We start from the raw sequence: 57,671 nt of genomic DNA, 5'->3' as shown, positions 1-57,671 counted from the left end.
CCGGATCGAACAGCGCGCACGAGAAGTCCAGACGCTCTTTGATGTTGACCGACTGTGCAGTCGCCTCCAAGCGTGCTCCCATTTGCTCGGCGATCGACATGAACAGGTTGTTGAACACTTCGAGCAGCACCGGGTCCACCGCGGTATTCGCCCGCGGGCCGGCTGTCGCCGCTGTACGTTCCAGTACCAGATGCCCGATATCGTGCACCGTGGCCTGCCATCCGTCGTCGACGACGGTTGTCGCGTTCGCTTCGGTGATGATGGCGGGTCCGGACACGGTAATGCCGGGTTTCAGGCCTTCGCGCCGATGCAGCGGTACCTCATGCCACGAACCTTCGGTGTGCAGCCGCACGGTGACCGGCCCGGTCGGATCCGCCGAGCCGGAGGTCAGGCCGGACAATTTCGGTTGCGGGGTCAGCCCGGTCGCCTCCACCGAGAGCGCCTCGATCACAATCGGTCGGTCGAGCACGAACGAGAAGGTGGCACGGTGCCGGTCGACGAAATCCGCCGTCATCCGCGCCGGTTCGGTCACCTCCACCGGGAGGGTCGTATCGGTGCCGTCGTAGCGCAGGTGAGCCCTGTGCACCACGCGGATCCGGTGATCGGGAATGTTCTCGGCGGTCAGTTCGGCGCGGGCGGCGGATTCCAGCCCCGCCGCGATATCGGCGACCCGCGCCATGGCATCGTCGGCCAGAATCAGCTCGACGGACTGTTCCCGCATGGCTGTGGTGTCGGCGAGCCCGATACCGAGTGCCGACAACACCCCCGCCACGGGTGGGACCAGCACAGTACGTATACCCAGCGAGTCGGCCACCGCGCAGGCCACCTGGCCGCCCGCCCCGCCGAAGGTGGTCAGCGCGTATCCGGTGACGTCACGTCCTTTCTGTACCGAGATCCGTTTGATGGCCGCCGCGATATTGGCCACCGCAATGTGCAGATATCCTTCGGCGACCTGCTCGGGCGTGCGATCGTCGCCGGTGTGTGCGCCGATCTCGGCTGCGAGTTCGGCGAACCGCCGGCGCACCAGGGTGTCGTCGAGCGGTTGGTCGCCGTCCGGTCCGAAAACCCTGGGAAAGTATTCGGGTTGGATTCGGCCGAGAATCACATTGGCGTCGGTGATCGTCAATGGTCCGCCACCGCGATAACTCGCCGGCCCCGGTGTGGCGCCCGCGGAATCCGGGCCGACACGGTAGCGACTGCCGTCGAAGTGCAGGATGGACCCACCGCCCGCCGCGACGGTATCGATATCGAGCATCGGCGCACGCAACCGCACACCGGCGATCCGGGTGGTGAACACCCGGTCGTACTCGCCCGCGAAATGCGAGACATCGGTTGAGGTTCCGCCCATGTCGAAGCCGATTACCCGGTCGAATCCCGCGAGTTGCGACATTCGGACCATACCGACGATGCCGCCCGCCGGGCCGGACAGGATCGCGTCCTTACCGCGGAAGTGGTGTGCTTCGGTGAGTCCCCCGTTGGACTGCATGAACATCAGCCGCACCCCGGTGAGCCGGTCGGCCACCTGCTGTACATAGCGGCGCAGTACCGGTGAGAGGTAGGCATCCACCACGGTGGTATCGCCACGCGGGACCAGCTTCATCAGCGGGCTGACCTCGCTGGACAGCGAGATCTGGGTGAACCCGACACGTTCGGCCAACCGGCCGATCTGCTGTTCGTGTGCCGGGTAGAGGTGGCTGTGCATGCACACCACGGCGACCGTGCGGATACCGCTGTCGTACACCTGCTGCAACTCGGCGGCAAGCGACTCGAGATCCGGCGGGGTGAGCACGGTACCGTCCGCCGCTACCCGCTCGTCGACCTCTAGTACCCGTTCGTACAGCAGTTCCGGCAATATGATCTCGCGGGCGAAGATCTGCGGCCGGTTCTGGTAGGCGATTCGCAGGGCATCGCGGAAGCCGCGGGTCACCACCAGGGCGGTGCGTTCTCCGGTGCGTTCGAGCAGCGCATTGGTGGCGACGGTGGTGCCCATTCGGACGGTGTCGATACATGGTAGCTCGGACCGGAGGTCGGTATCGGATTCCGCGGCGAGGATCTCGTCGATTCCGGCGATCGCCGAGTCGGCATACCGTGCCGGATTCTCCGACAGCAGTTTATGCGTGACCAGTGTGCCGTCCGGTCGGCGGGCCACCACGTCGGTGAAGGTGCCGCCCCGGTCGATCCAGAACTGCCAGCCGGTTTCGGTGCTGTCCGCGGTGTCGGTGGTCGGCGATTCGATCACAGTGTGCACGATACTTCGGACCGATCGACGCGTTTGCGCCGAGGACGGTGCCCTGGGACGGCATACTCACCGGACGGACCTCAGCTGCGCGTGCATGAGATACACGTTGTAGGAGTCCCACGCGGACAGCGTGAAGTAAAGGTCTTGTGCGGTGGACCAAGGGTGGATGAATCCGCCGTATGCTTTCGGATAGTCGCTGGTGGAGACCACAGGTACGGCTTCGGACCAGGTGCCCTGCGGTTCCGCGGCGGTGCGTAGGACGATCGCGCCGCGCGCGGAATCCAGATACACCATTCGCCACTGCCCCGATTCGGAATCGAATTGCACCGACAACTCACTTGCGATCCCGGGCACCAGCGGTGTCGCGAGGTTTTCCGCCGCGGGCGCCCATTCTCCGGCCACCCAATACTGGTACGCCGACTTGTTCAGCACCTCGTCCGTGGGTACCCGGGCCAAGCCGATCACCCCGATGCGTCCGTTGGGCGTACCGAACATGTAGACGTACCCGCCGTGGGGCACCATGGCCGCCACCTGGAAGCGTCCCAACCCGAAAAAATTTTCCCAACGGGCATGCGGGTCCTTGACCCACGTGCTGCCGTTGTCGTCGGAGTAGGCGATACCGCCGTGGTTGGTCCACCACAGGCCGGGGATACGGCTCCAGCGGTTGACCGACATATAGCTCAGATACTGCCGGTCGCCGAGAGCGAAACCGGAGGTCGGAATGGTGGTGGTCTCCCAGTTCTTGATCTTGCGGCTGTCCAGCAACTCGGCGGCGTGACAGCGGCTGTCCTGCACCATGGTGTCCAGCCGCATCCCGTCGGATAGCTCGCGGTCGGTGCTGTAGCCGAGCACGTTGGAACGCCAGTCCTCGTCCTCGCCGCCCGCGCCTCCGGGACCCCACCCCTTGCCGAAGGTGTCACCGAAGACCACCGCGACCTCCCCCGGCCGCGTTTCCCATATGAGGCCCAGATCGGTTCCGTCGACCTGCCAGCGCATATCGGTCCGGTTCTGCGAACCGCGTCCGGTCAGTTGTTCGACAAGCCGCACCGATTCCACGCGTGATGCGACCACAGGCGGTGCGAGCGGGCCCGGCTCGGCCGGGTGTACCACCTGCGGCGGTGCGGGTCGCGGTTCCTCACCCGGGCCACCCGGCACCGGGATGGGAATGGGTTCGATCTCCGGTTTGAACGCCACCCGGGGCAGTTCGATCGGCTCTCCGGAGCCGCTGCCGGAGCCGGAGCCCGTACCGCTGCCGGACGCCGAACCGGTGTGGGAGTGGGATTCGGTTTTCGCGGATGGTTCGCCACCCGGTTCCGCAGCTTTCGGTTTCTCGCTGTCACGGATGTCCGGACAGGGATTCCGGCAGGGGTCGTTCGGCAGCGGCTCCGGCACGATTCGGGTGTTGTCCTGAGGCGGGTCCGGAACCGGGACCGGTGTGGGTATCGGTATCGGTACCGGAATATCGATCTGCGGCGGCAGCTGCGGGATCGGCGGCAGGGGCGGCGCCGACGGGTCCGGTCCCCGCGCGAGGGGGTCGAAACCGGTCTCTCCACAACTGTTCACCGGAGGAGGTGCCCACGGATGCGGCGCGGCATGGGCCGGGAGGGGCACGATGAGCGGGCCCGCGAAAATCGCACCGGCCAGTGCGAGCGCCGATCGCGCGAGCGCGGGGCGACCGGGCCTCTCACCGCTCGGTCGGAAAGCGGTATAGGACGCTGCCGCAACCGTTCCGGAGACCGGCAACAGGGCACCGGACAGCGAAGATCGGGTGATTATCGGCACGCGTCGGCATCGGCGACGTGTGACTGTCCCAGTTATGATCCTCAACCCCCTGTCGATTCCGTATTCCGGGCTAGAACCTACCGGATTCGACAACGGGGAGATGGTTTTACGCGGGTTCTCTCCGCGCCCGCCCGAGGATTACGGACAGAGCCCGGCAGACAGGTATCAGAGCTCACCTCGCGAGCTCCTCCGATGCCCGAGGCCATTGCCGTGGATATGCGGGGCACGCCTGCTGTTCGCCGCGATGGCGACAATCCCGACGAGATAGCAGACCGCACCGGCCACGACCATCCCCATCGACCGTCCGTCGGCCGGAATCACCAGCGCCGTCACCGCGACGGCCAGCACGAACGCGATATTGAACACCGTGTCCTGCAGCGCGAAGACTTCGCCGCGCCGGGCATCGTCGATATCGATCTGCATGGTCGCGTCACCGGTGAGTTTGATCGTCTGTCCGGCCAGCCCGAACAGGAACGCGGCGACGAGCAGGAGTTGGTGTGCCCGCTCGGCGGCGCGCTCGGAATCGGCCAGCGCGGTGGGGGTCACCAGGCACAGTTGCACCACCGTCGCGACGACCAGCCCCGCCACCACCATGCGGGGTCGGCCCAGACGCGGTATGAGCAAGGGCGCGATCAGCGCCGCCACCAGCATGCCCGCGGCGGTCGCGGTGATGGCGACACCGAAGCCGACCAACCCGCTGCCCATCGCCGAGGCGTCCGTGGGCGCTTGCCGCAGCACCAGCACCATGATCAGAGTGTTGGCGCCGAATACGATGCGATGCGCGCCGATTCCGAGCATGGCGGTGGTCACCGCGACCGAATCCCATACCGCGGCCGCGCCGATACGCAGTCCGGACGCGATGGCGCGCACGGCATTGCCCGTGCCGGCACGCACCGAGTCCGGCCCGAGCGCGTGCGGCGCGAATCCGGCCGCCAGCAGCACGCCCGCCACGGATCCGACCGCGCTGATGGCCACCGCAACCGCCGAGGCGGTATCGCCCGCCCCGATTATCCCGATCACGGCGACGGCGAGCGCCGCTCCCGCGGCGGCGCATCCCGAGCCCGCGGTGGCCAGTACGGAATTGGCCGGTACCAGCCATTGCTGGGCCAGTACCCGGGGTAACGCCGCCGATACCCCGGCCGCGATGAACCGGCTGATACCCACTACGGCCAACGCGAGCAGCAGCAGCGGCTTCTCATCGATTCCCGCCGGCAGACCCACGCACACCACCACGATCAACGCCGCACGCAGCAGGTTCGCCAGGAGGAACACCAGCCGCCGGTCCCAGCGGTCCAGTAGGGCGCCCGCATAGGGTCCGATCAGTGAATACGGCAGCAGCAACACCGCGAAACCCGCGGCTATGGCCGGTGGGTCGGTTTCCCGTTCGGGATTGAACAGAATCGCTCCGGACAGTGCCGCCTGGAAAACACCGTCGCCGAACTGGCCGGTGAACCGCACCAGGGTGAGTCGCAGTATGCCGGGAGCGCGCAATGCCGTGCGCCAGGGCACCGGCCCGTGCCCGGCGGGGGGTAGGCGGTCCGCGGCGGGCGGTTCGGGCGAAGGCGTGGCCACGTCGCGAGGCTACCCGGCCGCCGGTGATACGTCGCCGCGGAGTCAACGCATTCTATCGGCGACCAGGGAACTGACGGCTTTCCGCATATCCGGTGCCATCGGCAGCTGTGCCAGGGCCTCGGCGTCGATCCAGGCGAAGTCGTCGTGCTCGCCGGGCGCGAGGGCGATATCGCCCGGTTCGGCGTCCACCAGGAAGCTGAATTTACGGACCTTGGCCTTGGTGCGGGTGGCGTAGTCGAAGCCGCCGAGGAAATCGATGATACCGCGTAATCGCAGCCCGGTTTCCTCGAAGAGTTCCCGGGCCACGCACTCGGCGAAGCTTTCCCCGGATTCCACGCCGCCTCCGGGCAGCTCGTACATGCCACCGTGATAGTCGTCGGGTACCCGGCGTACCACCAGGAGTTTCCCGGCCTGGATAACCGCGACCCCGATCACGAAGTGGGTGATCCCGTCCCGTCGCGCCTCGGAGCGAAGCCGCTGCTCCACAAGCGCGAGTACCTCGGGGCGCATACGATCACCTCCCTGCTTTCCTCGGCGCACATTCTCGTACCATGGTGCAGGTATTCGCCCATTACGGCCTGTGATGCTCACCTACCGTTCACCCCCGGGTCACTCGCGTAAAATGCCGAGGGCAGACAATTTACTAGGGATGTGGAGTATCGGCGCCGGGTACTCCCACACGGGAAAAGTAATCGTGCCCGAGAGGAGGTCCGCGATGTCCACGCTCGCCACACCGCATATCGACGTCCATCGCGCCGGCGATCGTCTGAAAACGCGCGTCTCCTGGCTCGATTCGAAGCATTCGTTTTCGTTCGGACAGCACTACGATCCGGAAAACACTCACCACGGATTGTTGCTGGTGAATAACGACGATATCGTTCTCCCGGGGCAAGGTTTCGAAACTCACCCACACCGTGATATGGAGATCGTCACCTGGGTTCTCGAGGGCAGCCTGGTACACCAGGATTCGCTCGGTCACAGCGGGGTCATCTACCCCGGCCTGGCGCAGCGGATGAGCGCGGGCACCGGAATTCTGCACTCGGAGAAGAACGACTCCTGGCGACTCGACGGCAATCGGCCCGAGCACGACGAACCGGTCCATTTCGTGCAGATGTGGGTGCTACCCGACGAATCGGGTGTCGAACCCGGATATCAACAGCTCGAAATCGATGATCAATTGGCCGGCGGTGGCCTGGTGACCGTGGCTTCCGGCCTGCCCCGCTACCGTGATCGCACGGCGATCGCCATTCACAGCAGCCATTCGGCCCTGCATGTCGCCCGCCTGTCCTCCGCCGAGGACGGTACGGTCTCCTCGATCGAACTGCCCGACGCGCCGTATATCCACGTATTCGTGGCCCGGGGCGAGGTGGAGATGGAAGATGTCGGCCCGCTCTACGAAGGTGATGCGGTACGACTGACCTATTCCGGCGGTCAGCGCGTCACTGCGCGGGTACCGTCGGAGGTGCTGATCTGGGAGATGCACGCGCGTCTGGCGGCCCCGTAACGGGCGGAGAGGAAGTTCGATGTCCGGATATCCGCCGGTCGACAACTATCCGACGCCACCGCCCCCAGAAACGTTCGGCACCCCTGGTAGGCCTGCCTGGCAGGAGCCCCGCAGGGGCAAGGGTATGGCGGTCACCGCCCTGGTGCTCGGCATCATCGCGCTGTTCGGCTTCTGGACCGTGATCGGCGGTATCCTGTTCGGCCTCGCCGCCGTCGTCTTCGGTCTGATCGCTTTCCTCCGGGTGCGCCGGGGTAGCGCGTCCGGCGGTGTCATGGCGATGATCGGACTGGTTCTTGGGCTGCTGTCGCTGGTCGGTGCCGTCGTCGCGCTTGTGCTCACGGTGAATGTCTACAACAACACGGGCGGGCGGGAGTTCTTCGAGTGCCTCAACCGCGCGGGTAGCGATCAGAGCGCGGCCCAGAAGTGTCAGGACGACTGGTACCAGCGCATCGAGGACCGTTACAGTGTTTCTCTGAACTGAGCGGAGCATCCGCTCGAATCGTCACAGTGACGATGCCTCCCTGGAGGTGGTGTCGGGTTTTCGGAGCGGGATCTTCTCCGCGGTTCGCCGGGCCGAATATCCCGGCCGACCGAGAGCGCGGGCGCCCGCGTTGCGCGTACCGGCATACTGGTGGACGTGACTTCCGAACTGACGAGACCCTCCGGTATTGATCTGTCCCATACCGACCCGGCCATCCGGGCTCAGGACGATCTGTTCGCGCATGTCAACGGTGCCTGGCTGGATACCCACGAGATCCCGGCCGACCGCGCCCTCGACGGCGCCTTCCGGAAGCTCTACGACCAGGCGGAGCTGGATGTTCAGGCGATCATCCGCAATGCGGCGGGCGAACCGGGCAGCGATGCGCGCAAGATCGCGGACCTGTACGCGTCCTTCATGGACACCGACACGGTCGAATCGGCCGGTCTGGCTCCGGTGCTGTCCGAGCTCGCCGAGGTCGCGCGGGTCGACCGCGGCGGGTTCGCCGGGTTGCTCGGCCGCCTGCAGCGGACCGGGGTGGGCGGTGCTGTGGCGATCTACGTCGATACCGATGACAAGAATTCCCAGCGCTATCTGATCAACGCGACCCAATCCGGGCTCGGTCTGCCCGACGAGTCCTACTACCGGGACGACGAGTATGCCGAGGTGCGCGCCGAGTACATCGCCCATATCGACCGTATGTTCGCCCTGGCCGCCGCCGATTCCCGGACCGCCGGCCTGCTGCCCACCGAGCCGGTCGGGCAGCGGGTGTTCGACCTGGAACGTAAGCTCGCCGCCGGCCACTGGGACGTGGTGCGGCGACGCGATGCCGAACTCGGCTACAACCTCACCACTTTCGCCGAACTCGCCGCCGCCCATCCCCAGTTCGACTGGCCGGCATGGGTCGGCGGTCTGGCCGAGGGCGTCACCGCCGAGGGGCCGGAGCTGTTCGCCGAACTGGTGGTCCGACAGCCCGACTATCTCGAGGTTTTCGCTCGAACCTGGGCGGACGGATCCCTGGAGGACTGGCGGACCTGGCTGCTGTGGCGGGTGCTGCGGGCACGTGCGTCCCTGCTCACCGAAGCGTTGGTGGAGGAGAGCTTCAGCTTCTACGGCCGCACCCTGACCGGCGCCCAGGAGAATCGGGAACGCTGGAAGCGCGGTGTCTCGCTGGTCCAGGATCTGCTCGGTGAGGCGGTCGGCAAACTGTATGTGGCCGAGCATTTTCCGCCGGAAGCCAAGGCGCGGATGGTGGAACTGGTGGAGAATCTGAGCGAGGCGTACCGGCGCAATATCGCCCGGCTGGACTGGATGGGCCCGGATACCCGGCAGGCCGCCCTGGCGAAACTGGAGAGGTTCACCCCGAAGATCGGCTACCCCGACCGCTGGCGCGACTACTCCGCAGTGCGGATCGATCCCACCGATCTGGTGGGCAACTACCGTCGCGGGTATGCCGCCGAACACGACCGGGACCTGAACAAGCTCGGTGGCCCCGTCGACCGGGACGAATGGTTCATGACCCCGCAGACGGTGAACGCCTACTACAACCCGGGCATGAACGAGATCGTTTTCCCGGCGGCGATCCTGCAGCCGCCGTTCTTCGACATGAACGCCGACGATGCCGTCAACTACGGCGGGATCGGTGCGGTGATCGGCCACGAGATCGGGCACGGTTTCGACGATCAGGGCGCCAAATACGACGGCGACGGCAATATGGTCGACTGGTGGACCGATGACGACCGGGCCGAGTTCGGTAAACGCACTCGGGCACTGATCGCCCAGTACGATCGGCTCTCTCCCAAGGATCTGTCCGATGACCACACCGTCAACGGTGAGTTCACCATCGGTGAGAACATCGGCGACCTGGGCGGGCTGTCCATCGCGTTGGAGGCGTATCGGATCTCCCGCAACGGTGCCGAACCACCGGTGATCGACGGGTTGACCGGGCTGCAGCGGGTCTTCTTCGGCTGGGCTCAGGTCTGGCGGACCAAGGTGCGGCCCGAGGAGGCCGTGCGGCGGCTGGCGGTGGATCCGCACTCGCCGCCGGAGTTCCGCTGCAATGCGGTGGTCCGCAATATCGACGCCTTCCACGAGGCGTTCGAGGTGACCCCCAACGACGCGCTCTACCTGCCGCCCGAGGAACGCGTCAAGATCTGGTAACCGGAGAAATGAACGGCGGTGCGTCCCGGAGTGGGACGCACCGCCGTTGTCACGAGATCACGGCCGGTCAGGCGTTCCAGTCGCCGAGACCGTCCTGGTAATTGAGAGTGCCGCCCTCGGTGTTCTGGACGACCACCGCGTCACCCTTCTTGAAGTTCTCGAAGAACCATTTGGCGTCGTCGGTGCTGACGTTCAGGCAGCCGTGGCTGGCATTGGACACGCCCTGTTGCGCCACCGACCAGGGGGCGGCGTGCACGAAGATACCGCTGTTCGAGATGCGGGTGGCGTATTCGACGTCGAGCTTGTATCCCTCCGGGTCATCGATCGGGACACCGTAGGTGGAGGAGTCCATCACCATTTCGCGCCGCTTCTCGCCGACGATGTAGGTGCCGTTCGGGGTTTCGTGGCCCGGTTTGCCCATGGAGGTGGGCATAGTGCGGACCACTTCACCGTTACGGGTGATGGTGATGGTCTTGGTGCTGTCGTCCGCGGTGGCGATGAGTGCCTCGCCGACATGGAAGGCGCTGCGACTGCCGCCCGCCTCCACCACCACGTCGGTTTCGGCCGGCCAGAATTCGCTGGGCCGCCAGCGCACCTGCTTGTTGCCGAACCAGTAGAAGTGCCCCGGCGCCGGGTTCGACGAGGTGATCTTGATGGCCCGTTCGGCCGTGGCCCGGTCGGACACCGGTTCCTTGAAGTTGATGATGATCGGCTGTGCCACGCCCACCGTCTCGCCCTCGGACGGGTTGACGGCGGGCGGGGCGAAGTTCGCCTGCGGTGGTGCGGGCTCGGCGATACCCGCGGAGCCGGTGGGCAGATCCGGTAGCCCGGGTATGGCATAGGCCGGAGCGGTGACCAGGGTGCCCGCCGCGGCGATCGCGGCCGTCAGCAGGAGACCCTGCCGTAGCCGCCGCGTACCCCGACGACGGGTCGGCAGCGACTCGGTGTTCTTGGCGACATACATATACGTTCTTCGTCCGTTCAACTCTCGGACGCGACATCCCAGCGGCCCGGCGCCGCGTCCTATGGAGCACTCCGCGTTCACGGAGCTTGCGGGGGATCCCCGGACCGGTGCGCGCACACGGCTGCTCCAGGTGCTCATTCAGCTCGGTGAGCCCCTGACGGAGATCTGGAGTCGGTTCGCGGCACGACTCCAGGAGTGGCCCCGACCGGCGGTTGTGAATCGAGTGCCGTGGTGCACAGCTCGATTTGCTCACGCGCCTACCACTCCGCCGACCATTCCTACCCGAATCCGGTCCGGGCGGGCTACCCCCGAATCCAGGTCAATAGCCGATATGCATTGCCCGTGCTCTGGCTTGTTTCGGGTACGGGCCGGTGGCGGGTTGCGTAGAATTCGCCGGTCACCCGGCACGCGGGGCCCGCTTTTCCCCGGCCTGCCGGAAACCGTCGGCTTTGCTTGCCAAACCCATTGGTGAGATATGTCACTGTACGGTCTCCTCTCCGGCCTCGGATTTGCCGGCGGTGATCGAATGGTGAGGCGCTTCTCACTCCGATAACGGTTCGGGACCACTTCCGCACATCGCACGGGTCGACGGCCGAGCGGCGCATGGTGTATGCATTGCGTGGTATTTCGAGTAGTGCTGTGGTTGAACTTCTGATTCGGGTAGGGGCTGGGGTTCGGCGTTGCGGATCGGGAGGACTGTGCGTGTCCGGTTGGACTTCATCTCATCCCATGGCGGTGTGTGCCGGGATCACGGCGGCGGCCGTGTTCGTGCTCACGGGCTGTAGTTCCAAGATCGAAGGGAAGGCGCAGCCCGCGCTCGAGGACGGAACCGTCAGTGCCATCGACTCGACCGGCGCGCCGAGGTCCTCGTCGCAGCCCACCATCCCCAAGTCGACCGACAGCGGTGGGGCGACCGATTTCGAGGCCGAGATCGGGGACTGTGTCACCCTGGGCGGCACCACCACCAATGCCACCATCGAGAAGGCGTCCTGCGGCAGCCGGGCCTCGAACTACAAGGTCATCGGCAAGGCGGGGCGGAGTTCGCAGTGTGTGGGCGACGCCGACAACTACTATGCCGAAAGCCTCAACGGTGTCGAGCAGGGCGCACTGTGCCTGGATATCGACTGGGTGGTGGGCGGCTGTATGGATGTCGGCGGCGAGGACCCCAAGCGCATCGACTGCACCGAGAAGGCCGTGGAGGGGGTCAAGGTGGTCTCGATCGAACGGAACGCCGACAGTGTCAGCGCCTGCGGTACCGGCAGCGCAGGCTATGTATACGATGAGCGCCGTTTCGTGGTGTGCGTCGAGGAGTTCTGAGTTCCGCGCCGTTGGCGGAGGATTTTGCGAATATCCGGTGGTTCGAAGCCGGATTTCCGAAAGGGCTTTGTTCCGAAAAGAACGGTGAGTGGGCGTATCGCCGCCCACTCACCGTTGCGCCCTTCGATTCCGCGAGGTCGGTACGACCGGCCGGGTCAGATGGGCCGGTAGCCCGCGCCGATGTCGCCGCGACTGTTCATATCGGCGGAGATCGCCGACATATTGGTGCCCACCTGGGGGCCGAAGCAGGCGATCGCCAGATAGGCGTTCACCATGCCTACCAGGGTGGTACCGACCACCACCGGTGCGCCGGAGTCGCCCTCCATCACGCACATCTGAGACCAGGTTTCGTAGTTGGTGTCGAAGACATCGCCCCAGACCGGGCCGCAGGTGTTGCCGGTGGTGCGGCCTTCCTTGCAGACGATCATCGGGAACTGCGGCGGTTCGCCCACCCCGGTGATGGTCACATTGCCGATCCGGTTCACCGGTGTGATCCGGTCGGGCTGGAACTGGATGACAGCGTAGTCCAACTGGTGATCGGAGTGGACGAAGGTGCCGATCTGGCCGTAGCCCCGGTTGGCCTCCGCGTATACCTGGGCACCCGGATCGCCACAGTGTCCGGCGGTCAAACCGATCAGCCGCCCGGCGGAATCGTGCCCCACTGTGGTCACCGTGCACTCGAACATATCGTCGATGATGATCCCGGAACCGCCGCCGATCACGGGGGCCGGGGCGGCCTGGGCGGCGCCGGCCCCGGTGCCCACAAGGGCCGTGCCGAGGGCCAGGGCGAAGACGGCTTTGGCCGCCTTGGCGAATGTGCTGAACATGTCCCTCCAGACGTCGGAAGCCCGCATGAGAGCCAGTGCGGAACCCCATCCTGTCAGTATCGCCACACGTGCGCGTCCTCAGCCGCGGTTACCGGTGAGTTCGCCGGATCCTGGTTACCTATGAGTTCGGCGGATGATACGTGAATCCATCGACCCATATTCCAGGAAGAATAGCCGACCGCTATAACCGTCCATGGCTTTTCGCGTATCGGTCGAGTGACGATGGCAGACCGCCCTTCCAATTTTTATGAGGAGATTCCGTAAATATCGATTCTATTACTCGTGGCGGCACCCAAAAGTTCCCCGGTCAGATGTATGTTTACCGCGGTTCTGCAGGTAAGTCATTGGGATCCATCCCGACATCAAGGCGATAACTCAATGACCACCAGACATGGTGACAAGCATCTATGACTGCAATCACGTGTCTATGGTGTGTTCCGCACTACTACGTAGTAAGGTGCCTCAAGCAAACGAGTCGTCGGGGTAGGTAACCGACGTCGAGAGGGGTTAGTCAGTGCAGTCGACCAAGAGTCCACCGACAGCTTCGCGGTTGAACGGCGCGATGGAGTGGACGAAAGACTACTGGCGCGATCACCCCAAAAAGTCACTGGAGACGCTCGGGCGTCAGATGACCATGGGCGTCGAAGCCGTTACCGAGCTCGCGGTGAGTATTTTCCGCGGACGGTTCCCGTTCGACGAGTTCATCCGGCAATGCGCATTCATGGCCAGCGTGGCGGCGGCACCGACACTGCTGGTCGCCATCCCGATCGGCGTCATCGTCTCGATTCAGGTCGGTGCGGTCGCGCAGCAGGTCGGCGCCACCTCGTTCATCGGCGCCGCGAACGGCCTCGGCATCATTCAGCAGGGCGCGCCGCTGGTCACCGTGCTGATGATCGCCGGCGCGGTCGGTTCGGCCATCTGCGCCGATCTCGGTTCCCGCACCATTCGCGAAGAGATCGACGCCATGAAAGTCATGGGCGTCGATCCGATGCGGCGGCTCGTCGCTCCTCGACTCGGCGCGGCCATGCTGGTGAGCTTTCTGCTGTGCGGATTCGTGGTCTTCGTCGGGTTTCTCACCGGCTACGTATTCAATATCTTCGCCCAAGGCGGCACCCCGGGCTCCTATATCGACACCTTCGCATCGTTTGCCGTCACGCTCGATTTGCTTGTGGCACTTATCAAATCGACGTTGTTCGGACTACTGGCCGCAATCATCGCCTGTGACACCGGGCTGAACACCCGTGGCGGCCCGGGCGGTGTCGCCAACTCGGTCAATACCGCCGTGGTCATGTCCGCGGTGATGCTGTTCGGAGTGAATGTGATCTTCACCCAGATCTACAACACCGTGTTCCCCCCGCAGGTGGTGTGATCGGTGTCCGCGACTTATACGCCTCCGCTGCTGCGACCGCTGCAGCGTCTGCGCGCCGCGGCCAATGCCCCGGTGGATATGCTTGCCCGGCTCGGACACCAGGTTTTCTTCTTCCTGCGGTCGGTCGGCTCGATGCCGCTGGCGTTCAAGCAGTACCCGAAGGAAGTCTGGCGACTGCTCTCGGACGTCACCTGGGGTAACGGCAACCTCGTCGTCGGTGGTGGAACGATCGGTGTGGTGCTCATTCTGAGCGCGTTCGGTGGTATGACCGTCGGCATCCAGGGCTACACCTCGCTCGATCTGCTCGGCCTGAGCCCGATCACCGGCGCCATCTCCGCCTTCGCTACCACTCGTGAGCTCGGTCCGCTGCTCGCCTCGCTGGCCTTCGCCGCGCAGGCGGGTTGCCGGTTCACCGCACAACTCGGTGCGATGCGTATCTCCGAGGAGATCGACGCGCTCGAATCCGTGGCCATCCGACCACTGCCCTACCTGGTCAGCACCCGCATGATCGCCGCCATGGTGACCATCCTTCCCCTGTACTGCCTCGGGCTGGCGATGGCCTACATCTCCTGCTCGGTGACGGTGCAGCTGCTCGGCGGTACCGCCAGTGGCACCTACCAGCACTACTTCTATCAGTTCCTGATCCCGACGGATGTGCTGTACTCGCTGCTCAAGGCGATCATCTTCGTGGCGATCACCACCTTCATCCAGTGCTACTACGGCTTCTTCGCCTCCGGCGGTCCGGAGGGAGTGGGTGTCGCGGCCGGTCGCGCAATCAAGATGTGCATCATCGTGGTCGTTTTCGCGGACCTGTTCATGACCTTGGCCATCTGGGGCGTCAACCCCGGCATCCGGATCTCGGGGTAGGTAATGATCATCGATCCAAGTGGGCGTGGGCCCACCATGCGTCAACTGCTTATCGCGGGCGTCTGTGGTCTGCTGGTCTTCGTCGTGGTGCTCGGGTTCCTCATGGCCAGGTACCAGGGTTATTTCGTCGAGAAGGTGCGGGTCACTGCCGACCTGACCACCACCGGTGACGGTCTGCCGCAGCAAGCCGACGTCAAGTTCCGCGGTGTGCTGGTCGGCGCGGTGAAGGATGTCTCGGTCGCCGCCAAGGGCGAGCTCCAGAAGGTGAACATCGAGCTGAAGCCGGAGTTCGCCGACGGTATTCCGAACAATGTCACCGCACGGGTGGTGCCGAGCAATCTGTTCGCGGTCACCTCGGTGGAACTGGTCTACAACGGGCCGGCCGAGGGCCATCTGGAAGAGGGCTCGGTGATCGCGGAGGACCACAGCCTGGGCACTATCGCGCTGCAGGACACCCTCACCACCGTCCAGAACATCCTCGACGAAATCGACCCGATGCAGTTCGGTCGGGTGCTGGGCACCCTGTCCTACGCCCTGGACGGCAGCGGCCGCGTGCCCGGTTCGACCATCGAGCGGCTCGACCGCTGGCTGACCGCGGTGGACGAGTCGATCCCGGACCTCGGGGTGCTGTTGGGCGATTTCTCCAACTCCGCGCATGCGCTCAACGAATCGGCGCCGGAGCTGATGGATGTGCTGGCCACTTCCGTGGAGACCGCGAAAACCATCGCGGACCGCCGTGAGGAGCTGGTCAACCTGATCAGCGGCGCCTCCGGCATGGTGGACCGGGTGAACGACCTGTTCGCGCGCAACCCGGATATCGGCAAGGAGATCACCGTGGGCACGCAGGCGACCTTCGGGTCGCTGGCCGCCGACCCGCAGGCGATCACCAATGCGATCGTCAACCTCAACGATTCGGTACGTCGACTGTCGACGACCTTCCATTGGGGTCCGCAGCGGCAGATGGTATGGAACGCCGGGGTGACCTTCACACCCTGGCAGCCCAATACCGTGGCCGACTGTCCGCGCTACGGCGAGCTGGCCGGACCGAGCTGTTTCACCGCGCCCGCGGTCGCGGATCCCGGTTACCTGCCCGAGGCGATGAAGCCGCGTCGGCTGGCCTCGGCCGAGGGGCTGCCTGTGGTGCCGCCGCTTCCGGGTCTGCCGCCGATCCCGGGGGTTACCACCGAGGCGGAGGCTCCCGCCCCGGTACCGTCGGTGATTCCCGGCCTGTCGACGAACCCGTTCGCGGGTACCCCGCTGGAGGGACTGTTCCCGCCGTTCCTGCCGCCCGCTCCCGCACCGGCTCCCGCCGCTCCGGCACCGGTTGCTCCGGCGGGCGACCAACAGCCGGGCGCTGCCGCCCCCGCGGCCAAACCGATCACCTACGAGGGCGATGAGGCACTGACCGCCCTTATGGGTCGGAAGCCTTCCTCGGTGGAGTACCTGTTGTTGAGTTCGATTCTGGAAGGCGGGACCTTGCGGGTGACCGACGAGGGTGGAACAGCATGAGCATTCGCAAACCGCTGATCGGTTTCGGCCTGTTCGCCATTGTTTCGCTGCTGGTGACCGTGCTGGTCTGGAATACGCTGGCACGGACGGTCGAAGGCGGTACGAAGACCTATTCGGCCGTCTTCACCGATGTGCTGGGCCTACGCAAGGGCGACGACGTCCGGATGGCGGGTGTGCGGGTCGGCAAGGTCACCGGGATCGAGGTGACCGACGACCACAACGCCGAGGTCACCTTTATCGTCCAGAACGAGCAGACGCTGTACGGCAACACCAAGGCTTTGGTGCGGTACCAGAACCTCATCGGTCAGCGCTATGTGGCGCTGGCACCGGGGACCGGCGGGGATGCCTCCGAACTGCCGGAGCACGGCCGGATCCCGGTGGACCGCACCGAGCCGTCCTTCGATATCTCGGCGCTGCTCAACGGTTTCCAGCCGTTGTTCCAGGTGCTCGAGCCGGCCCAGGTGAACCAGCTCTCGGAGACCTTCATCCTGGCGCTGCAGGGTGACCGGGTCTCGCTGAGCTCGTTCATCACCCAGGCCGCGACGTTGGCCACCGACTTCCAGCGCCGGGACGCCATCCTCAGCGACGTCATCACCAACCTCAGCGGCGTTATGCAGGGTTTGGCCGAACGAGGGGATGAATTGGAGACGCTGATAACCCAGACCAGAGCGCTGATCGGCGGTCTGTACGAACAGGGCCGGTCGCTGCTCCAGTCGACCGTCCAGATCGCCGACGCGTCGACGGGGCTGGTGACCATGTTCGGCAATATCCAACCGAAACTGCAGCAGGTGCAGAACTCCACCCGGGACGCACTGACGCTGTTGCTCGCCAATGGCGCCAAACTGGACCAGGCCGCGATCGACCTCCCGACCGTGCTGGCCGACGCGGGCCGGTTCACCTCCGAAGGCGCCTACGCCAACGCCTACATCTGCAGCCTGGACGTCTCGCTCTACGGGGTGCTCTTCCCGCGTGGACTCTTCTCACAGATCGGCGGTAACTCTCACTCGGCGGTGTGCCGGCCATGATGACCAAATTCAAGGAACTGTTCAATCGCAACCGCTATCTCTCACTCGGCGTCATCGGCGTGATCGTGGTCGGTGTGCTGCTCGTGGGGTCGAGTACATTCCGCAACCTCGGCATCGGCGAACAGACGGTCAAGGCGGAATTCGTGCAGGCCGCGGGCATCTCCGTGGGGGACAGGGTGAGTGTCGCGGGTGTGCCGGTCGGCCGGGTCGCCGGCGCCGAGTTGGAGGGCGACCACGTCCTGCTCACCCTGCAGGTCGGCAATGACGTGAAGCTCGGACCGGATGCCCGGGCGGCCATCAAGATGGCCACCCTGCTCGGTGCCCGCTATGTGGATCTGGAGCCGGGCGACGGTTCCGGCCTGCCGGACCACCGGATCCACAAGTCCAATACGGCGGTTCCCTACGACCTCGCCGATGTGATCCAGAAGGGCACCCCGAAGTTCGAGGAACTCGACGCCGACAAACTGGCCCAGTCGCTGAACCTGTTCAACGAGCAGCTGCAGGGTTCGCCGCAGCTGGTGGCCCGGTCGCTCGACAGCGTCGGCGCGCTGGCCAAGGTGATCGATCAGCGCAAGGCCGATGTCGACACCCTGTTCAAGGACCTCAACCGGGTCACCGCCCTGCTCGCCGACAACCGCAACAGCGTGCTGCTGGTCATCACCCAGGGCGAGGCGATCGCTGCCCGGGTGATGGAACGCCAGGACCTGCTGCGTCAGCTGCTGGACAATGTGGCCACGCTGACCCGCCAGCTGCAGGAGATCGGTATCCAGAACAACGAGCAGTTCTCCGGCACGCTGGACCAGCTGAACACGATGGCCACCGGTCTGCAGAAGAACAAGGACAACCTGGACCGACTGCTGTCGATCATGCCGCCCTCGGTGCGTTACCTGACCAATGCCTGGGGTAACGGCAACTACGCCGAGGTCGGTATCCCGTGGCTGTTCCCCGACAACTGGCTGTGCTTCGCCCAGGTTGCCGAAGGGTGCGAGGGATGAATCTGAAAAACGCCGCCAAATCCCTGCTCATCGGGGCGACCGCGCTTGCGCTCGGCAGTTGCTCGCTGGTGAACGACGCGGTCGGCAACACCATTCGGGTGACCGCCGACTTCGAGAACATCGCGGGTATGTTCGAGGGCAACCCGATCACCGTCCTCGGGCTCGAGGTCGGCAAGGTCGACAAGATCGTGCCGCGCGGTGACCTGGTCGAGGTGCACATGTCGCTGGACGGTGATGTGCAGATCCCCAAGGACGCGATGGCCGTGCTCATCTCGCCGTCGATCGTCACCGACCGGCATATCGAGATGACTCCCGTCTACACCGAGGGCGGGACCCTCTCCGACGGCGACCATCTGCCGTTGGAACGCACCGACACCCCGGTCGAGCTGGACACCCTGCTCGAGACGATCGACAAGTTCTCCGAGGCGCTCAAACCCAGACCCGGTCAGGAGGGGGTCGGCCCGCTGTCCGGCCGGGTGCTGTACCCGATGCTCGACGGCCAGGGGGCGCGTATCCGTGACACCCTCAACGCGCTGTCGAGCGCCGTCAAGGTCGGCGTCGACAACAAGGACGCGCTTTCGAACATCATCATCAAGCTCAACGAGCTCACCACCATGCTCGCCGAGAACGACCAATCGGTGCGCGACTTCAGCAACCAGGTCACCCAGATGACGACGCTGCTCGCCCAGCAGGCGCCGGGCCTGCAGGCCACCCTGGCCCAGCTGAAGGATTTCTTGGACAACACCAGCACGACCCTCACCCAGCACCAGGATCAGCTGGCCGACACGCTCACCCGGATGAACACGGTCATCGAACAGTTGCGGACGAACGCCCACGGGATCACCGAGGTGGTCGATGTCGCCCCGCTGTTGCTGCAGAACATCGACCGGTCGATGAACCGGGAGCTCGGCTATATCCGACTGCACGGGCTCATCGGCACCAACCTCAACGGTGAGTTGGTCAGCCTGTTCTGTGAACGCATCCAGATGCGGGCCGATGGCTGCCGCACCGGCCGGATGGAGGACTTCGGGCCCGATTTCGGACTTACCGCCGCACTCCTGGGACTGACGAAATGATGCACCGAACGATCGGACGAGCCCGCCGCACCGCCGTTGCGCTCGCGGCGGTGGGCGCGGTGTCGCTGGCCTCCGGCTGCGGCCTCACCGTGGAAGACGTGCCGCTGCCGAAACCCGGACTTCACGGTGAAACCTTCACCGTGAAGGCGGTATTCGAGAACGCGTTGAATCTGCCGGACCAGGCGAAGGTCAAGATCGGCGGTTCCGATGTCGGTGTCGTCACCCATATCGAGACCAAGAACTTCCAGGCGATCGTCGATCTGAGTATCCGCAAGGACATCGAGCTTCCGGTAGGCACCACCGCCGAACTGCGCCAGGCCACCCCGCTGGGCGATGTCTTCGTGGCGGTGTCCAAGCCGCCCACCCAACCCGGCGCGGAACTGCTGGCCGACGGCGATACGCTGCCCATCGAGCAGACCTCGGCGGGCGCGACCGTGGAGGAACTGCTGCTCTCGGTGTCGCTGCTGTTCAACGGCGGTGGTATCGCCCATCTGTCCCGGCTCGGCTCGGAACTGGATTCGATCGTCGGCGGGCGCAGCGATCAGCTGGTGCATCTGGTCAACGAGCTCACCGGAGTGGTCGGCAGTATGAATGCCAACTCCGCCCGTATCGACAGCGTGCTCGGCGAGTTCTCCGTTCTGGCCGACACCATCCAGGCGCGCCGCGACAGTCTGGGCCAGGTGGCCGATACGCTGCCGGAGATGATCGGTGCGGTGGCCGAGAACAACCGGGCCCTCGGTGATCTGTTGAGCGAGGTCGCCACCATGAGCGCCGCGCTCGGCGACTACTCCAATACCACCGGCGGTGAGCTGGCCAACCTGCTGGACAGCACCGACAAGCTCATGTCCGCCCTCGCGGCCACCGGCGACAGCTTCGGTGCCCTGCTCGACGCCCTGCGTGAGGTCAGGGATCCGGTGGGCGCGACCTTCCGCGGTTCCTCGCTCGCGGCGCAGGTCACTGTCACCACCCTCGACGTCGCTCTGCTCACCGCGCCGGGCACCAGCAAGTTCTTCGATGTGCGAGACCTACAGGACTTCGCGGGCAGCCTCATCCAGGTGCTCCAGGCCGTCTACGGTCGAGTGACGGGAGGTCAGCGGTGATCAAACGGCACAAGGTCCTGTTCTCCAATGTCGGCCTGGTGCTGGCACTGGTGATCGGCGCGACCTACCTCGCGGTGGATGTCATGCGGTTCAACCCGCTGCGCAGCACCTATACGGTCACCGTGAACCTGGACCGCTCGGGCGGTCTGCAACCCGGCAACGATGTGACGTTGCGCGGATACCGGGTGGGCGAGGTCGATTCGATCGAGCTCACCAACGGTGGCGCCGGTATCGAGGCCAAGGCCACGGTCGACTCGCGGTACCGAATTCCGGTGGACACCCAGGTCGCCGTGCAGGCGCTGTCCGGGGCCGGTGAGCAGTACATCGACTTCCGGCCGGCGGGCGAGGAGGGTCCGTTCCTCACCGACGGCTCGGCGATCGACTTCGATCCGGAGCGGGTGCACACTCCCGTGCCGATCACCGAGGTGCTCGAGGATTCCAGTGAGCTGATCACGCAGATCGACCCGAAGAAGTTCTCGGTGATCCTCAACGAACTGGATATCGCGCTCAGCGGCGGCCCCGACCAGTTGCGTTCGCTCATCGAAGGGGTCAGCCTGGCCGTGGCGGGCCTGGACTCGCTGCTGCCGCAGACCACCAACCTGATCACGAATCTGCGCACGATCGCGGCGACGACCTCGCTGGCGCAGCCGGACCTGGGCACCCTGACCCACAACTCCGGGGTGTTGTTCGAACAGTTCAACAAGGCGAACGCGGAGCTGCAGAGCGTGCTGGCGGAGTCGCCCGGCCAGTTCACCCGGCTGGGCGCGGTGCTCGATACCAATATCGACCCGATCACCGCCATCGCGCAGAACTTCGTGGCGGTCACCCGTGCCGCGCAGCTGCGCACCCCGGCGCTGCGAGCGCTGTTCCCCGCCCTGGAGGTCGGTGGTTCGGCGCTCGGGGTTCCCGCCCACGACAACGAGTTCCACACGGTGCTCGATATCTGGTTCCGGCCGTACTGCCAGTACCGGTCGACCCCGATGAAAACCCAAGTCGTCCAGGACGGCACACTGCCGAAGTGGAACTACTGCGATAACCCGGCCCCGGGTCAACAGATCCGCGGTGCGGCCAACGCGCCACGACCCGATGTGCCGAACAACGGTGCGAACATGCCCCCCGGGGTGGATCCGAACGAACGGACCCTGCCGCCGGTGCGGTAAGTCGGGTACCGGTTGTGGACCGCCGGGTATGGCGAGGCATACTCACGCACTGATGTGATGCCGCGCTCACCCGGCGAGCGTTATGACCGGACAATACGGTGCATCGGCAACGGTGTACCGGGAAGGTGTGAACGGTACCGATGTCCACTGAAGACGCCGTCTCCGATCCGAAGGAGCCAGAGGGCACGGAAGTGTCCACGGAAACCACCGAAAGCGAGAGCGATACCGTCGGCAGCGGTGCGGCCGAATCGGCGGATGCCGGCACTTCGGCCGGCGCGAAGGCCGTCGAGACCGCCGATGAGGCCGAGGCCGCCGCCGTACCGGCCGAGGGCTCGCCGAAAGTCGATGTGGAAAAGCCCCCGGCCGGGGCGGCCGAGAAGGCGGGTGACGCCACGAGGTCGGAAAGCCCGGCCGCCGGCGCGGCGTCCGATGCGAGCGGCGCCGCCGAGACCGACGACCCTGCGAAGACGGATGAAACCGTCGAGGCCGGCGATTCGGATGAAAAGGCCGGGCTCGACAGGTCTCCGACGAACGAGTCCCCCGAGGCCGACAAGGCGGCCGGCGTAGGCAAGTCGGTTGACCTGGACAAGGCTGCTGCGGACAAGGCCACCGACGCCGATACGGCCGGTAAGTCCGACGGGCAGGCGAAGGCCGCGGCGGAAAAACGTTCACCCCTGACACGCGGCCGTGTCCTCACCGTCGTGGCGGCCGTACTGCTGATCGCGGCCATGGTCGCGGTCGGTGTCCTCGCCTTCCAGGCGACAGATCGCCGGCAGGAACTGAACCGACGCGCCGCCGCGACCAAGGCGGCCTGCGACTTCGGCCACAACTTCGCCACCTACACTGGCGACCAGGTCGACGACTACCTGACCCGACTGGATCAGTCCGCGACCGGTGAGTGGAAGAAACTGGTCGCGGAGATCGGCCCGGACCTGAAGGCGCGGTTCGCGGAGCGGCAGGTCAGTTCCTCCGCCGGTGATGTGCAGTGCGGGTATGAATCCGGTTCCGACAACAAGGCGCGGGTGGTGCTGATCATCGACCAGAGCTTCACCACGGCAGAGTCGGCCACGCCCGGCGAGGTGAAAGTCGCGGCGAACGTCGATATGGAGAAGGTGGGCGACAGGTGGATGGTCGCCAACTTCGATACGCCGATGGTGCGGCAGTAGCCGGCTTCCGTCGTGAAGAAAGAGAGTGGGACCGCTGATATGGCCGAAGACGACGCCGTCGAGCCCGATACCGCCGAGACGATCGAGGCCGACGAGGTGAAAACCGCGGGCGCCGCCGGTGGGCGCGGGATGCTGCCGGTGATCGCCGCCTTCGTGGCCGGGGTGGTACTGGTCGCGCTGGTCGTCGCCGGTGCGGTGTTCTTCAGGTCGGCGCACCGAAGCGGTGGTGAACTCGCCACGCAGGATGAGGCCACCCGCGCGGCCTGCGATTTCGCCAAGGCCACCAACACCTACGACTACGCCGGCAATCTGGACGGGTTCATGCAGACCATGAAGGACAGCGCCACCGGTACCGTCGTTTCGTCACTGGAACAGAACTGGGATGTCCTGCGCCAGTTGTTGACCGAGTCCAAGGTCAAATCCTGGGTGGACGAGGTGACCTGTGGTTTCCAGTCCGGGGATGCCGAGAGCGCGAAGGTGCTGGTCAATATCAGCCTGATGAAGACCAATGCGGTCACCCCCGAGCCCAAGCAGCAGGATATCGCGGTGATCGCGGGGCTGGAGAAGTCCGGCGACCGGTGGATCGTCGACAGATGGGATCTGGCGATGCTGGCCGGTATCGGCAACGAAGCCGGACGGCCCGCGCCCGGTCAGGCTCCGGCCGAGCAGCCGGCCCCCGCACCGGGCAACTGAACGGCCAGATCAGTGTGCTGATCGACTCCATGCCCCCCGGCTTGCTTCCACCGTTGCCCGGATGGCGTTCCGAGTCAGGCCGTGACGCCGAGGCGTCCCGCGAGTGCACGCGCTTCGCGTTCGACGATCTTGTTACCGTGCGTCACCAGCTCGGCCGCGAGATTGCGCGAGAGCGGATGGCAGCGCATCGACTCTTCCGACACGGACGCCGCGGTGCGCAGTGCGCCGAGTGTGCCGAGCCAGTCCTTTTGCAACCCGTAGGCGCGGGCCAGTTCCAGCCACAGCCGTGCCCGCCGGTCGATACTCGGCACGGCGTCGGGGTCGACGACCGACGCGGCCTCGAGCGCGCCGCCCGATTTGCGCATGTCCACCATCACTGACACTGCGGTTACTTCGGCATTGGCGATGCCGAACAATGTCCACGGGTGCGCCGATCCTGCCGGCAGTGCGCGGGCCATCTCCATAGCCGAGTCCACCGACCGCAGTGCATCACCCTCACGGCCCAGCCGTGCCGCTGTGACCGCGCTGTGCAGATGGCAACTGCCCCAGAGAGCTTGCGCCTCCCGGTGCCCGTCGAGCCGCGGTTCGAGCAGAGCTACGGCATCTTGCGCCAGGCAGTATGCATCCTCCTCGCGGCCGGTGGAGCGCCAGACGTTGCCGAGTACCCAGCTCGCCGAGGCGAGTGTTATCGGGTTGTCGGCAATCTCGGCCGCCGCCATGCACCGATCGGCCGCCAACCACAGCAGCGGAGAGTCAGCGACCCAGGCAAGAACTTGCTCGGACAGGGCGTAGGCGCCCGACAGTGCCGCGGCAGCTTTCCGGCGTTCTTGGCCGTCCAGGGTGCGCAGCGCACGGCGGCCGTCGCGGATCAACTCCGGCAGCATCGCGCCGGCGTCCGTCCGCGGCGTCATGCTCGTATGCCACAGTCGCCATGCCCGTTCGACACGGGCCCGCAGCTCGGCCGGGTCGACGGCGGATGCGGCCGGGGTGAGGTCGACGGATTCGATCGCCTCGCGGATCGCGGGCACGACGGGATGACCCGCGCGCCGGGACAATCCGACCAGCAACTCATGTTCTCCGGTCAGCTCGGTGAGGTTTCGCACCCCGAGCGCCTGGCCGAGCTTCAGCAGCATCTCGAGGTCGGGCGCACCCTGGCGTCCGCGCTCGACATCGCGTAGCCATTCCTCGGAGCGGCCGACGAGGCCGGCGACGACAGCACGCGATTTGCCTGTGCGCGTGCGAATGGTCTGGATGCGCTCGCCGATGGACTTGCCGGCGAGGTCGTCGGGATAGGGCATATGCCTGTCACCTTCTTCGCGGATTCTGCCCCTTCGCGATACCCCCGGCCCGTCGACCGGGGGTAGTACCTCCCGCGAAGAGGTCACTCTCAGAATAACTCTCGCCTTGTGCGGGAGCGGGGAAGTTATGCCATCCGTGCAGGTGGGGAGATTCTCCCCACTCGTGACGGTGGGACAGCTCCACCAGTGCACCGACCGCCCAGAGCGGACTCTTCTCTCGGCCCCGGCGCCGGGTGCTACTCCAGACAACCGACAGGGGACACAACATGAGCTATACCGAGCAGCCACCGCTGCCTGTCCGAGCGTTGATGCGCTCTCGCGCAGTCGTGACCGCGCTGGGCATATGGGAACTCATCGGAGTCCGTGTAGATGCCGATGCATGCGGTGACGCAGAGCTCTTGAAACGCATCGCCGAGCGCTTGAAGGCAAGCACGTGACCGAACGTGGCCCGCGACCGCATATCTGACGCAGCTCACAGACGTGTGATCGCGGCGTAGAGCTCCGATCAATTGCAGGGGATTACGACAGGGGAAGTAACGTGACGAAACCGAAGGCGCTCGGATACCTGCGCCGCGATAAGTCCGGGGTTCATCAGCAGTGGGACGAGGCGCAGATCCGCAGCCTGGCCCACCGGTACAGGTACACCTTGTGCAAGACGATCGTCTTCAACCCGTACACCGAGGATCCGATAGGCGAGCTGGTGCACGCGGTCGAGCGTGTCGAGGCCGAGGCATTGTTCGTCCCCGGCCTCGAACACTTCGACGGCATCGTGCCCCGGACCCTGGTATCGATCGCCGATGTCATCACCGTGTCACCGCGGCGCGCCTACGCTCGATGGTCGACCGGACAGCTACCCGCCGAGGTCGACGGCGCTTAAGCGGTTGCCTGCCGTGGGCGCACTTTGGACATGATCAGGCGAGATTCAGGCTGATCCAGCGTGGTGTCAATTGTGCTATACCAGCAGGTAAAGCGGAATATTTGAGGCCCTGGCGCCTCCGGCGGTGGGTCGAGCCACCACCACCGGAGGCCTATTCAGGCGGTTCGTTATCCGGGTGTCCCGCGACGAGGGAGCAGTGGGCCGATGTTGTTCAGAACAACGTCAGCGCTTGCTCCGTCGTCGCGGGTGTCGCGGCCCGGACGGCCGCCTTCTCCGCAGCCTTCCCTGATGCTGCGGGGTCTCTGGGGGTGACCGCGGTATCGATGATCACCGGATGTTTCTCGGCGAGACGTGGTGTCCGAGCGGTTTCGTCTCCTGGCGTGACCGATTTTGCCGTAGCGGTTTTCGTGGTGCCTCCGCTGCTGGTCGCGGCTGCTCGGCGGGCGGCGGCGCCGGCGAGCGCATCGGCCTGTTCGTTGTAGTAGTTGCCGACATGTCCACGGACCCAACGGAACCGGACCGGACCGGGGCGGCCCGCTATGGCCCGATCGATCTGTTGGATGAGTTCGGCGTTCTTCACCGGGGAGCCGGTCGAGGTGCGCCAACCGTTGTGGCGCCAGCCGGTGATCCATTCCGAGGCGCACTTGATGGCATACAGCGAATCGCTTTCGATCAGTAGCGGTTCGGAGCCGGGATGGGCTCGAATGGCTTCGAGGAGTGCGCGCAGTTCGGCGATCTGATTGGTACCCGACGCCGCGCCACCGCTGTCGGCGCCGCCCGCGTGGTCGACCCATGCCCAGCCGATGGCGCCACCGGGGTTGCGCAGGCAGGACCCGTCGGTACTCACGATGATCATGACAGGCACCCTATGGTATTCGGCCGACAAGATCGGTTCCGTGGAATTCCTCTATCTCCCTTCGCAAATGCGATTCGCTGCGGCGCAGGGCCGCGCGTAGTGCCGCGTCGACTCCTCGGGCACCGAGACGTCCGATGATTCCGCCCGGTCGAGCATAGTTCAGTTCGGAGGTCAGGACCGATCTACCGTGGCCCAGCGGATCGAAGCGAAAGGTCAGACGGGCATCCAGTGGGAAATGGAGGGAATATCCGATCACCACGTCGGGGCGGTATTCGGCGATCTCGCAGGCGAGGGTGGGCCGCCAGAACACGAATCGGAAGCGCAGGGTGAACAGTGTGCCGCGGCCGGAAGCGGTCTCGTCGTGCAGGCTGCAGCCGACGACGCCGGCCATCCAGTGGGGGATCGCCAGCGGGTTGTCCGTGTAGGCGAAGGCGACATCGACGGGAGCGCTGACGTCGCATGCGTATTTGATATAACCCACAGACCTCCCTCCACGGCTGTGGACAAAATACTACAGAATTCCGCTTTATTGGAGGATGAGCGGGGTTGATCGATGGCCGTGCCGTTCGCTTGTGATCTGGCACCGAGACGCCCTGGTGAGGTATCAAAGCCGGTCGGCGATATGTTCGGCGATCGGCAGGGCCGAGGTGGCGGCGGGTGAGGGCGCGTTGAGGACGTGCACCGACCGCGGTGTGCGTTCGATGATGAAGTCGTGTGCCAGGGTCCCGTCGCGCAGCACGGCCTGAGCCCGGATACCCGCCGGGCGCGGCCGCAGATCGGCCAGGGTCAATTCCGGGCAGTAGCGACGACATTCGGCCAGATAGCCGCGCTTGAACAGCGAATTGCGCAATTCGCGCGCGCCGGTGCGGACGTGGGCACGCGCCACCTTGTGGAAGCCCCGATAGCCGAGCACCTCTCGGGCATCGCGGATATCTATGCTGCCCTTGTGATACCCCTCTCGGGACAGCCCGAGCACCGCGTTCGGCCCGACGGTCAGTGCACCGTCGATGGTGGGGCTCAGATGCACGCCGAGAAACGGCAGCTCCGGATCGGGGATGGGGTAGATCAGGGTGCGGACCAGCCCGGCGCGTGAATGCGGCAGTTGGTAGTACTCCCCGCGGAACGGCACGATGCGCAACGGGATGCGCAGGCCGGCCATTCGGGCGATCCGGTCGGACTGGAGTCCGGCGCAGGCGATGAGGGTGCGCGCCGTCCAGGAACCTGCCGGCCCGGAAACTGCGACCGCCTCGTCTGTTTCGGCTATGGCGGTGACCTGCGCCCCGAGTTCGATCCGGCCGCCCGCGGCGCGTACCTCGTCGGCCAGCACGGTGGTGACCCGGGAGTAGTCGACTATGCCGGTATTCGGAACGAACAGCGCCCCGACGCCTCGCACCCGAGGTTCCCGGCGAGCGAGTTCGGTGGCATCGAGCAGTTCGACCTCGACACCGTTGGCCGCCGACCGTTCGTAGAGGGCGAGCATCCGGGCGTATTCGGTGGTGTCGGTGGCCACGAGCAGCTTGCCGCATTCCTCGAAAGGAATACCGTGCGCGGCGGCGAATTCCTTCGTCGCCGCCGCGCCGCGTCGGCACAGCCGGGCCTTGAGACTGTCCGGGGGGTAGTAGATCCCGGAATGGATGACGCCACTGTTGTGCCCGGTCTGGTGGGTGCCCAGCGCATCGGCCTTCTCCAACAGCACCAGCCCGGCTCCGGGTCGCCGTCGCAGGATCTCCCGTGCTGTCGCCACCCCGACGATTCCGCCGCCGATCACACAGAAGTCGTACACATCCTGCCCGTTCACTCCGGCCGGCCACGGTGGGTCGCCGGCATATCTGTTCAGGTATGCCGGCAGTGTAGGCGTAGGGGAACGGGTCTGGATTTCGGCAGGTTTCGGGTCCCGAGTGTGGGGTACTCCATCGACGCCGGCGAGCGCCGTTCCCCACCTGCCGCGAGACACCGGCCAACGACGTCCGATCGTCGTCACAGGCTTATCCGGGTCTGGCGCTCGCCCGCTTCGACGCGGATGGATCGAACCGCCCCGCGGCGCGGCCGTTACCGGGTGGTCCGGCGAATGCCTGGGCAATGGTGAGCCACTCGGCGGCGTCCGTTCCGGTGGCGTGCAGGGCCAGATCGTTCGGATGCCTGCGCTGGGTGACCAGGAGGCAGAAGTCCAGCGCGGGTCCGGTGACCCGTTGCGCCGCCTCGGCCGGCCCCCAGGTCCAGCGGGCGCCGGAGGGCGCGGTGAGTTCGATTCGGAACTCCTCGACGGGCGCCGCCTTGCCGCGGACCGTGTACGCGAAGTCCCTGGTTCGCACGCCGATATGGGCGATCGAGCGTAATCGGTCTGTCGGGATCCGAATCGCACCGAGGGCATCGGCGACATCCTGCCCGTGTGCCCAGGTCTCCATGAGCCGCGCGGTGGCCATGGAGGTCGGGCTCATCGGTGGCCCGAACCAGGGAATTTTGCTGCCGGCGGGTACCGCGCGCAAGGCGTCGGCGAGGACGGTGCGTGCACGGCGCCATCGGTCGAGCAGTTGTGGGACCGGAGTGCCGGCTGCGGCTTCGGCCGCTTCGTCGACGAAGGTGTCCGTCCGGGATGCCACGCCGGTCAACAGTTCGGTGAACGCCGTACCGCCGGTGCGGGCATCGGTCGCGGCCAGGGTCGCGACCTCGTCGGTCCAGGTGAGATGGCCGATCTGGTGGGCGATCCGCCAACCCGTGGCGGGGGTGGGTTTCTTCCAGTCCACGGGCGGCAGCGGCGCGACGAGACGTTCCAATTCGTCGCTTTCCGCGGCGAGATCGGTCAGCAGTGATTCCAGGGCGGCCATCGGGCTCCTCACCTCCTCGGCGCTCACCGGGGCGCCGTGGTTCAGCATCGCAGCGGTCCAGAAAAAATACAAGCAAGCCTGCTTGTATTTAGTGGTGACCGTTCCGCGACCCGATCCGCCGGTGGCTACCAGCCGAAGATCAGCAGATGGGTGGCCCCGACCATCAGACCCAGTACCGCGCCGTGCAGATACAGCAGCCAGGCGTCCTGTTCCACCGAGGCGTAGAACATCTCCATGAACTCCCCAGGGGTGAGTTCCTGGAGTTTGCGTGCCGCGAACCGGTCGATCTGCTCGGCCTGCTCCCGGATGAACTCCGCATCCTCCACCAGACTCGGTGCCAACCCGACGGCCGCACCCGCGGCGCCGACCTTGAGATTGTCGAACTGTCTACGGCCGAACGCCGCGCGGACCACCGAGGTGGTCGGGCCGAGGTGCCGGTGGATCTCGTCGGAGATCAGCCCTTCCAGCAGTAGCCGGGTCTTGTCGCCGTTGGGCCCGTTCAGCAGCTCGTCGGACAGATTCGGCAGGGTCAGCACCTGGTAGGCGAGGATATGCGCCAGATCGGTGGCCGCCTGCTGCTGACGTTTGGCCAGCAGCGCCTGTTTCCACAGGTACTTGTAGCGCGGCTGCGGATCGCCGGGGGTGAACACCACCCGGATGGCGATGATGTTCACCACCACGCCGATAACGGCCGAGGCCGGCAGCACGAGCACCCAGGCCGGTACCCGACCGAATACCGGCAGGTCGTGGTGCATATGCAGGTACAGCGCGAGCAGCAGGCCGAACGGTGCGCCCAGCAGGCCGACACGCACCATGAACCTCAGTTCCGGCGCCGCGATGGTGGTGGTGAGGTCCTTCAGGATATGCGGGTTCTCCTGCAGGTAGCCGATGACGAAACCCTTGATATCGATGAGCTGGTCGATATTGTCGCCCAGCGAGGTGAACGCCCGCCGACACAGGGTGGGCAGCTCCCGGTCGACCCGCTGATAGACCACCTGCCGCATGGCCCGCGGCAGGGTGCGCCACAGATCCGGGTTCTCCCGCTCCATCACCTCGTCGACGATCGCCCGCACCTGTTTGTGCGCCAGTGCCGCGACGTGGTCGGCGATACCCTCGAGGTCCAGTTCGTGGATGAAATCCCTCGGGCTGCCGATCCGCATCAACGCCTTGTCCACGCAGATACTGGCCATCTTCTCCGCACGGGCCGGGATGAAGCCCTGGAACCCGAACCGGCTACCGTCCGCGGAGAAGGTCGGCAGCACCTGCACGCGGCGCGGAAAGTACGGATACAGTACGCGCAGTCCGGGTATATAGACGCCGCGGAAGACCACCGGCCAGAACAGCATGAGCACACCGGTCCAGTTGGTGAGCCAGCCGGCCAGCGCGCTGAAGATCGGAAAACTGACCAGGTCGACGAAGAACCGGGAGTGGCCGGTCACCGCCTCCCAATTGATCAACACCCCGGACGCGAGTGTGATCATCGCGGGTCCCTTCGGCCTGGGAGTGGATGTTGCGAAGACATCACATTCTCACCGGCCGGAGCGGGGTGTCAACGCGGGGCCGGGTCGTGCGCGGCCGTGGTTCGGGACCCGCTTACGGACAGCTCTCGCTCCACACTGCGGGTCGTTCCCTGGGCGACCGCGCACAGTACCGGTGTGGCGTCATCGGTCTCGGCATAGATCTCGCAGGAGACCACCGCCTGCCGGCCGGTCGACCCGATGACGCAGGCCTCGGCGCGTAACCGCAGCCCCGCGGCCGGGCGCAGATAGGTGATGGTGAAACCGCCGGTGAGGACATTGGCACCGAGCACGGTGCCTGCGGCGAAGGTGAGGGCGTTGTCGGCGACATAGGACAGGACGCCGCCGTGGACGAAGCCGAACTGCTGGGACAGCTCCGGGCGGATCGGGACGATCAGCGTCGCGGCGCCGTCACCGAACGCCGTGATCTCGGTGCCGACGAGAGCGGCGAACGGTTGGGCCGCGAGTATCCTCCTGGCGAAGTCGAGATCGAGGGCGGTGGTTTCGGTCATGCGGGGGCTCCTTTTCCCGTTCCGAGGTTTGCGGTTCCGAGGGACTTCCAGGCGGCATCGGCCAGCTCCGGTGCGACGACCGGCGGGATGCGTCGGATACTTCCCGCGAGCCACTGCCGGGAATACTCCTGTGCCGGACCGAGCCAGAGCGCGTAGACGAGATCGAGATCGAGATCGCGGACCGCGTTGTAGCGGGCATGGGTTCGCCACCAGCGGGCGATATTGCCCATGAACTCGCGGTTGCTGTCGCTGTCCCGCACGCCCGGAGGCCGGACGGCGGTGAGAACCGCTGCCCGGTAACGGTTTTCGTGCACCCACCGCAGATGCTCGGTGACCCCGCCCGTGATTCCTGCTTTCGCGTCGGTGCTCTCACCGACCACGGCCCAGAAATGCCGCTGGTAGTCGGCGAGGGCATTCGCCCATACCTGCCGATACAGACCGGCCTTGTCCGGAAAGTGGTGGTAGAGCGCTCCGACGCTGGCGCCCGCCGCTTCCCGGATCTGTGCCAGTGTCGCGTCCAGCGCGCCGTGTTCGGCGAATTGACGCTCGGCGGCGAGCAGCAACCGATCTCGAATCTCCATATCCAGAATTTAGTTCTGTCTATTGCGCCGAGCAAGAACCGAGACGGAATCGGGTGGAATCAGCGCGGGCGGCGCAGCAGCCAGGCCCAGAACGAGCGGCGGGGATAGCGGGCCTTGATCGTGCCCGAAGCGACCCGGCCCTCGACCCGGACGAGCGGCGCGTCGGGCAGTCGCGGCAGCAGCACCTTGTCGGCCACGGTTCCGCTGTTCGTCACGACCCGATCGAGATCGACCTGCCAGCCGTTGGGAACGATCAGCACCACAGAGCCCGATTTGATATCCACCCGCAGGGTGACCTCGGGATAGGGACAGAACGCCGCGGTGAAATCGAAGATGATACTGCCGGAGTTGCAGCGGGCGCTCAGTTCGACCGGCACGGTCCATTCGCCGGCCTTCTTGCGGCTGCCGCTCTTGACAACCAGCTCGAGCGGCTCCGCGGCCGGATCCGGCAGATCGGCGGTAACGGCGGTGAGTTCGGCCGCCGTCACCGCCGAATACGCCGCTACCAGACGCCGATCCAGCTCGGCCAAGTCCAGCCGGCCGTCGCCTACGGCCAGCTGTAACCGGCGGACGGTGATATCGCGTTCGACATCACTCACCCGCGGTACCGGTATCGCCACCGCGCGGGCCGGCGGGTTTTCCGTGTGGTCGTGCGCATCGGTCATCGGAAGAATCCCCTTGTTCGTACTGTCGGAAATCGTACGGTGCGCGGGATTGCCCGGGAACGGCTCGAGGCCGTCGCTACCGATTCATCGGGGACCTTCGTCTCTTCTATCGCTGCGGGGCGCGCGTTAGATTCCGAACATGAACTCGGTCGCGCGGCACCTGCTGTGGTTTCTCCCGATGCTCTGGCTGGGCATGGTCTTGGCCATCTCGTTCCTGGAGGCTCCCTTGAAGTTTCGGGCTCCCGGAGTGACCCTCGCCCTCGGACTCGGAATCGGCAGGCTGGTGTTCCGCGCGTTGAACATCGTCGAACTCGCGCTCGCGCTCGTGCTGGCGGCGGCGGCGCTTGTGGTGACGCCGTCAGGAGCTACCTGGCTCTGGCTCGGCACGGCCGTGGTCATTCTCGTCGTGCAGGTCGCGGCGGTGCGTCCGCCGCTGTCGCGGCGCTCCGATCGGGTGCTGGCCGGTGAGGATTTGCCACGGTCGCACGCGCACTACTGGTATGTGGGGTTGGAGGTGGTCAAGGTGGTCGCGTTGATCGGCCTCGCGATCACCGCGGCGCCGTGACGGACTTCGTTGGGATCGCGGTGGTTCGACGTCTCCCTCGACGCCGGTAATCCGGTCGCCCGGACTACGGGTCGCGATCGCGCGGGTGCGGACATCGGGCAAAATCTTCCACGAGGTCGCGCCGTGCCCGGGTATAGGCTGGACCGAACGCGGTCACCGGTCCGTTCGGTTACTCGGCATCCGCCTCGGAGGCGTGCTGTCGTGGGAGGCCGCGATGTATCGCCGGGGCGGTGCCGAAAGAGCCGGCCGCTTCCTCGGCATCGGTGGGTGGCCGAGGCAGCGGAATCGGGCGAGAACGGGATGGCAGCGGAGTCGAGGAGACGATGAACGAGACGACGCCGGTAGACCGGAATACCGGGCTCGGCCCGGTGGCGGCGGGCCTGGCCGGTCTCCTGGCGGCCGCCGTGACCCTGGGGGTCGGCGAACTGGTGGCGGCCCCGATCGATCCCGCCGCAGCGCCGTTCCTGGTGATGGGCGATACCGTGGTCGAGCGGACACCGTCGGCATTGCGCGAGTTCGCCATCGAACAATTCGGCACCCACGACAAACAGGTGCTGTTCGCGTCCATGGCGGCGGTGACGGCGGTACTCGCCGTCGGCGCCGGCCTGCTGGAACGGCGGCGCCCGCCGTACGGCGGCCTGATGGTGGCGGTGCTCGGCGCACCGGTCTGCGTGGCGGCACTGCAGCGACCGAATGCCACGGCATGGTTCGTCGTCCCCACCGTGCTCGGGGTAGCGACCGGTATCGCCACCCTGCGCATACTCCTCGCAGGGGCATCCCTACGCACCACCGATACCGCTGAACCGTCACGGCGGCGGTTCCTGGTACTGATCGCCGGTGCCGCGGCGGTCGCGGCGGTCTCGGCGACCGCGGGACGGTGGGTGGGGGCGCGGATGCGTGCCGTCGTCGCCGACCGGGCCGAATTCCAGGTGCCCGAGCCCGCCGTACCCGCCTTTGCGCCTCCGCCGGGCACCGATCCACCGATCCCCGGCCTCACCGAATTCATCACCGACAACGACCGTTTCTACCGAATCGACACCGCCCTGCGGATACCTGCCGTCACCAGTGATGAATGGCGGCTGCGTATCCACGGCATGGTCGATCGGGAGCTCGAGCTGAGCATGGACGATCTGCGTGAGCGGGTCGCGGTCGAGAAGATGGTCACGCTGACCTGTGTGTCCAACGAGGTCGGTGGCGATCTGATCGGCACCGCGGCCTGGACCGGTTATCCGCTGGCCGATCTGCTCGCCGCCGCCGGTGTGCGCTCGGACGCGGATATGCTGCTGTCCCGCAGCGCCGACGGCTTCACCGCGGGCACTCCTGTCGCCGCGGTGACCGACGGTCGGGACGCACTGCTGGCCGTCGGAATGAATGGCGCTCCGCTGCCGATCGAACACGGCTATCCGGCACGGTTGGTCGTTCCCGGCCTCTACGGCTATGTATCGGCGACCAAATGGGTCGTCGACCTCGAGCTCACCAGGTTCGAGCGGGCCCGGGCCTACTGGACGGTGCGTGGCTGGAGCGCGTACGGGCCGATCAAAACCGCGTCCCGGATCGATGTTCCCCGCGAGCTCGCCACCCTGGCACCGGGACCGACCGCGGTGGCCGGTGTCGCCTGGGCGCAACACCGCGGTATCGCCGCGGTGGAGGTGCAGGTGGATGACGGGCCCTGGCAGCGGGCCGAACTCGCGCCCGAGTACTCGGTCGACACCTGGCGTCAGTGGATCTGGCGCTGGGACGCGCCGACCGGCCGGCATACATTGCGGGTACGCGCCATCGACGGCACCGGCGCGGTCCAGACCGGGGTATCGGCGCCGCCGGTGCCGGACGGCGCCACGGGTTGGCACACCCGACGGGTCACTGTCGCCTGATGGGAATCAACCGGGTCGGCCGCAGGGCAGGCCCGGATCCGGGAGCGGCCGGTGGGTGGACACTCTCGTCGCCGGGCATTCGATATCCGAACCGGTGCGGCGCCGAGCCGGTATCCAGGCCCGGCGCCGCGCTCGTCCCTACGCCACCGCCGGAGCCGGTTCCTCGGCGAACTGGGTGTGATACAGCTGCGCATACCGGCCGTCCGCGGCGAGCAGTTGGGTGTGGTCGCCGCGTTCCACGATGCGGCCGTCCTCCACCACCAGGATCTGGTCGGCCGCGCGAATAGTGGACAGACGGTGGGCGATGACCAGTGCCGTCCGGCCTTCCAACGCCTCGGCCAGTGCCGCCTGGACCGCTGCCTCGGACGTGGAGTCCAGGGACGCGGTCGCCTCGTCCAGAACCACCACGCGGGGTTGTTTGAGCAGCAGCCGGGCGATGGTCAGCCGCTGGCGTTCACCGCCGGACAGCCGGTAACCACGTTCTCCGACCACCGTGTCCAGACCGTCGGGCAGGGTATGGACCAGGTCCCGCAGCCGGGCCCGCTCCAGCGCGTCCCACAGCTGCTCTTCGGTCGCTTGCGGCCGAGCCAGGAGCAGATTGGCCCGAATGGTCTCGTGGAACAGATGACCGTCCTGGGTAACCAGACCCACGGTTTCCCGGATCGACTCGGTGCTCAGGTCGCGAACGTCCACCCCGTTCAACCGCACCGTGCCCGAGTCGACGTCGTAGAGGCGCGCCACCAGCTGTGCGATGGTCGACTTCCCGGCGCCGGACGAACCCACCAGGGCGATCAACTGTCCCGGTTCGGCCCGCAGTGAGATATCGTGCAGCACCTCGACGCCGCCGCGGGTATCCAGAGTGGCCACCTCCTCCAGCGAGGCCAGCGACACCCGGTCCGCGGACGGGTAGCCGAAGCGTACTCCGTCCAGCTCCACCGTAACCGGGCCATCGGGGATCGGTCGCGCGTTGGGCGCCTCCTCGATCAGCGGTTTCAGGTCCAGGACCTCGAAGACCCGTTCGAAGCTGACCAGCGCCGACATTATCTCCATACGGGCGCCGGCCAGTCCGGTCAGCGGGGCGTACAGCCGCGTCAGCAGCAGTGACAGCGCGACCACCGCGCCCGCGTCCAATTGCCCGCCCAGGGCGTACCACCCGCCCAGGCCGTACACGAGGGCGACCGCCAGGGCCGACACCAATGTCAGCGCGGTGATGAACACCGTCTGCAACATCGCCGTGCGGACGCCGATATCATGCACCCGCCGCGCCCGCAGGGCGAACTCCGCCGATTCCTGCCGCGGGCGGCCGTACAGTTTCACCAGGGTGGCGCCCGGAGCGGAGAACCGTTCGGTCATCTGCGTGCTCATGGCGGCGTTGAGGTCGGCGGCCTCACGCTGGATGGCGGCCAGTCGTTCGCCCATCCGGCGTGCCGGTATCACGAACACCGGCAACAGGATCAGCGACAACAGGGTGATCTGCCAGGACAGCCGCATCATCACCACCAGGGTGAGTGCGACGGTGACCATATTCGACACCACCCCCGACAGGGTGTCGCTGAACGCCTGTTGCGCTCCGATCACATCGTTGTTCAACCGGCTCACCAGCGCGCCGGTGCGGGTCCGGGTGAAGAAGGCGATCGGCATCCGCTGCACATGGTCGAAGACCGCGGTCCGCAGATCCAGGATCAGGCCCTCGCCGATCCGCGCGGACAGCCATCGGATGGCCAGGCCGAGACCGGCGTCGAGGATGGCGAGTGCGGCGATGACCAGCGCCAGGGTCACCACCACCCGGGGTGCCGCGCCGCCGACGATGCCGTCGACCACCCGCCCGGCCAGGAGCGGGGTGGCCACCGCCAATAGCGCCGCCACCACGCTCCACAGCAGGAATATGCCCAGTCGACGGTGGTGTGGCCGGGCGAAGCCCAGGATCCGGCGTGCCGTGGCCGCGCTGAACGGCCGTCGTTCGTCGGGGGCGTGCGCCCGTTGGTAAATCTGGTTCCAGGCCACCGATTCGATACTCACGACACGTCCTTCCGCCGAGTGGAGCAATTCAACCCCGGGGCACCGACAGTAGAAGCTCTACTATTATTGAGGTCAAGTGAAACCGGTAGAGGTACCGCGAACGCCCAGGTCGGAGCGGAGATATCGCCTATGGTGATCGGTGTGACCGACGAGTATCGGCGGCGGACCGCGCTGGCGCGACTTCTGCGCGCCCGGACCGGCGCGTCGGTGGACATCGGAGACCGCCGCCGCGCCGAATACTCCTCGGACGCCTCCAACTATCGGGTACTGCCCGAAGCGGTGGCCTTCCCTCGCGACGACTCCGAAACCGCCGCGGTACTGGATGTGGCCCGTGCCGAGGGGATCCCCCTGACCGCCCGCGGGGCCGGTACGTCGGTCGCGGGCAACGCCGTCGGTCCGGGCCTGGTGCTGGACTTCAGCAGGTATATGCACACCATCGTGGAAGTGGACCCCGAGCACCGCACCGCGCGGGTGCAACCGGGGGTGGTGCTGTCGGCCCTGCAGCGCCGAGCGGCCGAGCATGGGCTGCGGCTCGGACCCGATCCGTCCACCCAGAACCGTTGCACCCTCGGCGGCATGATCGGCAACAATGCCTGTGGCCCCCATGCGGTGGCCTGGGGGCGAACCTCGGACACCGTGCGAGAGCTGCGGATATTGGATGGTACGGGGACCGAGCGTCGCCTGGCCGACGATCTCGGTGTCCTACCCGGACTCTCCGAGTTCACCCGCTCGGCCCTCGCGGTGCTACGCACCGATCTCGGTCGGTTCGACCGACAGGCGTCCGGCTACGGCCTGGAGCACCTGTTGCCGGAACGGGGTGGTTCGGTGGCCAAATCGTTCGTCGGCAGCGAGGGCACCTGTGGTCTGGTGCTGGAGGCGACGGTGGAACTGGTGGAACTCCCCACCGCCACCCTGCTGGTCGTGCTCGGCTACCCGGACCTGGCCACCGCGGCCGACGATATCGCCGCGGTGACGGCGGTCGCGCCGATCGCGGTGGAGGGGATCGACGCCCGTCTGGTGGATGTGGTACGCGCCCACCGCGGCAGCGTGCCCGATCTGCCGCGCGGCGGTGGTTGGCTGTTCGTCGAACTGGCCGGGGAGAGCCACGAGGTGGTGCGGGCGACGGCCGAAACGCTGTCCCGGAGCACCGGCGCGACCGACGCCCGCATAATCGACGATCCCCGGGCGGCCGCGGCGCTCTGGCGTATCCGGGCCGACGGTGCCGGCCTGGCCGGTCGCACCCTGGACGGGCACCCGGCCTGGCCCGGATGGGAGGATGCCGCCGTCCCGCCCGGACAACTCGGCCCCTATCTGCGAGATTTCGCCGAACTCACCCGGGCCCACGGGGTGGACGGTTTGCTCTACGGGCATATCGGTGACGGCTGTATCCATGTGCGATTGGATCTGCCGATCGCGGATGCCTCACCCCGGTTCCGGGCCTTCCTGTTCGATGCGGCGGAGCTGGTGGTCGGCTACGGCGGATCGCTCAGCGGCGAGCATGGTGACGGCCGGGCCCGCTCGGAACTGTTGTCCACCATGTACTCTGCCCGCGCCCTCGAGGTATTCGCCGGATACAAGGCGCTTTTCGACCCCGATGACATCTTGAATCCGGGTGTGCTCGTGCGCCCCCACCCCCTCGATGCCGATCTGCGGTTGCGGGGTATCGCGCCGATGCCCCCGGCGGGCGGTTTCACGGATGCGCATGGCCGGAGCGTAGGCGGAGGTTTCGCGGATGCGCATGGCCGGAGCGTAGGCGGAGGTTTCGCGGATGCGCATGGCCGGAGCGTAGGCGGAGGTTTCGCCTATCCACGCGACGGCGGGGATCTGACCACCGCCGTGCACCGCTGTGTCGGTGTGGGCAAATGCCGCGCCGACAACCGGTCCGTCGGTGGTTTCATGTGTCCCTCGTATCTGGCCACGGCCGACGAGAAGGACAATACCCGTGGTCGCGCCCGGGTGTTACAGGAGGTGGTGCGAGGTGCGTTGCCGTGGTCCTCGTCCGCGGTGGCCGAATCACTCGACCTGTGCCTGTCCTGCAAGGCATGCCGTTCCGACTGTCCGGCGGGTGTCGATATGGCCACCTACAAATCCGAGGCCCTGTACCGCCGGTACCGGCGCCGGCCGCGCCCGCGCGACCACTATTCGCTCGGTTGGCTACCGCGCTGGCTGGCGGTGGCGACCCGGATACCCCGGGTGGTCAACGCGGCGGCGCGGATCGGACCGCTGCGTCGAATGGGCCTGCGCGCGGCGGGCATCGATCCACGGCGGGAGATACCCGGTTTGGCCGAGCGACCGTTTCGGCGAATCCGCGGCGCGGAATCGGTCACCGGCGGAGATGCGCCGGCGGCACCGACGGTGCTGCTGTGGATCGATACCTTCACCGATGCCTTCGATCCGGATATCGCCTCGGCCGCGGTGCGTCTCTTGGAATCGCTCGGCTACCGGGTCCGTACGCCCCGTCGCCGGGTGTGCTGTGGGCTCACCTGGATAAGCACCGGCCAACTGGACGGTGCCCGCGCGCGGCTGCGCGCCACCCTGGACGAGCTCGCCGACCATGTGCGCTCCGGCGGCATCGTGATCGGTTTGGAGCCCTCCTGTACGGCGGTTCTGCGTGCCGATCTACCGGAACTGCTCCCCGACGACCCGCGCGCGGCGGCCACGGCCGCGTCGGTGCGCACTCTCGCCGAATTCCTGGACGCCATCCCGGACTGGCGGCCCCCACGGTTCGACGGCCGGCCGGTCGTGGTGCAACCGCACTGCCACCACCACGCGGTGCTGGGATTCGAGGCCGATCGGCGGCTACTGGCCGAAACGGGGGCGCGTACGACCGAAATCGCCGGATGTTGTGGGCTGGCGGGTAATTTCGGAATGCAGAAAGGCCATTACGATATTTCCGTCGCGGTGGCCGAGAACGGAATCCTGCCGGCGCTGCGGGCGGCGCCCGAGGACGCGATCGTCCTGGCGGACGGTTTCTCCTGCCGGACCCAGGCGGCTCAGCTCGCCGGGCGGCGAGCCCGCCATCTGGTGCAATTCCTGGTGGGGGATTGACCGTCCGCGATCAGGCCGATCAGCTGCCGAACGGCAGGGTGCCGGGCGGAATATGGTAGCCGGAGCTACCGGCGGAGAGCCCGCCCCAGACATCGAGCAACCAGTTGAGCGCGTTGGTGATCATCCGAACCTCCAGTCGTGGTGACAGCCGGTGTCTGCTCATTCGGTGCGGATATCGATGCGGATCGCGCTCCTGTTACGGGCAGCTGTGTCCTGTGGTAATGGCCGTTACGGATAGCCGTGGCCTGCGGTAATGGCCACGGAGGCCGGGAACGGGCCGGTTACGCGGGCGAGGGGCCGGCGCGCGGGGCCCCGCACCCGCCGGGGCCGGTATCCACCCGGCGAACGCGGCGAGCACAATGAGCCCGTGCGCAATCGGACCGCCAAGCCGGCCACGCCCCGCCCCAGGGCGACTCGGACCCTGATGGCCGATGTCCCGATCGATCTGGCGCATACCCTTGCTCCGCTACGGCGCGGTACCGGGGACCCCTGCCACCGGGTGACCCCGGACGGCGCGCATTGGCGCGCCTCCCGGATGCCGTCCGGTCCGGTCACCTATCGGCTTGTCCAGGCGGGGCCGACCGCGGTCACCGCGCATGCGTGGGGCGAGGGGGCCGAGGAGTTCCTCTGTCGGCTCGATCGCATGCTGTGCGTGGACGAGGACACCAGCGGTTTCGTGCCCGTCCACGACAAGATCGCCGAGGCACATCGACGCCATCCGGGTCTGCGGATGGTGCGGACCGGACTGGTTTTCGAGACGCTGGTGCCCACGGTACTGGAACAGAAGGTACACACCTCGTCCGCCCGCGCGGCGTGGCGGACGCTGGTGCGCCGTTTCGGCACCCCGGCGCCCGGCCCGGCGCCCGACGGTATGCGTCTACCGCCGGATGCCGAGACCTGGTGCCGGATACCGTCGTGGACCTATCACCGGGCCAATGTCGGACCGCAGCGGTGGCAGACGATCGTCCGCGCCGCCCGGGTGGCCGATTCGCTCGAGCGTACAGCGGACCTGCCGCCGGCCGAGGCGTCTCGCCGGCTGCGGAGTATTCCCGGAATCGGTGAGTGGACGGTCGCGGAGATCGCCCAGCGCGCCTTCGGTGACGCGGACGCCCTGTCCGTGGGTGATTTCCACTTGTCGACCATTGTCGGATGGTCGCTGCTCGGGCGGCCCATCGATGACGCGGAGATGGTCGAGTATCTCGAACCCATACGGCCGCACCGCTATCGGACGGTTCGGCTGCTTGTGATCAGCGGTCAGGCCCGCAAACCGAAATTCGCCCCGCGTATCCCGGTGGTCGACCACAGTTGGCACTGAGCGAAGCGGCTAGCGCAGCGCCCGGTCGTCCAGCACGCATCTGCCGCTTTCCACCAGGGTTGCCCGCGCGCGGCGGCGTACCCGGCATTCGTCGACGGTGCAGTCCAGATGCAGCTGCATTGCCGCATGGGCTTGTTCAGGGGTCATGACACCTGGATCGGTTCCGCAGGCGAGCAACGCGGCGAGGTGCATGTTCAGGTTGGTCAGTTGCATCACGCGACCTCCTTCTGCGCCCGCGACCGCGGGCCCTGTCGGGTCTTCGACGACGCCTTGTTTTCGGCCATGACTCCTCGCTTTCGCGTGGGGTACCTGTCCTGCGTTTCCTGTCGTGAGCTGTTACCTGTGGGGCTGGTGGTTCCAGTGATGCAGACTGTAATGTGCCGTGGTGCCATTGGCGCGCTACCGGGGCCAATGGTTTTCGCCGGCGATGTCTTCTGTTGCCGGTAGCGGGTTTCCGGCCGTAACAGACATCCAGCACACCATTATCTGTCGACCACAGCGTAAGACTCGCACAATCTCGCGAGTTTTCGCGCGAATTCCCAGCACGAGATCCGGTACGGAGTGCAGGATTCTCCATAGTGGACGAAGGACCCTCTGCCCAGGCGATGTGACGGGGACTGTTCGTGGCCGCCCCGGGCGTACCGGGCAGCCATCCGAGAGCAGAACGGAGCGTGCGGTGTCAGCAGGTTCAGTGAGTTCGGCCGGCTCGGTTGTGGGAGAGCGGCATTCGCCAACCGACATACGCGGTGCGGGAGCTGCGATGACCAGCCTGCCGAAGCGGCAACTCGGGCGGTATCTGCGGGACTGGCGTACCCAGGCGGGGTTGACCATAGCCCAGGCTGCCCGGCTCATGGAATGGGGCGCGAGCACCCTGCAGCGGTTGGAAAAGGGACAGGCGGAGCGTATCCGTACCATCGATATCCAGGAACTGTGCCGGATCTACGGTATCCCCGACCCACTCGCCGACGGCCTGATGGTGCTGGCCCGACAGACCGCCGCCGAAAGCTGGTGGCATGCCCTCGGCGGCGGGGTCCCTGCGAACTTCGATGTGTACTCGAGCGTGGAGGCGGCGGCCGAAGAGCTGCTGATCTACCAGCCGGAACTGGTGCCCGGCCTGTTGCAGACCCCGGACTACCTCCGCGCGGTAACCCGGGCCCACCACACCGACGAATCCGAGACGGACCGAGAGCGCAGGGTGCAGCAGCGAATGCAACGCCAGGCGCTCATCACCCGGAAAACCTCGCCGGCGCGGCTCCACGCGGTGATCGGCGAGGCCGCGCTGCGGCGGGTTGTCGGTGGCACCAAGGCGATGGTGGCACAATTACGCCATCTCGCCGATCTCGGTACCCGGGACAATGTTTCGGTGCAGATCCTCCCGTTCGCCGCCGGGGCACCGCTCGGCATCGGCGTCGGGCAGTTCACGGTGCTCGATTTCGGGATCGACCGAGCCGGACGAGCGGTGGAACCGCCTCTGGTGCACACGGCGGGCCTGACCGGTGATCTCTATCTGGAGAGCCCATCCGATCTGCGGCGGTACGATCGTGCACACGAATGCCTGCGGCGCTGTGCGCTGGATGTTCAACAGAGCAGGCAGCTATTACGGCAGCTGGCGAAGGAGTACGTGGGATGAGTGTGCACAACGGCACCGACATCGATCTGTCCGGCGCGACCTGGCTGCGTGCCGACGGCAAGCCGGGCACGCACAGTGTGGAGATCGCCGTGTTGGCCGATGGTCACGTCGGTATGCGCGACGGCAAGGATCCCGACGGCCCGGTGCTGATCTTCACCCCGGGAGAATGGGCCGCGTTCACCGCCGGTGTGCGAGACGGAGAATTCGACCGTCCGGAATCGTCTTGACCGCGCATCCGCGCGACCCCGGTCATCCGATTCGGAAGGATCGAACGCAATAACCGCCTCCTGTGCACCGACTCGTCCCGCGGTGCACAGGTTTGGTCGTTCACATAACGGGTAGACAACAACTTGTGGACCGTGGGATCAAAAATTCCCATCCTCGGTACCGTAGGCCGGCGCCGAACGATTGGTTGGAAGGGCTCATCGTCGGACTGCTTTTCGCGGTGTCCGCGGTGGGCGTATTCGTACTCACCAACTCCGTGATGTCGGCATTGTTCATCGGCGTGTTGGTATGGCTGGTCGCCGAAGGCGTGGTGGCGATGCTCTGAGGCGCATCGCCGCCTCCGATATCATCTACGCGGTTCAGCGACGGAAAAGTTTATTTCCCAACCAGACCAGCGGGTCGTACTTCCGGTCGACAACGCGTTCCTTCATCGGAATGAGTGCGTTATCGGTGATCTGAATATTCTCCGGACAGACTTCTGTACAGCATTTGGTGATATTGCAGTAGCCGAGCCCGTGTTCCTCCTGGGCGAGTTCGCGTCGATCCGCCACGTCGAGCGGATGCATTTCCAATTCCGCGATCCGCATCAGATAGCGGGGCCCGGCGAACGCCTGCTTGTTCTCCTCGTGGTCGCGCACCACATGGCAGGTGTTCTGGCAGAGGAAGCATTCGATGCATTTACGGAACTCCTGAGACCGTTGCACATCCACCTGCTTCATTCGGTATTCCCCGGGTTTCAAATCCGCGGGTGGCGTGAAAGACGGTATCTCACGGGCCTTTTCGTAATTGAACGACACATCGGTCACCAGGTCACGGATCACCGGGAAGGTGCGCATCGGCGTCACGGTGACAGTCTCGTCCTGGGTGAAGGTCGACATCCGGGTCATACACAGCAGCCGTGGCCGACCGTTCACCTCGGCCGAACACGAGCCGCATTTACCCGCCTTGCAGTTCCAGCGCACCGCCAGATCGGGGGCCTGAGTGGCCTGTAGCCGGTGGATGATGTCGAGCACCACCTCGCCCTCGTGCACCGGCACCGTGAAGTCCTGCAGTTCCCCGCCGTCTGCATCGCCGCGCCAGACGCGGAACTTGGCGTCGTAACTCATCGCTACGCCTCTCCTGTGTTGAATGCGGCGCTCCCGGCCGCCGGATGCCCGGCGAGTTCGTCCGGTGTGTAGTACTTTTCCAGCTCGCTCAGTTCGAACAGGGCAAGCAGCTCCGGCCGCATCGGCGTCTGCTCCTCGACCGTGACCGTCACCCCGGGTATCGCGTCCGCGGAGTCGGCGGGGTCGACCGCACACACCAGTAGTTTGTGTCGCCAGTTCGGGTCCATCGCCGGGTAGTCGTCGCGGGTGTGCCCGCCGCGGCTTTCGGTGCGCATGAGCGCCGCCTGCGCCACGCATTCGCTGACCAGCAGCATATTGCGCAGGTCGAGGGCCAGATGCCAACCCGGATTGAACTGGCGATGCCCCTCCACCGTGACCCGGGTGTACCGTTCGCGCAGCTCGGCCAGTTTGGTGATCGCCTCGCGCACCTCGGCTTCCTTGCGGATGATGCCGACCAGATCGTTCATCGTCTGCTGTAGCTCGGTGTGCAGGGAGTAGGGGTTCTCGCCGGCACCGTCGGAGGGAGGGTTGAACGGTGCGAGGGCCGCTTCGGCCGCGGCGGCGATATCGTCCTCGGACACCTTCGGCCGAGCGCTCAGCCCGGTGACGTAGGACGCCGCGCCCAGTCCCGCCCGGCGACCGAACACCAGCAGATCCGACAGCGAATTACCGCCGAGCCGGTTGGAGCCGTGCATACCGCCGGAGCATTCCCCGGCGGCGAACAGGCCGGTCATCTTCGCCGCACCGGTATCGGGATCGACCTCGATACCGCCCATGACGTAATGACAGGTGGGACCGACCTCCATCGGCTCTTTGGTGATATCGACGTCCGCGAGCTCTTTGAACTGGTGGTGCATCGACGGCAGCCGTCGAATGATCTCCTCCGGGGTCAGCCGGGAGGCGATATCGAGATAGACCCCGCCGTGTTCGGTGCCTCGGCCCGCTTTGACCTCTTCGTTGATCGCCCGCGCGACCTCGTCGCGGGGTAGCAGGTCGGGGGTGCGGCGCGCGGAATCGTTGTCACGCAGCCACTGGTCGGCCTCTTCCTCGGTTTCGGCGTACTGGCCCTTGAAAACGGTGGGAATGTAGTTGAACATGAAGCGCTTGCCCTCGGTGTTCTTCAACACCCCGCCGTCACCGCGTACGCCCTCGGTGACCAGGATGCCCTTCACGCTGGGCGGCCAGACCATACCGGTTGGATGGAACTGCAGGAATTCCATGTTGATCAGCGTCGCCCCGGCGCGCAGGGCGAGTGCGTGACCGTCGCCGGTGTACTCCCACGAGTTCGACGTGACCTTGTAGGACTTGCCGATACCGCCGGTCGCGAGCACCACGGCCGGGCTCTCGAACAGGATGAACCGGCCGGATTCCCGCCAGTAGCCGAAGGCGCCACTGATCCGGTCGCCGTCGGTGAGCAGTTCGGTGATCGTGCATTCGGCGAAGACCTTGATCCGCGCCTCGTAGTCACCGGTTTCGGCGTGGTCCTCCTGTTGCAGTGAGACGATCTTCTGCTGCATGGTCCGGATGAGCTCGAGGCCGGTGCGGTCGCCGACGTGCGCCAGCCGCGGATAGGTGTGCCCGCCGAAGTTGCGCTGGCTGATCCGGCCGTCGGGGGTGCGGTCGAACAGGGCGCCGAAGCTTTCCAGCTCCCACACCCGGTCCGGTGCCTCCTGGGCGTGCAGTTCGGCCATCCGCCAGTTGTTCAGGAATTTCCCGCCGCGCATGGTGTCGCGGAAATGGGTTTGCCAGTTGTCCTTCTCGTTGGCATTGCCCATCGAGGCCGCGCAGCCGCCCTCGGCCATCACGGTATGTGCCTTGCCGAACAGGGATTTGCACACCACCGCGACGGACAGACCTTGTTCGCGCGCCTCGATCACCGCGCGCAGTCCGGCACCGCCGGCTCCGATGACGACGACGTCGTAGGCGAGCCGTTCCACTTCGGGCATAGCCGTGCAAACTCCTCAGTCGATGAAGCGAAGATCGGAAATCGTGCCACTGGACACCAACATGACGTAGAAGTCGGTGAGCACCAGCGTGCCGAGCGTGATCCAGGCCAGGGCCATATGCCGGGTGTTCAGTGTGGAGACCTGGGTCCAGAACCAGTAGCGCACCGGGTGCGCGGAGAAGTGTTTGAGGCGTCCACCCGCGATATGCCGGCACGAATGGCACGACAGGGTGTAGGCCCACAGCATGATCACATTGCCGGTCAGGACGAGACTGCCGAGCCCTATCCCGAAACCGCCGGACGCGCCGTGGAAGGAGCCGATCGCGTCATAGGTGTTGATCAGCGAGACGACCACCGCGATGTAGAAGAAGTAGCGGTGCACGTTCTGGATGATCAGCGGCAGCCGCGTCTCGCCGGTGTACCGACCGTGCGGCTCGGCGACCGCGCAGGCGGGCGGCGAGAGCCACACCGAGCGGTAGTAGGCCTTGCGGTAGTAGTAGCAGGTGAGCCGGAACCCGAGCAGGAACGGCAGCACGACGAATCCGAGGGGCAGGATTGCGGGCAGGTCGCCGAACGGAGTGCCGAAATGACTCGATCCCGCCACGCAGGACGTGCTCAGACAGGGGGAGTAGAACGGCGTCAGGTAGTGGTACTCGGGCACCCAGTACGCCGTGCGGACATAGGACCTGATCGTCGCGTAGACGACGAATGCCGCCAGTCCGATGACGGTGATCAGTGGGGGAACCCACCAGCGGTCGGTGCGTAAGGTGCGCGCCGAGATCCGTGCCCTGGTCCTGCTGAATACGCCGGTTCCCGCTTCTTCCGGGGCGGCGGTTGTCGTTGCGGCGTTCATCGGTCGCTGCCTCGCTCATCCGCGCTGCGGGTGGTCATGGATACCTCCCGATCGAATGTGATGCTGAGCACCATACGACACGCCCGCTATCGAACGAGCAGGGTCTCGCCAATCCCACCCGTCGCCGAGGGGCGTGATTTGCGCCACATTCGCTCGACGGGCCTGCGCGTGTGGCCGCGGGTGAATCCACCGCAAACACGAGTGGCCGGAGTCGCCGTGCGGGCGAGTCCGGCCACTGTCCCCCGCTGCGGCGAGCGGGATCGGAGGGGTGTCAGATGGTGCGCGGGCGCGAGTGGAAGCCCAGCCCTTCGTCCTGTGCGCCCATCCAGGCCGCTTCGTCGGACTTGCTGTCCGGAACGTAGATGGTCTCCTGCCCGCGTTTCGGCACCATCGGCGGTGGGCTCTGCTCGAGTTCCTGCGTGTCGATGAGGAGTCGTTCCAGATCGTTCTCCAGCCGCCGCACCGGGCCGGCATCCCCGTAATGGGCGCGCAGCACGTCGATGGACTGCCGGAGTTGGCCGACGGCATACCGGAGTTCCGCGAAGTCGCTGCGTGTCATCGATACCTCCTGGGTTCATGTCCGGTCGTCGGTTCGGGTGCCGCCTCGGCCGCGTTGCCGATCCGGCGGCGTGTTGTGTGATCGACCGCACAAGGTGATCTACAACACAGTACGTCAAAATCTCCGTTCGGGCTCGTGGGACGGTGACGATCGATCGGATTCCAGGCCACCACGCTCTGGCGCGCCTGCGCTACGAACGTGCCCGCACCCGCACCGAACGCTTTGCCGACGGCGCGTTCGACGAGCCCGGCGATCGAATGGGCGGCCTCCTCCGCGCGTTCGACGATCACGCTGTGACCTGCGCCTTCCAATCGCACCACCTGGGCTTCGGTGCGTTGGGGGCCGAGATGACCGAATGCGCGAACGGGATCATGATGTCCGCGGAGCCGGCCGGCGCCGGCGCGGGAACGGCGCCGAGGCGATGCGGTCTCGTCGAAGGTGATCAGAGAGGCCGGGAAACCGGTCATGGTGGGCAGGTCGGTCTCGTTTCGCATGGCCGCGACGAGGGCGTCCATGCTCGGCGGAGTAGGCCGCGCACGGTTTCGCCGCGAGGATCGGCCTTGGACGCGATAGATTCGAGGGTTCTGCCGGTCGGTCTTCTGGATGCCCGGAGAAACCACGGTGCCCGGCGCACCGCGATATGCAGCGAATTCGTGGCATATCGATTCGGTAGCCGTCCGAGACCGAGTCGGGTGAGCCGCACCACCCGGACGCCGGGAACAGCCGGGCATAGGCCGGCACCGCCATGGCTCCCATCGAGTGCCCGACCAGGACCACCGGGCCCTGTGGTGCCACTGCGTCCAGGTCGTGGCCTGGTTGGTCGATGGTGTAGGTGGCCGGATCGGCGGCGCCGGAGGCGCCGTCACACCATCCTGGGTGCGCAGTCCCAGCGGTCGAGCAGCCGCTCGCGCAGATGCCTCCACGATTCGGTGTGCAGGCAGTGGCCATGGACGAAGACCACAGTTGGCGGTGCCTCGTCGGGGGCCGGTGACGCGGATAGCGGGCGGGACGCCGTCGTCGGTGCGCACGGTGCGGTGGCGATCCGGATGCGCGCTCCACGTATCTCCACCCGCGCTTCGGGCGGGCACGGTCGGACGGTGGACCGGTGTCCGGCCGCGTGTGGTCGACATCTGGGCTTCCCGCTTTCCGGTCGACGCGGTGGATGGTGCGTGTGTCCGGTTTTCGGTGGGGGCCGAGGTGCCGTTAACCGGGGGCTTCGCTCGTTGTGGACACATTGCGCGGCGGAGGTGTGTGGTCGGGGCGGTGCGAGGGCGAAGCATCCTCAGGCTTCTCTACCTATATCTAGAATTTATCCTAGATATAGGTAGAGAGAGCTCGCCGCCGAGCCGGGTGGTGAAGTATCGGGTATTCGAGCGTCAGGCCTGGAGTTCGTCGGATTCCGCTGTTGAAAGCTGACTGCCGGCCTTTCGGCGAGCTATTCCGCTGTCCAGCGGATCCGCAATAAACGCCGAGAGATTCGTGGTCTCGCGGTATAGGTGGTCATACGCTGCGCAGATAGCGGCCGAAGTGGGGCACGGTGAAGCCGATGGTCCCCCGTTCGGCGGAGTAGATCAGGCCCTTCTTGATCAAACCGTCCCGCGCAGGCGACAACGACGCCGGTTTGCGGCCCAGTTCGCGCGCCACCGCGGCCGTCGACACCGGGCCGTCGTCGCCGGCGAGGTCGGCCATCGCTCGCATGTACTCCCGTTCGGCCGGGGTGGCGCGCTCGTAGCGCGAGCCGAAGAACCCGACCGCCAGTTCCTCCTCGGCGGTCGGCGCGGCCACCGCCACATCCTCGGCGGTGATGGGGGTGGCGGGAGCCTGGTCCCAGGTGGCCTTGCCGTATGCCTGAACGAAATACGGGTAGCCGTCCGCCTTCCGGTACAGCGCCTCCAGTGCCTCGTCGGAGAACTTCACGTCCTCCCGTTCGGCCGGCGCGATCAGCGCCTGATCCGCCGCCTCCCGGTCCAGTCGATCGATGCGGTGATAGCCGAACAGGCGCTCGGAACAGCTTTTCGAGGCCGAGAGCATCGCGGGAAGGTGGGGCAGGCCGGCTCCCACCACGATCAGCGGCGCGGCGTCCTGGCTCAGTTCGTGGCAGGCGCCGCAGATCGCCGAGATATCGGCGGGTCCGAGGTCCTGCATTTCATCGATGAAGATCGCGATACCCACCCCGATATCGCCCGCCAGCGCGGCGGCCTCCATCAGCAGTTCCACCAGATCGATCTCGATATCGCCGGAGTCGGCCCGTCCGGTCACCGCAGGCACATCGATACCGGGCTGCCAGCGTTCCCGCATGCTCTTGCCGGCAGTGGCGCGCAGGGCGAAAGCCTTGAGAATGCCGAGGAAATCATCCACGCGTTCGGGATTGCGGTGTGCCTTCGCGAGGGCTCGGGCCGCCATGTGCAGTGCCGAGGCCAGTGGACGCCGCAGATCCTGATCGGGGCGCGCCTCGATCTTGCCGGTGCCCCAGCCATGGGAGACCGCCGCGGAGCGAAGTTGGTTGAGCAGGACCGTCTTTCCGACGCCGCGCAGCCCGGTGAGCATGACGCTGCGCTCCGGGCGTCCGCGCGCGACCCGTTCCAGGACGATATCGAAGGCGGTGAGCTGTTTGTCGCGTCCGGCCAGTTCGGGCGGGCGTTGTCCGGCGCCGGGGGCATACGGATTGCGCACGGGGTCCATACCCCGACACCGTAGTGCTCCATACCGAAATCTGCGGGACTCTAGACGATGTTCTAGATACGGCTATCGGTCCGTACAGGGCATCGGTGCCTCGATCGCAAGGCCTATGCTGGTCGCAATCAGCTCCGGCGAGGATTGGAGTGGTGGTTTATGTCGGATGAGTCCGCGCCGACCACGACAGCCGAGGTCGTCGAATCCTGGGAGGTGCCGCCCGGTGCACTTGTGGCGACCCGCATCCGGGACAATATCCTGCACGCCGTCCGCCACGGTTACGACGATCCGCAGCTGATCGCCGATCTGGCGGTGGGTCCGCTGGTCATGGCACTCGGGCAGCTCGAGGTCGCACTCGGGGACGCGCGCCGCCGGATTACCGAGTTGGAGGCGGAACTCGCCAGGCGCTCGGCCGGTCCACCTGGTATCGACGATGCCGCGAGCAATATGGGCTGAGGATATCGGAGGAGATGGCCGTGCGCGGCGTGGCATACGTGTCGCGGCGTCCGAGACCGGCGCATCCGGGCCATATCGGAGATATAAGGGGACAACCTGGGCTTTTGGGCGTTGATACCGCTTCGTGATCTGCGGGCACCCGCCCGAACTCATGCTCTCCCAAGCTATCTGTCTCATTAGTGCACTTCACGCGAAGTTTCCGCCTCCCCGGCTGGACAACCCGGCGCGGGCATCGTAATCTCCTTGTGACTTAGCGGAGTCAGTCGCTTTGAAAGTGAGGCGGCGCCACTGGGTCACCGCTCGAACCGGCCGTTGCGGCCCCCGCATCGTGCAGCGATCGGTTCAGGTGGGAGAGCAGTAGATCGGAGACGCAGCGCGGTGGGTAAACACAGCTTACAGCGGGAATCTCGGTTGCCGAATTCCGTCAGGGGTGCGCTTGTCATGGGCGCTGTAGCAGCAACGACCGGCGCCATGCCCGCTATTCCGGCGATGGCGGCGACCACCACCATTGATATTCCCGGTATCGGTAAGTTCGATGTCGAGGTTCCCGATCAGTTCCAGCAGCAGGCCGACGACCTCAACGAGCAGTTGCAGCAGACCCTGAACGCTCCTGCTCCGGCCTTCGAACTGCCGGACTTCGTTCCCCCCAACTTCGCTCCGCCGACGCACAACACCGCCGGTGATATCGCCCTCGATGCCGCCAAGACCAAGGTCGGCGCAATGTATTCCTGGGGCGCCGCGGGTCCGCACAACTTCGACTGCTCCGGCCTGGTCCAGTGGGCCTTCCGGCAGGCCGGGGTCGAACTGCCCCGCACCAGCTTCGAGCAGTCCCATGTCGGCGCACCGATCGCCTTCCAGAATCTGAAGCCCGGCGATATCGTCGTGACCAACGGAGGCGGTCACGTGGGTATCTACGCCGGTGACGGCAAACTGTTGAACGCCGTGCAGTCCGGTCAGCCGGTGACCTACACCAACCTCTCCCCGGACGAAGTGGTCACCGCACGTCGTATCGTGTAAAGAGTGGCCCGAGCCGAATCCGATCCGAATACTGCCACACAGGCCCGCGTCGATTCCTGGACGTGGGCCGTGCGGCTGTTCAAGACCCGCTCCGCCGCCTCGGCGGCCTGCCGAGGCGGCCATGTTCGTGTCAACGGTGTCACGGCGAAACCGGCTCAACCCGTACATCCCGGGGACGAGGTCCGTATCCGAACCGGCGGTATCGAACGTATCGTGACCGTCGAGCGCATCATCACCAAACGGGTAGGTGCTCCGATCGCCGCCCAGTGCTTGATCGATCGCAGCCCGCCACCGCCGCCTCGCGAGATTCTCGCGTCCATGCCTCGCCGTGATCGCGGTTCCGGTCGTCCCACCAAACGTGAGCGTCGGGAAACCGATCGGCTGCTCGGCCATACCGATCGCTGAGATATCCGGGCACACCGGGCCGCTGCCGTATACCCGGCGCCTCGGGCAGCCCGATTGACGTAGGTCCCGCGAATTCATGCGATGATGTCCAAGGGTGTGGGGTCATCGGCGGGCCGATACGAAGCCAGCGTTCGGCACCCGTGACCTCCGCCCGTACGCTTCCCGTAACCACCGACCGGATCCCGCCGGACGCGCTCGGGCCTATTGTCCGAGCGGCCGCTCGAAAACGCCGTCGGGATGGGGCTTCCACCGTCCCGCACGGTCGCCTACGGTGACTTGGTGGCCGAAACCAGCACCGGGCGAACTCCCACCCTGCTGACTCTGCTGCGCTGTTGTGCGGCTGTCGCGGCCACTCCGGGGCGGCTGCTGCGGCCGCGCCGGCCGAACACCGCGCTGTTGGCCCGGCTGGAGACCGCGCCGCTACCGCCGGCCCGGATGACCGTCGCGTTGACCGTTCTCATGCAGGGCCGGATGGCTGCGCCCGCCACCATTGTCGCCGAGGGCGTGCGCAGCCTGCGGGAACTGCCCATGGCCATGGGCGCCTACCTCGTCGAGCATCCTCGAGCGCGTTTCCTGGTCGACCCCGCGCTGTGCGCGGACGTACACCGCCGGGTGATCCCGGACCTGCCGTTTCCCCTTCCGTTGCTGGTCTCGCCGGAGAAACCGGTGCTCGGTCTGTCCGACGCGCTCGCGGCCCGGGATATCGATCTCGCCGCCATCGATTTCGTGCTGCCCACCCACCTGCACTGGGATCATGTCTCCGGCCTGCACGAACTGCCCGACTCGGTATCGGTTCGCCTGCCCGCCGTCGAGCTGAGCTGGGCCATGGACGGTCCGCATGCCCCGGCCGGTGTGGTGCGGTCCCCGCTGCGGGGCCGTTCGTTCGACACACTCGAACTCGACGGTCCCCCGGTGCTCACGTTCGCACGCAGTCTGGACCTGTTCGGCGACGGTTCGGTATTGCTGGTGGACCTGCCGGGACATACGCCGGGCAGTATCGGTGTGCTGCTGGCGGTCGATGACGGCAGGCGGGTACTGCTGGCCGGTGACGCGGTGTGGAACCGGCTCCAGATCGAACTGTTGCGGGAGAAGGCGCCCATGCCGGGGCAGATCTTCGATATCGACCGGGATGCCGCGTTCGACACCATCCACCGGTTGCATGCCCTGCCGGACGGTATCGAGGTCGTCGCCGCGCACGATTACGACGCGGTCGCGGCGCTGGCGGCATATTGACGAGTAGGCGGTCCGCCGATCGGCGGACCGCCTGTCATATCGGGTCAGGCGGAGACCACGAACTCCGCGAGCCGGGCGCGGATCAGCTCCTCGGCCTCGTCGACCATCCGGGTAATGAGTTCGGCGCAGGTCGGAATGTCGTGGATCAGGCCCTGGCACAGGCCGACCGACCAGATACCGGCATCCAGATCGCCTTCTTCGAACACCCGCCGTCCGCGCGCGCCGGAGACCAGTTCGCGCACATCGTCGAAGGTGCCGCCCGCCTTCTCGATCTCGACCACTTTGCGGCTGATCTCGTTGTCGGCGACCCGGGCGGTATTGTGCATGGTCCGGAAGATGAGCTGGGTGTCGCGCTCGGAGTTGGCGACGATCTTCTCCTTGACCTTCTGGTCGATCGAGGACTCCCGGGTGCACAGGAACCGGGTTCCCATATTGACTCCGTCCGCGCCCAGGGCGAGCGCCGCGACCAGCCCGCGGGCGTCGGCGATACCGCCGGAGGCGATGATCGGAACGCTCAGTGCGCGTGCGGCGGCCGGGATAAGCACCAGGCCGGGAACATCGTCCTCGCCGGGGTGACCGGCGCATTCGAAACCGTCGATGCTCACGCCGTCGACGCCGATCCGCTCGGCCTTGAGCGCGTGCCGCACGCTGGTGCACTTGTGCAGCACCTTGATTCCGGCCTCGCGGTAGGCGGGCAGGAACGGTTCGGGATTGCTGCCCGCCGTTTCCACGATCTTGATACCGCTGTCGATGACGGCCTTCGCGTATTCCTCGTACGGCGGGGGGTTGATCGACGGCAGGATGGTGAGGTTCACCCCGAACGGCTTGTCGGTGAGTTCCCGGGTGCGCTCGATCTCGCGGCGCAGGTCATCGGGTGTGGGCTGGGTGAGCGCGGTGATGAAGCCGAGCCCACCGGCATTGGCGACGGCCGCGACGAGTTCGGCTCGGCCGACCCACATCATGCCGCCCTGCACGATCGGATGTTCCACACCGAATGTCTCGGTGAACCTGGTCCGCAGCATAGGGCCTCTCCTCTATTATTCGCGGACGCCGGAGCGTCTGGCTGAATGGTGCCACGGCCGACCTGCCCCGATCAAGCCGTAAGTAAGCCGGGATTCGCATAAGTGATGGGCTCTATAACCCGCATGTCGTGACCTTGTCCACGCTAATTCCCTGCGAACTTCCAGCTGGATAAGGATTCTCTCCCGGAAGGGCCGAATTGTGGCGGATTAACCGTTATTCGTGTTCGAATTCCTTGTTTCGGCGTATGTGAATTGCTATTCTGCCGACATCGCCCGTTGGTGACGTCGGACACTCCGACGGTGGAGCGGCGGGAGCCGAGAGGAGTTCGTGGGATGACCATCCCAGCGCAAGTGCTCGACGAGCCGATGAGGTCACGGCGCAATCACTGGAACAACCAGATTGCCACCCATGCGCTGATGCGCGCCGATGCCGTCGCGCTGCGGTTCCGCGGACAGGACACCACCTGGAAGCAGCTGCACGAGCGGTCGCTGAAGTTCGCCGACGCGCTCGCCCGGCGCGGTGTCGGCTTCGGGGACCGGGTGCTCATCCTGGCGCTCAACTACCCCGAATACCTGGAGGCCGTTTTCGGCATCAACGCCCTCGGCGCGATCGCGGTCCCGGTCAACTTCCGGCTCACTCCGCCCGAGGTCGCCTATATCGTCGCCGACAGCGGTGCCAAGGCGATCGTCACCGATACGATGCTGCAGCCGCTGGCCATCGGCGTCCAGGCGCAGGCGCCCACACTGGAGACCTGCTTCGTGATCGGTGGGACCAGTGGTGACGGTGTTATCGGCTACGACGACGCGATCGCCGAAGAAGGCGGACCGCACACCCCGCTGGATATCCCCGAGGACACCCCCTGCCTCATCATGTACACCTCGGGTACCACCGGAAGCCCCAAGGGCGCCATCCTGACCTACAACAATATGAATGCCCAGGCCCTCACCTGTATCCGGGCGCTGTCCCTCGAGGCCGAGTCCGTCGGCTTCTGCACCTCGCCGCTGTTCCATATCGCCGGCCTCGGCAGCCTGGCGCCGGCGTTCATGCTGGGGCACAAGACCGTGTTGCACCCGCTGGGGGCCTTCAATGCCACCGAGTTCCTGGACGCGGTCGAGGCCGAACAGGCCACCAGCGCGTTCTGTGTGCCCGCGCAGTGGCAGCTCATCTGTGACGAGCCGACCGTGAAACAGCGCAAACTGGCGCTGCAGGCGCTGAGCTGGGGTGCCGCCCCCGCCTCGGACACCGTGCTGAAGGCGATGGCCGACTGCTTCCCGAGCGCGTTCAATGTCGCGGTGTTCGGCCAGACCGAGATGTCGCCGATCACCTGTGTGCTGGAGGGCAAGGATGCCATCCGCAAGCTCGGCTCCGTGGGTAAGGTGATCCCGACCATCCAGGCCCGGATTGTCGACGACGAGATGAACGATGTGGCTCCCGGTGAGGTCGGTGAGATCGTCTATCGTGGGCCGACTCTCATGCAGGGTTACTGGAACAAGCCCGAGGCGACCGCGGATGCTTTCGCCGGTGGCTGGTTCCACTCCGGCGACCTGGTCCGTCAGGATGAAGAGGGCTTCGTCTATGTGGTGGACCGCAAGAAGGACATGATCATCTCCGGCGGTGAGAACATCTACTGCGCCGAGGTCGAGAACGTGCTCTTCGCGCATCCGAAGATCCGGGAAGCGGCGGTGATCGGTCGGTCGCACGACAAATGGGGTGAGGTGCCGGTCGCGGTGGTCGCGCTCACCGACCCGGATGCCACGCTCTCCCTGGAGGAGTTGGGGCCGTTCCTCAACGAGAACCTGGCCCGCTACAAGCATCCCAAGGATCTGGTGCTGGTGGCCGAACTGCCGCGCAACGCCAGCGGCAAGGTCGTGAAAGTACAGCTGCGCAAGGACCTTTCGTAGTCCGACGGCAGTACCCGACCGTGACCCGGTCGTGGTTTCACGTGAATCACCGGCGGTGCCGGGGCGGGCGAACCGAGGGGTCGCCCGCCCCGGCACCGCCCTCCGTATCCCCCGTCGGTTCCCCGGTTCCGTAGGGACGGCCGGCGGATTCAGATCATGTTCTCGGCCGTCAACCGGCGCATGACCTGCCAGCCGCAGAACACCGGAATCCAGCAGGTGAGCACCCGGTACAGCAGCACCGAGGGCACCGCGACCGTGGCGGGCAGGCCGAATGCCGCCAGGCCACCGATCAGCGCCGCCTCCACCGCGCCCACGCCGCCGGGTGTCGGAGCGGCCGCCGCCAGGGTCCCGCCGATCATGGTGACGATGGTGACGGTGACGAAACTGGCACCACCGCCGAACGCCTGCACACTCGCCCACAGGGCCAGCGCCTGGCCGAGGGTGAGCGCGGCGCAGCCGAGCACGATGATCGCGCACCGTTTCGGGTCGCGGGCCAGGCCGGCCAGTTCGCCCACCACCTCCTGTATCTGCGGCCGAATCGAATACTTCAGCCATCTCCGCAGCTTCGGCACGAACATGAAGGCGCCGGCCACACCCACCCCTACTCCGGCGATCAGGTAGAGAACGGTGGGAGCAGGGACGAAATGCGAGAGATCCGCACTCGTACCCGCCGCGACACTGAACAGCACCAGCAGCGCGATATGGGTGCTCACCTGCATCGCCTGCTGCAGTGCGACGGCCGCGCTCGCGCGCACCGCCCCTACCCCGCCCTTCTGCAGGAACCGCACGCTCAGCGCGAGACCGCCCACCCCCGCGGGTGTGGTGGTGGCGGCGAAGGTGTAGGCGAGCTGCATGACCACCAGCGATACGAACCGCACCTGTCCGGATACGCA

The 57,671-nt window shown here is 66.2% G+C and carries 53 protein-coding genes (2 of these 53 running past the window's edge); 27 read left to right on the top strand and 26 right to left on the bottom strand.

The window, feature by feature from the left end; all coding sequences use genetic code 11:
* The 4 genes from ON20_RS25380 to ON20_RS25365 all read right to left on the bottom strand — a co-directional run.
* Nucleotides 1-2,236, bottom strand: partial view of a hydantoinase B/oxoprolinase family protein gene (locus ON20_RS25380; protein WP_051163310.1) — the 5' portion only. 1,412 nt of this gene lie to the left of the window's left edge; the window shows 2,236 of its 3,648 coding nt (coding positions 1-2,236); its start codon is at nt 2,234-2,236; the stop codon falls past the left edge of the window.
* 69 nt (nt 2,237-2,305) lie between these two features.
* Nucleotides 2,306-3,883, bottom strand: a complete 1,578-nt coding sequence (locus ON20_RS25375) for a glycoside hydrolase family 183 protein (protein WP_051163308.1) — start codon at nt 3,881-3,883, stop codon at nt 2,306-2,308.
* 303 nt (nt 3,884-4,186) lie between these two features.
* Nucleotides 4,187-5,530 (bottom strand): MFS transporter, encoded by a 1,344-nt coding sequence (locus tag ON20_RS25370; RefSeq protein WP_051163305.1) that lies wholly within the window; start codon nt 5,528-5,530, stop codon nt 4,187-4,189.
* A gap of 105 nt (nt 5,531-5,635) precedes the next feature.
* Nucleotides 5,636-6,103 carry an NUDIX hydrolase gene (locus ON20_RS25365; RefSeq protein ID WP_040839283.1) on the bottom strand — a complete coding sequence of 156 codons (468 nt, stop codon included), beginning with the start codon at nt 6,101-6,103 and terminating at the stop codon, nt 5,636-5,638.
* A 205-nt stretch (nt 6,104-6,308) separates the two neighbouring features.
* Between ON20_RS25365 and ON20_RS25360 the strand changes: the two genes are divergently transcribed.
* The 3 genes from ON20_RS25360 (at nt 6,309) to ON20_RS25350 (ending at nt 9,735) form a co-directional block, all read left to right on the top strand.
* A complete protein-coding gene (locus ON20_RS25360; RefSeq protein WP_040839281.1) occupies nt 6,309-7,097 on the top strand; it encodes a pirin family protein in 789 nt (262 codons plus the stop codon).
* Nucleotides 7,098-7,221: 124 nt separating this feature from the next.
* The gene (locus ON20_RS25355) at nt 7,222-7,578 is read left to right on the top strand and encodes a DUF4190 domain-containing protein (protein ID WP_040839279.1); all 357 of its coding nucleotides are present in this window, start codon (nt 7,222-7,224) and stop codon (nt 7,576-7,578) included.
* A gap of 147 nt (nt 7,579-7,725) precedes the next feature.
* Nucleotides 7,726-9,735 carry a M13 family metallopeptidase gene (locus tag ON20_RS25350; protein WP_438803439.1) on the top strand — a complete coding sequence of 670 codons (2,010 nt, stop codon included), beginning with the start codon at nt 7,726-7,728 and terminating at the stop codon, nt 9,733-9,735.
* A 67-nt stretch (nt 9,736-9,802) separates the two neighbouring features.
* Here ON20_RS25350 and ON20_RS25345 read toward each other — a convergent pair whose 3' ends face one another.
* Nucleotides 9,803-10,699 carry a L,D-transpeptidase gene (locus ON20_RS25345; protein ID WP_051163282.1) on the bottom strand — a complete coding sequence of 299 codons (897 nt, stop codon included), beginning with the start codon at nt 10,697-10,699 and terminating at the stop codon, nt 9,803-9,805.
* Between the two features lie 729 nt (nt 10,700-11,428).
* On the opposite strand from ON20_RS25345, the gene lppU reads away from it, so the two are divergent.
* Nucleotides 11,429-12,016, top strand: a complete 588-nt coding sequence (gene lppU / locus ON20_RS25340; protein WP_040839278.1) for an LppU family putative lipoprotein — start codon at nt 11,429-11,431, stop codon at nt 12,014-12,016.
* 155 nt (nt 12,017-12,171) lie between these two features.
* Here the strand turns inward: lppU and ON20_RS25335 are convergent, their stop codons facing one another.
* Complete coding sequence (locus ON20_RS25335) at nt 12,172-12,843, bottom strand: S1 family peptidase (protein ID WP_083865214.1); 672 nt, start codon at nt 12,841-12,843, stop codon at nt 12,172-12,174.
* Nucleotides 12,844-13,405: 562 nt separating this feature from the next.
* Here ON20_RS25335 and ON20_RS25330 point away from each other — a divergent pair.
* From ON20_RS25330 to ON20_RS25285, 10 genes are all read left to right on the top strand, one after another.
* A complete protein-coding gene (locus ON20_RS25330) occupies nt 13,406-14,212 on the top strand; it encodes an MlaE family ABC transporter permease (RefSeq protein WP_245547477.1) in 807 nt (268 codons plus the stop codon).
* Nucleotides 14,213-14,215: 3 nt separating this feature from the next.
* On the top strand, nt 14,216-15,079 hold the full coding sequence (locus ON20_RS25325; protein WP_040839274.1) for an ABC transporter permease: 864 nt from the start codon (nt 14,216-14,218) through the stop codon (nt 15,077-15,079).
* 3 nt (nt 15,080-15,082) lie between these two features.
* Nucleotides 15,083-16,588, top strand: coding sequence for an MlaD family protein (locus ON20_RS25320; protein ID WP_040839273.1), 1,506 nt, complete (start codon nt 15,083-15,085; stop codon nt 16,586-16,588).
* Complete coding sequence (locus ON20_RS25315) at nt 16,585-17,613, top strand: MCE family protein (protein ID WP_040839271.1); 1,029 nt, start codon at nt 16,585-16,587, stop codon at nt 17,611-17,613. The genes ON20_RS25320 and ON20_RS25315 overlap by 4 nt, the downstream gene beginning before the upstream one ends.
* Nucleotides 17,613-18,608 (top strand): MCE family protein, encoded by a 996-nt coding sequence (locus tag ON20_RS25310; RefSeq protein ID WP_040839377.1) that lies wholly within the window; start codon nt 17,613-17,615, stop codon nt 18,606-18,608. The genes ON20_RS25315 and ON20_RS25310 overlap by 1 nt, the downstream gene beginning before the upstream one ends.
* Nucleotides 18,605-19,684, top strand: coding sequence for an MCE family protein (locus tag ON20_RS25305; protein WP_040839269.1), 1,080 nt, complete (start codon nt 18,605-18,607; stop codon nt 19,682-19,684). The genes ON20_RS25310 and ON20_RS25305 overlap by 4 nt, the downstream gene beginning before the upstream one ends.
* On the top strand, nt 19,681-20,784 hold the full coding sequence (locus tag ON20_RS25300) for an MCE family protein (protein ID WP_040839266.1): 1,104 nt from the start codon (nt 19,681-19,683) through the stop codon (nt 20,782-20,784). The genes ON20_RS25305 and ON20_RS25300 overlap by 4 nt, the downstream gene beginning before the upstream one ends.
* Nucleotides 20,784-21,944 carry an MlaD family protein gene (locus ON20_RS25295; protein WP_040839375.1) on the top strand — a complete coding sequence of 387 codons (1,161 nt, stop codon included), beginning with the start codon at nt 20,784-20,786 and terminating at the stop codon, nt 21,942-21,944. Before ON20_RS25300 ends, ON20_RS25295 begins: the two co-directional genes overlap by 1 nt.
* A 140-nt stretch (nt 21,945-22,084) precedes the next feature.
* Complete coding sequence (locus tag ON20_RS25290) at nt 22,085-23,110, top strand: prolipoprotein diacylglyceryl transferase (protein ID WP_040839265.1); 1,026 nt, start codon at nt 22,085-22,087, stop codon at nt 23,108-23,110.
* A 39-nt stretch (nt 23,111-23,149) separates the two neighbouring features.
* The gene (locus ON20_RS25285) at nt 23,150-23,803 is read left to right on the top strand and encodes a hypothetical protein (protein WP_245547476.1); all 654 of its coding nucleotides are present in this window, start codon (nt 23,150-23,152) and stop codon (nt 23,801-23,803) included.
* A gap of 74 nt (nt 23,804-23,877) precedes the next feature.
* Here the strand turns inward: ON20_RS25285 and ON20_RS25280 are convergent, their stop codons facing one another.
* Nucleotides 23,878-25,101 carry a helix-turn-helix domain-containing protein gene (locus ON20_RS25280; RefSeq protein ID WP_040839263.1) on the bottom strand — a complete coding sequence of 408 codons (1,224 nt, stop codon included), beginning with the start codon at nt 25,099-25,101 and terminating at the stop codon, nt 23,878-23,880.
* Between the two features lie 538 nt (nt 25,102-25,639).
* Between ON20_RS25280 and ON20_RS25275 the strand changes: the two genes are divergently transcribed.
* The gene (locus tag ON20_RS25275; protein WP_040839260.1) at nt 25,640-25,978 is read left to right on the top strand and encodes a S1 domain-containing protein; all 339 of its coding nucleotides are present in this window, start codon (nt 25,640-25,642) and stop codon (nt 25,976-25,978) included.
* A 211-nt stretch (nt 25,979-26,189) separates the two neighbouring features.
* On the opposite strand, the gene ON20_RS25270 is transcribed toward ON20_RS25275, so the two are convergent.
* The 8 genes from ON20_RS25270 to ON20_RS25235 all read right to left on the bottom strand — a co-directional run bounded on the left by ON20_RS25270 (nt 26,190) and on the right by ON20_RS25235 (nt 32,934).
* Nucleotides 26,190-26,834 (bottom strand): ribonuclease H family protein, encoded by a 645-nt coding sequence (locus ON20_RS25270; RefSeq protein ID WP_040839259.1) that lies wholly within the window; start codon nt 26,832-26,834, stop codon nt 26,190-26,192.
* Nucleotides 26,835-26,844: 10 nt separating this feature from the next.
* A complete protein-coding gene (locus ON20_RS25265; protein ID WP_040839257.1) occupies nt 26,845-27,315 on the bottom strand; it encodes an SRPBCC family protein in 471 nt (156 codons plus the stop codon).
* A 123-nt stretch (nt 27,316-27,438) separates the two neighbouring features.
* Nucleotides 27,439-28,632: an L-2-hydroxyglutarate dehydrogenase gene (gene lhgD, locus ON20_RS25260; protein ID WP_245547475.1), complete on the bottom strand. Its 1,194-nt coding sequence runs from the start codon at nt 28,630-28,632 to the stop codon at nt 27,439-27,441.
* A 187-nt stretch (nt 28,633-28,819) separates the two neighbouring features.
* Nucleotides 28,820-29,659, bottom strand: a complete 840-nt coding sequence (locus ON20_RS25255; protein WP_051163303.1) for a TIGR03084 family metal-binding protein — start codon at nt 29,657-29,659, stop codon at nt 28,820-28,822.
* Nucleotides 29,660-29,784: 125 nt separating this feature from the next.
* Complete coding sequence (locus ON20_RS25250) at nt 29,785-31,140, bottom strand: DUF445 domain-containing protein (protein ID WP_040839256.1); 1,356 nt, start codon at nt 31,138-31,140, stop codon at nt 29,785-29,787.
* Between the two features lie 68 nt (nt 31,141-31,208).
* Entirely contained in the window at nt 31,209-31,688 is a 480-nt protein-coding gene (locus tag ON20_RS25245; RefSeq protein WP_051163280.1) for a PaaI family thioesterase, read from the bottom strand.
* Entirely contained in the window at nt 31,685-32,269 is a 585-nt protein-coding gene (locus ON20_RS25240) for a TetR/AcrR family transcriptional regulator (protein WP_040839254.1), read from the bottom strand. The genes ON20_RS25245 and ON20_RS25240 overlap by 4 nt, the downstream gene beginning before the upstream one ends.
* Nucleotides 32,270-32,328: 59 nt before the next feature.
* Nucleotides 32,329-32,934, bottom strand: a complete 606-nt coding sequence (locus ON20_RS25235; protein ID WP_051163278.1) for a DUF1707 SHOCT-like domain-containing protein — start codon at nt 32,932-32,934, stop codon at nt 32,329-32,331.
* 139 nt (nt 32,935-33,073) lie between these two features.
* Between ON20_RS25235 and ON20_RS25230 the strand changes: the two genes are divergently transcribed.
* A complete protein-coding gene (locus ON20_RS25230; protein WP_040839252.1) occupies nt 33,074-33,499 on the top strand; it encodes a hypothetical protein in 426 nt (141 codons plus the stop codon).
* A gap of 323 nt (nt 33,500-33,822) precedes the next feature.
* On the top strand, nt 33,823-35,370 hold the full coding sequence (locus ON20_RS25225; RefSeq protein ID WP_051163276.1) for a molybdopterin-dependent oxidoreductase: 1,548 nt from the start codon (nt 33,823-33,825) through the stop codon (nt 35,368-35,370).
* Nucleotides 35,371-35,508: 138 nt separating this feature from the next.
* On the opposite strand, the gene ON20_RS25220 is transcribed toward ON20_RS25225, so the two are convergent.
* Complete coding sequence (locus ON20_RS25220) at nt 35,509-37,389, bottom strand: ABC transporter ATP-binding protein (RefSeq protein WP_040839363.1); 1,881 nt, start codon at nt 37,387-37,389, stop codon at nt 35,509-35,511.
* A gap of 141 nt (nt 37,390-37,530) precedes the next feature.
* On the opposite strand from ON20_RS25220, the gene ON20_RS25215 reads away from it, so the two are divergent.
* Nucleotides 37,531-40,437, top strand: coding sequence for an FAD-binding and (Fe-S)-binding domain-containing protein (locus ON20_RS25215; RefSeq protein ID WP_245547474.1), 2,907 nt, complete (start codon nt 37,531-37,533; stop codon nt 40,435-40,437).
* 19 nt (nt 40,438-40,456) lie between these two features.
* Here the strand turns inward: ON20_RS25215 and ON20_RS36755 are convergent, their stop codons facing one another.
* On the bottom strand, nt 40,457-40,600 hold the full coding sequence (locus ON20_RS36755) for a hypothetical protein (RefSeq protein ID WP_157228984.1): 144 nt from the start codon (nt 40,598-40,600) through the stop codon (nt 40,457-40,459).
* A gap of 261 nt (nt 40,601-40,861) precedes the next feature.
* On the opposite strand from ON20_RS36755, the gene ON20_RS25210 reads away from it, so the two are divergent.
* Nucleotides 40,862-41,752 carry a DNA-3-methyladenine glycosylase family protein gene (locus ON20_RS25210; RefSeq protein ID WP_051163274.1) on the top strand — a complete coding sequence of 297 codons (891 nt, stop codon included), beginning with the start codon at nt 40,862-40,864 and terminating at the stop codon, nt 41,750-41,752.
* Nucleotides 41,753-41,761: 9 nt separating this feature from the next.
* On the opposite strand, the gene ON20_RS25205 is transcribed toward ON20_RS25210, so the two are convergent.
* Nucleotides 41,762-41,965 carry a hypothetical protein gene (locus ON20_RS25205; RefSeq protein ID WP_040839360.1) on the bottom strand — a complete coding sequence of 68 codons (204 nt, stop codon included), beginning with the start codon at nt 41,963-41,965 and terminating at the stop codon, nt 41,762-41,764.
* Between the two features lie 547 nt (nt 41,966-42,512).
* Between ON20_RS25205 and ON20_RS25200 the strand changes: the two genes are divergently transcribed.
* From ON20_RS25200 to ON20_RS25190, 3 genes are all read left to right on the top strand, one after another.
* On the top strand, nt 42,513-43,382 hold the full coding sequence (locus ON20_RS25200) for a helix-turn-helix domain-containing protein (RefSeq protein ID WP_040839249.1): 870 nt from the start codon (nt 42,513-42,515) through the stop codon (nt 43,380-43,382).
* The gene (locus ON20_RS25195) at nt 43,379-43,609 is read left to right on the top strand and encodes a DUF397 domain-containing protein (protein ID WP_040839246.1); all 231 of its coding nucleotides are present in this window, start codon (nt 43,379-43,381) and stop codon (nt 43,607-43,609) included. Before ON20_RS25200 ends, ON20_RS25195 begins: the two co-directional genes overlap by 4 nt.
* 185 nt (nt 43,610-43,794) lie before the next feature.
* The gene (locus tag ON20_RS25190; RefSeq protein WP_245547473.1) at nt 43,795-43,932 is read left to right on the top strand and encodes a hypothetical protein; all 138 of its coding nucleotides are present in this window, start codon (nt 43,795-43,797) and stop codon (nt 43,930-43,932) included.
* 34 nt (nt 43,933-43,966) lie between these two features.
* On the opposite strand, the gene ON20_RS25185 is transcribed toward ON20_RS25190, so the two are convergent.
* The 6 genes from ON20_RS25185 to ON20_RS25160 form a co-directional block, all read right to left on the bottom strand.
* A complete protein-coding gene (locus ON20_RS25185) occupies nt 43,967-44,713 on the bottom strand; it encodes a succinate dehydrogenase/fumarate reductase iron-sulfur subunit (protein WP_040839243.1) in 747 nt (248 codons plus the stop codon).
* Between the two features lie 2 nt (nt 44,714-44,715).
* Nucleotides 44,716-46,659, bottom strand: coding sequence for a fumarate reductase/succinate dehydrogenase flavoprotein subunit (locus ON20_RS25180; RefSeq protein ID WP_040839241.1), 1,944 nt, complete (start codon nt 46,657-46,659; stop codon nt 44,716-44,718).
* Between the two features lie 15 nt (nt 46,660-46,674).
* On the bottom strand, nt 46,675-47,511 hold the full coding sequence (gene sdhC / locus ON20_RS25175) for a succinate dehydrogenase subunit SdhC (protein ID WP_040839239.1): 837 nt from the start codon (nt 47,509-47,511) through the stop codon (nt 46,675-46,677).
* A 271-nt stretch (nt 47,512-47,782) separates the two neighbouring features.
* Nucleotides 47,783-48,070, bottom strand: coding sequence for an Rv0250c family protein (locus ON20_RS25170; RefSeq protein ID WP_040839237.1), 288 nt, complete (start codon nt 48,068-48,070; stop codon nt 47,783-47,785).
* Nucleotides 48,067-48,360, bottom strand: coding sequence for a hypothetical protein (locus ON20_RS39205; protein ID WP_245547472.1), 294 nt, complete (start codon nt 48,358-48,360; stop codon nt 48,067-48,069). Before ON20_RS39205 ends, ON20_RS25170 begins: the two co-directional genes overlap by 4 nt.
* A 1,210-nt stretch (nt 48,361-49,570) precedes the next feature.
* Nucleotides 49,571-50,752 (bottom strand): DUF8462 domain-containing protein, encoded by a 1,182-nt coding sequence (locus ON20_RS25160; RefSeq protein ID WP_040839236.1) that lies wholly within the window; start codon nt 50,750-50,752, stop codon nt 49,571-49,573.
* Between the two features lie 150 nt (nt 50,753-50,902).
* On the opposite strand from ON20_RS25160, the gene ON20_RS25155 reads away from it, so the two are divergent.
* From ON20_RS25155 to ON20_RS25140, 4 genes are all read left to right on the top strand, one after another.
* Entirely contained in the window at nt 50,903-51,199 is a 297-nt protein-coding gene (locus ON20_RS25155) for a hypothetical protein (protein WP_051163272.1), read from the top strand.
* 441 nt (nt 51,200-51,640) lie between these two features.
* On the top strand, nt 51,641-52,216 hold the full coding sequence (locus ON20_RS25150; protein ID WP_040839230.1) for a C40 family peptidase: 576 nt from the start codon (nt 51,641-51,643) through the stop codon (nt 52,214-52,216).
* A 3-nt stretch (nt 52,217-52,219) separates the two neighbouring features.
* On the top strand, nt 52,220-52,621 hold the full coding sequence (locus ON20_RS25145; RefSeq protein WP_040839229.1) for an RNA-binding S4 domain-containing protein: 402 nt from the start codon (nt 52,220-52,222) through the stop codon (nt 52,619-52,621).
* A 279-nt stretch (nt 52,622-52,900) separates the two neighbouring features.
* Nucleotides 52,901-53,854: an MBL fold metallo-hydrolase gene (locus tag ON20_RS25140; protein WP_245547471.1), complete on the top strand. Its 954-nt coding sequence runs from the start codon at nt 52,901-52,903 to the stop codon at nt 53,852-53,854.
* A 44-nt stretch (nt 53,855-53,898) separates the two neighbouring features.
* On the opposite strand, the gene ON20_RS25135 is transcribed toward ON20_RS25140, so the two are convergent.
* Nucleotides 53,899-54,876 (bottom strand): NAD(P)H-dependent flavin oxidoreductase, encoded by a 978-nt coding sequence (locus ON20_RS25135; protein ID WP_040839228.1) that lies wholly within the window; start codon nt 54,874-54,876, stop codon nt 53,899-53,901.
* 333 nt (nt 54,877-55,209) lie between these two features.
* Here ON20_RS25135 and fadD5 point away from each other — a divergent pair, with 333 nt between their 5' ends.
* Complete coding sequence (fadD5, locus tag ON20_RS25130; protein ID WP_040839226.1) at nt 55,210-56,778, top strand: fatty-acid--CoA ligase FadD5; 1,569 nt, start codon at nt 55,210-55,212, stop codon at nt 56,776-56,778.
* 149 nt (nt 56,779-56,927) lie between these two features.
* On the opposite strand, the gene ON20_RS25125 is transcribed toward fadD5, so the two are convergent.
* Nucleotides 56,928-57,671, bottom strand: partial view of a lysylphosphatidylglycerol synthase transmembrane domain-containing protein gene (locus ON20_RS25125; RefSeq protein ID WP_040839225.1) — the 3' end only. Its footprint extends 1,644 nt past the window's final position; only the last 744 of its 2,388 coding nucleotides appear in the window; the start codon falls outside the window, past its right edge — the gene reads right to left on this strand; its stop codon occupies nt 56,928-56,930.

Source organism: Nocardia brevicatena NBRC 12119 (genome assembly GCF_000308495.1).
GTDB classification, from domain to species: Bacteria; Actinomycetota; Actinomycetes; order Mycobacteriales; family Mycobacteriaceae; genus Nocardia; species Nocardia brevicatena.
Note: the sequence above shows the minus strand (reverse complement) of the source record. Positions and strands in the feature narration are given on the sequence as shown.

Coding starts and splice junctions, on each gene's coding strand:
- ON20_RS25360 (WP_040839281.1), top strand. CDS start 6,309: ATGTCCACGCTCGCCACACCGCATATCGACGTCCATCGCGCCGGCGAT.
- ON20_RS25160 (WP_040839236.1), bottom strand. CDS start 50,752: ATGGACCCCGTGCGCAATCCGTATGCCCCCGGCGCCGGACAACGCCCG.
- ON20_RS25230 (WP_040839252.1), top strand. CDS start 33,074: ATGAACTCGGTCGCGCGGCACCTGCTGTGGTTTCTCCCGATGCTCTGG.
- ON20_RS25170 (WP_040839237.1), bottom strand. CDS start 48,070: ATGACACGCAGCGACTTCGCGGAACTCCGGTATGCCGTCGGCCAACTC.
- ON20_RS25310 (WP_040839377.1), top strand. CDS start 17,613: ATGACCAAATTCAAGGAACTGTTCAATCGCAACCGCTATCTCTCACTC.
- ON20_RS25150 (WP_040839230.1), top strand. CDS start 51,641: ATGGGCGCTGTAGCAGCAACGACCGGCGCCATGCCCGCTATTCCGGCG.
- ON20_RS25195 (WP_040839246.1), top strand. CDS start 43,379: ATGAGTGTGCACAACGGCACCGACATCGATCTGTCCGGCGCGACCTGG.
- ON20_RS25135 (WP_040839228.1), bottom strand. CDS start 54,876: ATGCTGCGGACCAGGTTCACCGAGACATTCGGTGTGGAACATCCGATC.
- ON20_RS25185 (WP_040839243.1), bottom strand. CDS start 44,713: ATGAGTTACGACGCCAAGTTCCGCGTCTGGCGCGGCGATGCAGACGGC.
- ON20_RS25355 (WP_040839279.1), top strand. CDS start 7,222: ATGGCGGTCACCGCCCTGGTGCTCGGCATCATCGCGCTGTTCGGCTTC.
- ON20_RS25155 (WP_051163272.1), top strand. CDS start 50,903: ATGTCGGATGAGTCCGCGCCGACCACGACAGCCGAGGTCGTCGAATCC.
- ON20_RS25365 (WP_040839283.1), bottom strand. CDS start 6,103: ATGCGCCCCGAGGTACTCGCGCTTGTGGAGCAGCGGCTTCGCTCCGAG.
- ON20_RS25285 (WP_245547476.1), top strand. CDS start 23,150: ATGGCCGAAGACGACGCCGTCGAGCCCGATACCGCCGAGACGATCGAG.
- ON20_RS25300 (WP_040839266.1), top strand. CDS start 19,681: ATGATGCACCGAACGATCGGACGAGCCCGCCGCACCGCCGTTGCGCTC.
- ON20_RS25240 (WP_040839254.1), bottom strand. CDS start 32,269: ATGGAGATTCGAGATCGGTTGCTGCTCGCCGCCGAGCGTCAATTCGCC.
- ON20_RS25235 (WP_051163278.1), bottom strand. CDS start 32,934: ATGACCGATGCGCACGACCACACGGAAAACCCGCCGGCCCGCGCGGTG.
- ON20_RS25205 (WP_040839360.1), bottom strand. CDS start 41,965: ATGCAACTGACCAACCTGAACATGCACCTCGCCGCGTTGCTCGCCTGC.
- lppU (WP_040839278.1), top strand. CDS start 11,429: ATGGCGGTGTGTGCCGGGATCACGGCGGCGGCCGTGTTCGTGCTCACG.
- ON20_RS25315 (WP_040839271.1), top strand. CDS start 16,585: ATGAGCATTCGCAAACCGCTGATCGGTTTCGGCCTGTTCGCCATTGTT.
- ON20_RS25290 (WP_040839265.1), top strand. CDS start 22,085: ATGTCCACTGAAGACGCCGTCTCCGATCCGAAGGAGCCAGAGGGCACG.
- ON20_RS25225 (WP_051163276.1), top strand. CDS start 33,823: ATGAACGAGACGACGCCGGTAGACCGGAATACCGGGCTCGGCCCGGTG.
- ON20_RS25280 (WP_040839263.1), bottom strand. CDS start 25,101: ATGCCCTATCCCGACGACCTCGCCGGCAAGTCCATCGGCGAGCGCATC.
- ON20_RS25210 (WP_051163274.1), top strand. CDS start 40,862: ATGGCCGATGTCCCGATCGATCTGGCGCATACCCTTGCTCCGCTACGG.
- ON20_RS25305 (WP_040839269.1), top strand. CDS start 18,605: ATGAATCTGAAAAACGCCGCCAAATCCCTGCTCATCGGGGCGACCGCG.
- sdhC (WP_040839239.1), bottom strand. CDS start 47,511: ATGAACGCCGCAACGACAACCGCCGCCCCGGAAGAAGCGGGAACCGGC.
- ON20_RS25250 (WP_040839256.1), bottom strand. CDS start 31,140: ATGATCACACTCGCGTCCGGGGTGTTGATCAATTGGGAGGCGGTGACC.
- ON20_RS25335 (WP_083865214.1), bottom strand. CDS start 12,843: ATGTTCAGCACATTCGCCAAGGCGGCCAAAGCCGTCTTCGCCCTGGCC.
- ON20_RS25270 (WP_040839259.1), bottom strand. CDS start 26,834: ATGATCATCGTGAGTACCGACGGGTCCTGCCTGCGCAACCCCGGTGGC.
- ON20_RS25245 (WP_051163280.1), bottom strand. CDS start 31,688: ATGACCGAAACCACCGCCCTCGATCTCGACTTCGCCAGGAGGATACTC.
- ON20_RS25330 (WP_245547477.1), top strand. CDS start 13,406: ATGGAGTGGACGAAAGACTACTGGCGCGATCACCCCAAAAAGTCACTG.
- ON20_RS25345 (WP_051163282.1), bottom strand. CDS start 10,699: ATGTATGTCGCCAAGAACACCGAGTCGCTGCCGACCCGTCGTCGGGGT.
- fadD5 (WP_040839226.1), top strand. CDS start 55,210: ATGACCATCCCAGCGCAAGTGCTCGACGAGCCGATGAGGTCACGGCGC.
- ON20_RS25180 (WP_040839241.1), bottom strand. CDS start 46,659: ATGCCCGAAGTGGAACGGCTCGCCTACGACGTCGTCGTCATCGGAGCC.
- ON20_RS25200 (WP_040839249.1), top strand. CDS start 42,513: ATGACCAGCCTGCCGAAGCGGCAACTCGGGCGGTATCTGCGGGACTGG.
- ON20_RS25320 (WP_040839273.1), top strand. CDS start 15,083: ATGATCATCGATCCAAGTGGGCGTGGGCCCACCATGCGTCAACTGCTT.
- ON20_RS36755 (WP_157228984.1), bottom strand. CDS start 40,600: ATGAGCAGACACCGGCTGTCACCACGACTGGAGGTTCGGATGATCACC.
- ON20_RS25255 (WP_051163303.1), bottom strand. CDS start 29,659: ATGGCCGCCCTGGAATCACTGCTGACCGATCTCGCCGCGGAAAGCGAC.